The sequence below is a fragment of the Longimicrobium sp. genome, assembly GCF_036388275.1.
Classification (GTDB): Bacteria; Gemmatimonadota; Gemmatimonadetes; order Longimicrobiales; family Longimicrobiaceae; genus Longimicrobium.
This window is the reverse complement of record NZ_DASVSF010000059.1, coordinates 57,672-115,342: the sequence shown is the minus strand read 5'-3', so window position 1 is coordinate 115,342 and position 57,671 is coordinate 57,672. Positions and strand designations below refer to the sequence as shown.

Sequence of the window (57,671 nt, the reverse complement as noted above, 5' to 3'; positions counted from 1 at the left end):
CGCACTCCGATGGTCACCATCTGCCCCGACTCGCCCGCGAGTTGGATTCGAGCCGCGGTCAACGGGGCGCCACCGGCCCTCGCTGGCCGCGCGGCCGGGGCCGGAGCGGGCGGCGTCGGGGCAGGCGGACGGACCGGCGGCGGAGTGACCGGCGGTGCAGCTGGCGCGGCTGCTCTCGGTGCCGGTGCGACCGGTGGCGGCGTGGGCGCAGCGGGAGCCGGCGTCGCAGCAGGAGCCGGCGGCGGAGCCGCAGTCGCAGCGGGAGTCGGCGCCGGCGCGGCGGCCGGAGGCGCCACGGCACCGGATGCGGCGCTGGCCGTCTTCCCACCGATGCGCCCCGTGAGCACGTCGCGCACTTCGGCGGCCGTGGGGCGGTCCGCCGGGCGCGGCGACAGGCAGCGCCAGAGGATGTCGGAAACGGCCTCGTTCGTCGCCGGGGCCGGCATGGTGCCGCCCAGCACAGGGCGCTCGGCGGCGTGCGCCAGCGCCATCCGGGCGTACTCCGACTGGTCCTCGGCCCAGTACGGATGACGTCCCGCGAGCAGCTGGTAGAGGATCAACCCGCAGGTGAACACGTCCGAGGCGGCGCCCGGCTTGGCGCCCGCCGTAAAGTGCTCGGGCGAGCGATAGTTGTCGGTGCCCACGTACCCCTGGTGCCCGTGCCATGGCGCCGTCTGGTCGGTGAGCACCGAAAAGTCCAGGTCGATCAGCTTCAGCTGGAAGCCCGCCGCGATAGACGGGTCCTCGATCAGGAACGCGTTGTCGGGCTTCAGGTCGGCGTGCGCGACATTGGCCGCGTGCAACGTGTTGATGCCCGACATCAGCACCTTGGCCCAGATCACGTGCTGCTCCCACAGCCGCGTGTCCTTGAAGGGAACGGCGAGCGTGTGCCCGCCGTTCGCCTCGGCCTCGCGCTCGAAGATGCCGCCCAGGTCGGCGCCGTTCTCCACCAGCTCGAAGACCTGGAAGTACGTGCGCCCGCCCCACACCGCCTCGAACGAGTCGATGGCGCGCACGCAGAAGTTGCGCGCCGGGCTCTCGGCGATCCGCCGGTTCAGCTCCTTCTGGTAGCGCACGTAGTCGCGGTACCAGGCGACGGTGACGGAGGGCGACTTGTACTGCTTGAAGAACACCCGCTGCCCCGACGACTTGCGCGCCGCGTACGAGATGGCCATGGCCCCGGGCCCGAACACCTTGTCGATCTGGTACCCGTTGACGGCGTCGCCCACCTTGAGCTTCTTGGCCATCCCCGGTCAGAGCGCCACGGTCTCGGCCGACTTCGACACGCTGGCCGCCAGCTGCCGAAGGGTGTTCTTGAAGTTGGCCTGGTCCGACGTGAACTTGGCCAGCGCATCCTGCGGGTTCAGCCCCGGGTACGAAATGGCCTCCCACTCGGACTTGTCGATCTGGCTGAGCTCGTCGTAGCCCGGCATGTCGGGCGCGAACAGGCTGAGGATCACGCGGTTGTTGATCACCGCGTTCATCACGTCCTGAATGCCGCCGCCCTTGGCCTCGGGGATGGACATGGTAGGCTTGAACGAGGCGTCGGTGAACACCACCACTACGCGCGCCGCGTCGCTGCGGTACCGCCACTTGGTCGCGTCCAGGCTCTGCGCGCCCTTCTCGGTCTGCGGCATGGTGGACACCTTGTACAGCGCGTCGAGCAGCGACTCGGGCTCGTCGCCGCCGCCCCCGGCCACCAGGCCGGCCAGCTGCGCGCGCAGGGCCTCGACGTCGGTGACGAACGGGTTGTCGATGAACGGCTGCGGGTCTTCGTCGAAGTCGCTGTAGCCCACGGCCTTGGCGCGCCAGTCGCGGACGGGCGAGATGTTGTTGCCTTCGCCGCCGCTCAGCGACTCCACGAAGGTGCCGATGTTCGCCTTGAGGGCGTCGATGGCGGGCGCCATGCTCCCGGAGATGTCGATCAGGAACACGATGTCGGCGACCCCGCGGGTCTTGGTCTGCTGCTGGTCCATTTCGATCTGCCCCGCCGTTCAGAAGTCCATGACGTGTGCGGCCTTGGCCCGCCGCGGCGGGACCGGGCCCGCGCCGATCGGAGCCGCGGCCATTGCAGGTTTCAGTCCGCTACGCGTCCGTGGGGGGCCCGCGGGCGGAAAAGCCCCGGGCCCCGCGAGCGGTGTGCTCGGGGGCCCGGGGCGGCGGGAGCGGAGGGGATGGAAATCGCGTTACAACGCCCGCCAGTCCACCTCCAGGATGCGCCGGTAGACGCCGCTTTCCACCATCGTTTCCACCAGGTCGGTGTCCAGCAGGCCGTCGCGCGCCTCCATGTGCAGGATGTCGATGGCCTTCTCGGCGCTCACGGCGCGCTTGTAGGGACGGTCGCTGGCCGTCAGCGCGTCGAAGATGTCGGCGACGGTCATCATCCGCGTCTGCGGGGGGATGCCGTCCGCCGACACGCCGCGCGGGTAGCCCCTGCCGTTCAGCTTTTCGTGGTGCCCGTAGGCGATCGCCGCCACGTTGCCCAGGTCGCCCGTCCACGGGATCTGCACCAGAAACCGGTACGTCTGCTCCACGTGGCTCTCGATTTCCTTGCGCTCCTCCTCCGTGAGCGAGCCCTTGGGAATGCGCAGGTACGCCAGCTCCTCTTCCGTCACGTACGGCAGCGGCATGCCCTCCGGCCCGGCGAAGGTGAGCGCCGACAGCCCGTCCAGCTCCGCCGCGGCCTTTTCCGGCAGGATGGTGGGCTCGTTCGCGGAAAGGACGAGCGTGCGCACGCGCTCCAGTTCCGCCATCCGCGCCTCCATGGCCGCGTCCGCCAGCCGCTCGCCGCGCTCCGCGGCATGGGCGCGGGCGCGATAGTGCTCCATCTCCAGCGTGCGGCGGATGAAGGCGAAGCGGCCCTGCACGCGCTCCATCAGCAGCGGGGGCAGCTTCTTGGGCTTCACCAGCACCTCCTCGCGCACCCCCACCTTGCCGAAGTCGTGGAGCAGCGAGGCGTAGCGCAGCTCGCGCATCTGCTCGCTCGTGAAGCGCATCCCCGCGTACGGCCCGCGCCCGCCGCGCTCCAGCGCCACGGCCAGGTCGCAGGTCAGCGTGGCCACGCGCACGCTGTGGCCGGAGGTGGCGGGATCGCGCTGGTCCACCGCGACGACGGCGGCCTTCACGAAGCTCTCGAACAGGTTCTCCACCTGGCGGTAGAGGCGGGAGTTTTCGATGGAGACCGCCGCCTGCCCCGCCAGCGCCTGCACCACCTCCATCTCCCGCGGCCGGTAGGGCGTCACCCACTGTGCCGCGGCCTCCGGGCCGTCGATGCGCGCCTCGGGATCGCGCTTGTGGTTGATGAGCTGCAGCACGCCCACCACGCCGCCGCGGTGGTCCACCATCGGAACGACGAGCATGGAGCTGGTGCGATAGCCGAACCGCTCGTCGAAGCTGCGGTTCAGCCGGTACGGCGCGTCCGCCGGCAGGTCGTACGCGTCGGCGATGCGCAGCGTCTCGCCCGTGACGGCGGCGTACCCCGCCACGCTGGTGGTGTCCAGCGGCAGGGTGAAGGCCCGGAACGGCGCATCGATGGAATCGTTCTGCGCCAGCGTGAAGCACAGGCGCCGCTCCCCATCCTCCTCTTCCACCAGGTACAGGCTTCCCGCGTCGCTGGCGGTGAGCTGGCGGGCCTTGGAAAGGATGGTGTTCAGCAGGCGGTCCGGATCGCGCTCCGTCATCAGCGCCATCCCCACGCCGGCCAGCTCGCGGAGCTGGCTGCGCGCACCGGCCAGCTCGCGCTCCAGCCGCGCCTGCGACAGCCGCGCGGCGGAAAGGCGCAGGGCGCCGCGGATGGCCCGCGCCGCCGCCTCGTCCCCCCCGGGCAGCGTCAGCAGCACGCGCTCGCTCCAGCGCGCGACGGCATCCGTCTCCTCGTCCGCCGGGACGACGATGACGGCGTCCGGAAGCGCCCGCAGCGCCGCCTCCAGCTCGTCCGCCCCCACGGCGAGCGCCCGGTCCAGCACCAGCACCGTCGGCGCGTCGGGCTCCTCGACCTCCGAGAGCGAGTCGATGACCCGCGTCTCCAGCGCGGCGGCCGGCGGCGCGGGCGGCGTCCACGCGGTGGAATGCAGCAGCAGGGGACGCGGAGCCCGGGCGACGCGCGGCGGCAGCGGCCCGGCCGAGGCGGCGGACCCCGGAATCAGCGTGCTCATGCGTCCCCCCGGCAGAGGTGGACCGCCACGCCCTCGCACGCCGGGTCCACCCGCAGCGCCGACCCGCGCTCGGCCAACCCGCGCCGCACCTCGCTCACGATGGCGTCCAGCTCGTCGTCCCTGCGCTCGGGCGCGTAATGGAAGAGCAGGAGCCGGCGCGCACCGGCGTCCTCCGCTAGCCGCACGGCATCCCCCACGCTGCCGTGCCCCCAACCGCGGTAGCGCGGGTACTCGTCGTCGCGCCACATGGCATCGTGCACCAGCAGGTCCACTCCCGCGGCCCAGTCCACCATCTGCCGGTACTGTGCGTCGTCGGCCTCGCGCAGCTCGTTGTCGGGTACGTACGCGATCGAGGCACCGCCGGTCCGCAGCCGGTAGCCACAGGTGAACCCGGGATGGCAGACGCGCAGCGCATCCACCTCCACGGCTCCATCCGTCCACGGCGCGGTGTCCACATCCACGAACTCCACCCCCGCGGCCAGCGCATCCAGCGGCACGGGGAAGTACGCGGGCGCCATGATCCCGGCGAGCACGCTGGCGACGCCCGCCCCGTCCTGCGGGGGACCGTGGACGCGGATGCGGCTGTCGGCGTGGTAGAGCTGGCCGCAGAAGGGAAACCCCTGCACGTGGTCCCAGTGGAAGTGCGTCAGGAACAGCTCCGCCTCCACCGGCTCCTCCGGCTCCAGCGCACGGCTGAGCGCGCGGATTCCCGTCCCCGCGTCGAAGATGTAGCGGCGGCCTTCCGCCTGGACCTCCAAACACGGCGTGTTGCCGCCGTAGCGCACGGTGTCTGGCCCCGGCGCGGGGATGGAGCCGCGGGTGCCCCAACAGGTGGCGGTCAGGCCGGGCGGAGGGCTCATGGACAGCGGGGAAGAGGGCGTGGAGAGCGAGATGGGGATGGACCGCATCCGCCGCGCAAGGTAGGCGCGCGCTGGACCGGGTGCAACGATGATGGCCTCCACCGGAGCGCGGATGCCGGCGCGATCTTCCGCCCGCCGGAAGAAAAGCCTTGGCTCCGGGCGGGGTGCCGACTATCCTACCGCTGCAACGTGCCGGTGAGGCAGCACGGCCCGGCGCCCGTCGCTCTCTTCGCTCGACCTCCCTCTCGCTCCGTCGCCATTCATGCGTGTCTTCGTTCGCGCCCTCGCCGCGCTGGTGCTCGCGACCGGCTGGGCGGGCCTGGCCCCCGCGCCCGGCTCGGCACAGGTGCAGGTTTCCATCCGGCGGCTCGCCCCGGTGGAGGCCATCTTCGTCTCCGACCTTCTCCCCGGCAGCCCCGGGGTGCGGCCGGACCTGTTCGGCATCACCCTCATCAGCCAGGACGCCTCCCGCCCCGTGGTGATGGAGGTGGTGGTGGCGCGGGAGACCCCGCGGCCGCTGGAGCTGTTCCGCGGGACGACCGACCCGTTCGTCCCCCGTGACCCCGTGCGGCACCTGACCACCCGCGACCTGGCGACGGACGGGGGCGAGTTCGCCCTCACCGACTTCTCCGTCAACGAGAACCTGCTGGACGAGGCGGGGCTGCAAAGCGGCCGGCTGCCGGCGGGCACCTACCTGTTCACCGTCACCGTGCGCTCCGCGCAGGGCGCCGTGCTGGACAGCGACGAGCTGCGGATCACCCTGGGCTACTCGGGGCGCGTGGACCTGCTTTCCCCCGGCATTCCGGCGGACGCGGGCCCGCCGCCCATCGTCCCCGGCCCCACGCCGCGCTTCCTGTGGAGCGCGGATGGCGATGCGCCCGGCGCGCGGTACCGGCTGCGCGTGGCGCGGGTGGACGGCGAGGGATCAGCCGTGGAGGCCATCCAGGGCGGCTTTCCGGTGTGGGAAACGTCCACTTCAGCCACCTCGGCGCTGTATCCCGCCTCCGTGCAGGCCGTACGGCTGGAGCCGGGGGGCACCTACGCCTGGCAGGTGACGCGCGAGGTGGCCACGTCGGGGGGCGACGAGCCCATCGAAAGCCCCATCTACTGGTTCCGCGTCGGCGGCGGGGGGACGGCGGGGGATGCGGGTGATCCGTCGTTCGCCATTCTCCTGCGGGCCCTCGGGTTTTCTCCCCAGCTGGACGGCTTCGTTCCGGTGAGCGCGCGGCTGCAGGACGGCCGCACGATTCCGCTGCCGGAGCTGCAGGCGCTGCTGGCCGCCATCGCCGCGGGGGACGTCCCCCTCCTTTCCGTCCGCGTCCAGTGAGGGCCGCCATGCGCAGAACGATCCTGGCCGCCGCGGCGGCGATCCTCGTCCTCGGCGCGGTGCCCGGGTATGCCCACGCCCAGCAGGCGGAGGTGGCCCTGGTGTACCGGCTGCTGCAGGAAGGGCAGATGGTGATCAATCCGGCGGCGGGCGGGGAGCGGCGAGCGCAACTGGGCGACCGCCTGCGGAACCGTGACGTGGTCGCCACGTCGGCGAACACGCGGGCGGCGCTGCGGTTCACCGACGACGGCTCCATCCTGCGGATCAACCCCGGCTCGCAGGTGCGGCTGACCTCCGGCGATGAGCGCGGCGCGGTGGTGCGCACGCTCCAGCTGGAGTTCGGCGAGGTGTGGGCGCGCGTCAACCGCCGCAATGGGTCGGAGTTCCGCATCCAGACCCCGGCCGGCGTGGCCGCGGTAAAGGGGACGGAGTTCCTGGTGCGGATCGACTCCGCGGGGGGCACCACCATCATCACGCTGGAAGGCGTGGTGGAGTTCTTCAACGAAGCGGGCCGCACGGACGTGGGCGCCGGGCAGCAGGCGTCGGCGGGTTCGCAGTCGGATGCGCCCGAGGCCCGGCGCGCGACGCGCGAGGAGCTGCGCCGGGCGGAAGCGGTGGGCGGCGAGGACGCTGCGGACGCCGGGCGTGCGACGTGGGTGGAGGTGCAGCTGCAGCACGCCGACGGCCGCGTGCGCACGCTGATGATGCAGGTGCCCGCCGAGGCGCTCCGCGGCCGCGTGCAGGGGACGCCATGAGGATGCGACTTCTGCTCGCCGCCGCCCTCGCCGCGGCGGCGCTCCCCGGACGGGCCGCGGCGCAGGAGCGGGCGGCGCCCGGCGCGCTGATCCTTTCGCCCGAGCCGGGGGAGCGCGTCCCGGCCGACCAGGTGCTGGTGGCCGTGTCACTACCGCGGGAGGCGGACTCGCTCGCGGTCTCCGTCCGCATAGGATCGCGCGACGTGAGCGCCGAGGTGGAGCGCTCCGGCGGCGTGGTCACCTGGCGCCCGCGCGAGCCGCTGGCGCCCGGGCCGCACCGCGTGGTCGTCGCCGCGCGCGGCGGGGGCGCGCCGGTGGAGTGGACCTTCACCGTGGCTCCCGGAGCTCGCCTCGCGGGACCCACCGGCGTGCCGCGCCCGCGGCCCTCCCCCGCCCTGCCGCACGGCAGCATCGTGATGGAGGGGGGTGGCAATTCCGTGAGCGGCCCCGGCGGCGCCTTTCGCCGGGAGAACGACTTCGCCCCGCGGATGTGGGTGAACGCGGGCGGGCAGCTGCGGCCGGGGTGGCGCTACAGCGTCCGCGGCCACCTGAGCGGGTACGAAACCGCCACACGCCAGCCGGTGAACCGCCTTCGCGCGGACCTGCACATCCCCGGTCTGTCGCTGGCCGTGGGCGACGTGAACCCCGTGCTCCACGACGTGATCTTGTCGGGGCGCCGGGTGCGCGGGGGACAGCTGGACCTGCGCGCCGGCTTCGCGGGGCTCAGCGTCGTGGCAGGGCAGACCGTGCGGGCCATCCCGGGCGCGCTGGACCCGCTGGACCCCACGCGAATCGAGCGGCGCGGCACCTACGAGCAGGACCTGCTGGCTGTTCGCCCGTCGCTGCGGCTGGGCGGCTTTCGGATGGGGCTGACGGTGATGCACGCCCGCGACGACGTGGGCTCCATCCCCACCCTGCGCACCAGTTCCTCCGCCGCGGACTCGGGCACCTTTTCCGCCATCCCCGCGCCCCGGGACAACCTGGTCGCGGGGCTGGACGTGTCGCTGCGCCTGGCGCGCGACCGCATCGTGCTGCAGTACGAGAACGCGGCCTCGCTGCTGGCCCGCGACATCACCTTCCGGCCGCGGACGCAGCGGGAGCTGGATTCCCTGTTCGTGGCCGCGGGCGCGGATCCGCCGGGGCTGGACCCCGCCAGCTGGGACCGCTTCTTCATCCTCAACGCGTCGCTGCTGCCGCTGGACCCGCGCGGGCTCACCAGCACGGCGCACCAGGCGCGGGCCAGCGTGCGCGCCGGCGGGCACCTCTTTTCCGCGGAGTGGCGGTCGGTGGGGATGGACTACCAGACGATGGGCCACCCCGGCCTGCAGCGCGACTGGCGCGGGCTGCGGGTGCGCGACTCGTTCTCGCTCCTGGACGCGCTCTTCGTGACGGCCGGGTACGAGCAGGACCGCGACAACCTGGATGGCTCCGCCCCCGCAACACGGCGCGGCCAGGGCGGGTTCGCCTCGGTCACCTGGCAGGCCCCGCGCGACCTGCTGCTGACGGGCTCGCTGCGCTTGGCGACCCGCGGCAACGGCCTGGCGGCGGGCACCCCCGGCGCGCTCGACGAATCCACCCTGGCCGCGTCCGGCGGGGTGCTGGTGCCCGTGGGCCGGCTGGCGGCGTTCCGCACGCGGGTGAGCCTCAACGGCACGTGGGTGGAGCGGAGCGATCCCGCCAATCCCCTGTCGGAGACGCGCGACCTGTACGTGCTGGCCGGCGTGCAGGGCGAAACGGAATCGCGCGGCACCAGCTTTTCGCTGATGGCGGGGCAAAACCGCGCCGAGTTCCCCGGCCTGGCCGACGGCAGCACCACGTTCGACCGGCTGACGGCGTACGCGCGGCGGCAGCTGACGGAGCGCTGGGCCGCGCGCTTCGACGGGGGGATTACCGCCGCGCGCAGCCCGGACGCCGCCGGGGCGGCCGGCCCGCGCTACACCCGCGGGGAGGCGCTGGGCGGCGGCGAGTTCGCGTGGCGCCCGGATGCGCTGCTCTCCTTCACCGCGGGCGTGGTGGACTACACGGACCAGCGCATCCCGGGGCTGGACACCCGCGAGCTGGTGATGCGCATCCGCCTGAGCCGCGCCTTCTGAAAAATCAACAACAGGCCTCACGCAGAGACGCAGGGCCGCAGAGAGGAAAACTGAGAATTACTCTCGCTTTTCTCTCTCTTCTGCGTCTCTGCGGCTCTGCGTGAGATCGCTTTTTTTCTTGGCTGTAGAATGAAGCTGAATCTACCGCAGCGCCGCACATTGCTGCTCGCGGCCGTCGCGCTGCTGGCGCCGCTCCTGGCGCTGGCCGTCGCCGAGGCGCGGGTGGGGCGCGCGCTGGAGCGGCGCGTGTACGACAGCTGGTTTACGATGCGCGGCACCCTGCCCCGCCCCGCGGACGTGGTGATCGTGGCAATCGACACCGACTCCGAGGCGTCGCTGGGACGGTATCCCTGGGGCCGCGAGTGGCACGCGCGTCTCCTGCGCAACCTGCACCGGGCCGGCGCCCGCGTGGTGGCCTTCGATCTTACGTTCGCCGACGCCTTTCCGCGCGCCGACACCGCCTTCCGAGCCGCGATCGACGAGACCGGGATCGCGGTGCTGGGCGCCAAGACGGATGTCGTCCTGCGCCGCGGCGCGCGCGGGTTCCGGCTGGAGGAGCCCGCCGGGGTGCTGCGCGGCGCCGCGATGGGGATCGTCGACGTGCAGCCCGACGCGGTGGACGGCGTAGTGCGCGAGTACCCGCTGCTCCACGCCTATCCCGATCGCGCCGTCCCCCAGCTGGGGGCGCAGGCGGTGCTCCGGTTCCTGGGCCTTCCCGCGAACTCGCTGCGCCAGACGGTGGACGGATGGCGGCTGGCTGCCCGTGCCGTTCCCGCGGGCCCGGGCGGGGCGATGCTGGTGGACTGGGCGGGGCCTGCGGGGTCGGTCTCCACCTATTCCTACGCGACGGTGGTGGACGACGCGGCGACCGACCTGGGCGAGTGGGATTTGGACTCGTTCGAGGACCTGGCCCGGGATGGCGTGTTCCGCGGCCGCATCGTCCTGGTGGGCACCACCGTGCCCGAGCACCAGGACCTGCATCCAACCCCCGTGCGCGACGCCGACGGGGCAGCGGGCGCGGTAGGGATGCCGGGGGTGGAGATCCACGCGCAGGCCGCCGCCGCGCTGCTGGCCGGGCGCCACGTTCGCCCCGTGCCGCGGCCCGCGCAGTACGCCTGGGCGGTGCTCCTGGCCGCGGCGGCCGTCCTGGCCCTGTCGCGGCTGCGCGGCTGGCGGGGCGTGGCCGCGGCGGGCGCGCTGGCGGTCCTGGCGCCCGTCGCGGCGGGGCTGCTGTTCACGGGGGGCGCCTGGCTGTGGACGGTGGCGCCCCTGCTGGCGGTGGGGCTGGCGTCCGGCGGGTCGGCGGCGGTGCTGTGGGCCGACGAGGCGCGGGAGCGGGCGCGCATCCGCGGCATGTTCCAGCAGTACGTGCCCCCCGCCGTGGTGCGCGAGCTCATCCGCCGGCCGGAGCTGCTGGCGCTGGGCGGCGAGGAGCGCGTGGCCACGGTGCTGTTCAGCGACGTGCGCGGCTTCAGCGCCGTGGCGGAGCGGCTGGCCCCCGCCGAGCTGGTGGCGCTGCTGAACGAGTACCTGACCGCGATGACGGACGTCGTGGTGCGTCATGGCGGCATCGTCGACAAGTACATCGGCGACTGCCTGATGGCGGAGTTCGGCGTGCCGGTGCCGCTGGACGACCACCCCGTGCACGCCTGCCGCGCCGCCCTGCGCATGCGCGACGAGCTGCGGCGCCTGCGCGCGGACTGGCGCGGGCGAGGGCTACCCGCCCTGCACGCGCGCACCGGCATCAACACCGGGGAGGTGCTGGTGGGCAACCTGGGCAGCCACCTCATGATGGACTACACCTGCATGGGCGACCACGTGAACCTGGCGTCCCGCCTGGAGGGGCTGAACAAGGACTACGGCACGGAGATCGTCGTTTCGGAGTTCACCTGGGCGCAGGTGCAGGCGCACTTCATCGGGCGGGAGATCGACTGCGTGCGGGTGGTGGGGCGCGAGGGGCTCGTGTCCGTCCACGAACTGGTCGCCACGCGGGAGGACGGCGTGGATGCGGACACGGCGGCGCTGCTTGACGGATTCGCGCACGCCCGCACGCTCTACTGCGAGCGCCGCTTCAGCGAGGCACTGGACGCATTCCAGGCGCTCGTGGACCGCTTTCCGGAGGATGGGCCCGCGGCGGTGTACCTGGAGCGCTGCCATGGCCATGCCGCCGCCCCTCCGCCCGCCGAGTGGGACGGCGCCCACCAACTGGTATCCAAGTAGCACCGCTACGGGGTGGACGTCCGCATGCTGTCGGCCGCGGGCGCTCGCGCGGGGATCCAGCGGGGGTGCCAGTCGTCCGCCGGGGCGCGCGTCAGCCGCGTGGCGTGCGAGCCGTCCGCGCGCGCCAGGTAGATCTCGTGGTCGCCGTCGCGGCTGGAGGCGAACGCCAGGTACCGCCCGTCCCCCGACCACTGCGGCTCGCTCTCGCCCCCCTCACTTCCGCCTGGAACCTCGCGCGTGGCCCCGGTGGCCACCTCGGTGATCCTCACGCGTGATCCCCGCCCGCGCTGCCGAACGATGTACGCGATGCGCCGCCCGTCTGGTGACCAGGCGGGCTGCTGCTCGGCGATGTCGGAGATGGTGTCTGGGCGGGTGAGCCGCCGCTGCCCCCCGCCATCGGCGCGCATGACGAAGATGCGCTCGTCGCCGTCGCGCGTGCTGGCGAAGGCCAGGTGAGTGCCATCCGGCGACCACTGCGGAAAGAAGTCGTCGTGCCTGGGAACGGTGGTCAGCCGCGTTTCGTCCGAGCCGTCCAGGCGCATCCGGTAGATCTCGGCGTTCTGGTCGCGGCTGCTGCCGAACGCCACCCACGCGCCGTCCGGCGAAATCACCGGCTCGAAGTTGCCCTCGCGGTTGTCGGTCAGGCGCTGCTCCCCCGTTCCGTCCAGGCGAATGCGATACAGGTCGCGAAAGCTGGCCTGCGCCGACTCGAAGACGATCCACTCCCCGTCGGCGCTCCACGCCGCGCTGCGCGAGTACGGGTGCCGCCCGCCCACGGGGCGCGCCGTTCCGCGGGGTACGGGATGAAAGACGAGCTGCTCGAACCGGTTTCCCCCCGCCTCCTCTACCTCGATGCCCAGCACCCCCGAGCCGTCGGGGGCGATCGTCGTGATGTAGCTGTCCAGCAGGGTGCGGGTAAGCCGCCGCTCGCCTTCGCCGGATGGGCGCACCACGTACAGCTCCTTGTTGCCGTCCCGCTCGGCCACGTACGCGATCGTCCCCGGGATCCGACGCCGCTCCGCGAGCGAGAGCGTATCCGCCGGGCGAGCTCCATCGGCGCGCCGCGGCTCGCCCCCGCAGGCGGCCAGGACCAGGGCCGCCAGGCAGAGTGCGGTTTGTGGGGCACGGAAGCGCAAACGGTGGTTCATCTTCGCGAGTGGCGGGTGTGCGAAAGAAAACGAGCCTCACGGATGAGGCGCAGGGACACGGAGACGGGTTCTCCATGTCCCTGCGCCTGGGCCCTGCCGTCCATGCCGGCTGTCCCCCGCGGGACGGCCGGCGCGGCGGCTACGCGCAGTAGTTCTGCACCCGGACGACGTAATCTACGCCGTAGGTCCAGAAAGCAGACCCCGGATCGCTCTTGCCGCTCTGCAGCTCGCCGTGGCCCTTCAGGTGGTAGCGGTCGCGCGGGATGGCGTACGCCTTGGTGATGTCGCAGCTGAGCCGCGCCGAGAAGTTGAGCTGCGTGTCGCTCCAGGTGGTCTGCGACGCGTACCCGGCGTGCTCGATGCCGACGGTGAAATCGTTGGACTGCACGCCGTTCAAGTAGGTGTGGGTTCCGCCGTTGCGCGTGGCGTCGTAGTACGCGCCGATGTGCCAGGCGCGGTTGGACTCGCGCACCAGCTGCGAAATCTGGATGGAGCCGTCGGCCATGTCCACCGGGCGGCTGACGACGTAGTGCGCGCTCAGCCCGCGGTCCAGCAGCGTCTGCAGGCACCCGTTCCAGTAGTCGCCCTCGCAGGTGTGCAGGATGATCATCTGCTGCTTGTACGGATGCGACGTGTTGGTGGGCACGGCGGGACGGGCGTTGTAGTTGGGGTTGGCCCGCCACAGGGCGCCCGACACGCAGAAGTCCGGCGCGCACTCCACCGCCGCGGCCGCCTGCACATCTACCTTCACCATCTCCTGCGGGATGGTGGCCGTCACGGCCCCATTCTCGTCGCGCGCCACGGCGCCGTTGCGCAGAACGCCGTACACGCCGTTCTGCACGTACATGGCGCGGATCTCGGCGCTGGCGATGCCGCTGTAGCGGGCCACCGCCGGCGCCCAGGCGCTCACGTCGTCACGCTCGATCCTCAGGTCGCCGGCCTGTGCCCCCAGGAGCGCGGCGGCCGCCCGCACGTTCGCGCGCACGTCGCTCTGCGCGGCTACGATGGACACGCCCGCCAGCGACGCGCCGCGCGCGAGCTGCGGCCCCCGAAGCGCCATCACCCCGTACGCGCGTCCCTGGCCCGGGAACTCTTCCTCACTGCGGATCATCTGCAGCTCGGTGGCGTGGTAGCCGATGGCCTTGAGCAGCGACGCAGGGACGTTGAACTCGGCCCCGGCATCGGCGAACACCTTGTCGAGGCTGGCCTGCGAGGGCACCGCGATCTCGGGATCCGCCGCATCGCGTCCGGAGGCGGGGTTGTCGGCGCAGGCGGCAAAAAGCAGCGCCGCGCCGGCCACGAGGGCCGACGTGTAAATTGACCGCATCAGGCATTCTCCGGGCGTTGGGTGTGTAGGGCTGGAACCCCTTCGTACGGCAAGGAGCGATCCGCGTCCCGCACAAGCCTGGACTGGCCCGGTGGCGGATCCGCGCAAGCCGTTGCGGCTGATCCGGATGCACGGTCTGCCCCGTCATCGCCAAGCGAACGTCATGGGCCGATGGGAGCGATTCCGGCCGCACCGTTCTGGTGCGGGAGCGAACCGCTGTGAGGCAGGGCTAAGCGGGTAGCGAAGCACCCGCGAGCATTGGGTTCGCTGGTCATGAGAGGCGGGATGCCTCCTCCCAGTTCACTTCGTCCCCGCTGGGCACGCCCCTCAGGAGGTCATCAAGCCCCGCGATGTCTGCCGGGGCCAGGGGCGTGATCAGATCCGGCCGTGCCTGCATCTGCTGCTCCAAGAAGCCGAGGAATATCCCAAAGACCGGGTCGTCTTCGTCAGCCTTAGGCTCCGCCTCGACCTGAGGCGTGAGGAGAAAGGTGTCGGCGGAAAGCGGATGCACGTCGTATCGACCCCGGAACAAGTTGGGATACTCCCGGCTGAAATCCTTCGGGAACGCCAGGGCGTCCTGGTTCCCCGCAGTGGTTGGACGTACGGTATAGCGCATCGGGTGTCCTCCCATGAGGTGTACGTGAATAACCACGTACACGCCAGTTACCAGGCACGATTGTTCGGGTCTTCGCGCGATGGTCGTATGTCGATCAGGTGCGCTCGTAGAACGGCGGCGGCTCGATGCCCAGGGCGCGCAGGTACACGTATCCCTGCCCGCGGTGGTGGATCTCGTTGTCGATCACGTACAGCAGAAGGTCGTGCACCTTGCCGGGGTACATCCCGAAGGCCGTGGTGGTCTCCTGAAACCGTTCCAGCGGAATCTGCGCCCAGAGCGCGTTCATCTCCTCCGTCGCTTCGTCCCAGCCCCGCAGTATCTCGGCCTTGGGGATGGCATCCCGGCCCCAGGATGTCGTCCACTCCTCGCTCACGACGCCGCGGAGCATGGGCGCCGCCATGGTGAGCATCTCCAGCGCCATCGTACCGAAGGACCGCATGCCCCCGAGTGTAAAGGTGAAGAGCTGGTCCTCGGGGAAGGCGTCGATCACCCGCCGCGTCAGACGGCGGTGCCCCTGCCAGTGCTCCAGCAGGGCTTCGGGCGAGATGACGGCGGCGGTTTCGGGAACGGTGGACATGCGATGGCCTCCGAGCAGTAGGTGGGATCAGGGACGGTGCGGGTTTTGGGCATTTCTGCGGTCCTTTGCACAGCCTACTTCGCGGGTGTGACGCTCGCAAGCACGTGCGCTTGGTCTAGCTCGTGCGTACCCGCAACGCTCGCGTCAGCCGGCATGCGAGTACGCCGTGGAGGTACGATGAGCGACCCGCCGCCGCCCAGATCGGGCTCAGTGAGCCCGATCCGCACCTTCACACCGTTCTCCGGAAGAATGCGCCGGTCAGGCAGGGCTTCGACGTAGACGCCCTCGAGCGCCTGCTGGCGGCCGTTGAGCCTGGAGCTCGCGCGAGGCGTACAACGCTACCGGACGCGCTGTACCGGACTTGCTACAATAGCAGAGGGGCGGCTACTCGCCGCCCCTCAATGCGCCCGTCCCCCACCCGGGGAGTCGCTGGCGTAAACTGCACCAACTCAGGCGGCAGTTTCGGCGCGCTTCTTCAGCGAGAACGCACACGGCCCCTACGTAGCTGCCTGTGATCGTCTCGCGCTCGCGCTCCCGCTCAGAGGTCCTCAAACGTCAGGTCGAGCTTCACCGTTAGTTCTGGTGAGCCGGGACGTCGACGTTCGCGCTCTTTCCGTGCCATTGGTTTCGGCAGGGGCGCGGGGGCGCTCTACTCGGTCAAGAGTCGCAGAAGACGTTGATCTGCGCAACGCTCTTCCAGCCTTGGTCCGTTGTCGCGTACCACTGTGTTCCAGAGGCCAGTCCGGACGCGATATGGAACGCATCCGCCCAATCGAGGAACATGTATCGGTTCTTGAGCAATCGCGCGGCTTCAACGATGCTATCTTCCGCCCGGATCCCAAAGGCTGTGGTCGTACCAGCGGCCGGAAGGGTAAACCAAATATCGTAACCGGAAATCCGGCGCCACGCCCGGCGAACAAGGCGCATCGTGTCTTTGTAGACTTGTTCGCAGGTAGGGCTGTCCGCATTCCAGAAGGCGCGCCACGACTTGTGGCCGTGGCTCTTGTGAACGTTCTTTGTGATTACGTGCCCTACTTCAGAGAACGCGAAGGGCGAGGATATAAATTGGACTCCGTATCCTCGGTACGCATGTAAAAATGCCGCCGATGCAGCAGCCCTGTTCAGCTTCGTTGCATTTGTTCCGCAGAGAGAGGTGATCTGCGAAACTTCATCAGTGAGAACGTCAAGGATGAAGCTAGTGTCGCAGAAAATGACGTCTGGCCTCGTTACCGCGCTCCCGAACAACTCTACGGCCACAGATCATTCCTCGTCTTCATCATCTATGGAAAAGTCGACCAGACCCCAAAGCCTGGATTCTTCATCCTCCGAGATGTCATCGTCCTCATCGCCGGTATCGGCCCTGAGTTCAGCGATAACCTTTGAAAGAAGTGCATCGGCACGCACAGCGATGGCTTGCCGCTCATTTAGCACGGCCTCCAAGCGCGATAGCCGCTCGTCGTATTCGCGACGGACCGATGCAATTGCGGAGTCCATTTCCGCAGAAAGCCGCGCAGCGAAGTACTTCCGCCACCGTGCAAGGTCGGGATCTACAACGCGTATTCCCGCCGCGACAGGATCGGTTTCAGTGGCAGGTCGCAATACCACTCTGCGGGCGCGGGTCTCTGTTCCAATGTCCCACCCCACGACGTACTCACCACCCCAAGCCTCGCCTTCAATTAGTCGTCGCGGAGTAGGGGACCATGCCTTTGCCTTACCAACGTCAAAGTGTGGCGGTGCAAGCGTCGCCGGAAAGCACGACTCAAGGTCGGGTGCGGTATGGTGCCCCGCCCCGAGGTTCGGAAGGCCAAACATCTCACGAAACCGTGACATTGACGCTACTCGCTGGTGTCGGAAGGTTCGACGAACATCCGGGTCGCCAAGTCGGCTGAACGCTGGATCGCTGAGCCGAACAGATCGGCATCTACTCGGGTATACTGAAACACTGTTGCCACACCGAACATGTCATCGCTTAAGGCGGAGACCATAAGTCTCTCAGTCCCCGCATCGCCTTCGTAGGTGATTTCGACACCCGAGAGTTGTGCGCCATAGTCTTTTTTTCCATCCCTTGCGGGAAGTGGAACCGGCAAGGTATCCCCAGTCCACCACTCACGCGGGTAGCGGTGCTGCCCTACAACTGTGACCAGAGGCTTCGAATCTCCGTGAATCCCCTCCGCAATGGCCCCAAAGAAAGCTCGGACCGTCGGGATAGACTTCGCGGCCTTGAACGGCTTCTTCGCAAGTGACCCGTACACCGAGAAATGATAGTGCGGCTCGCCCCCCTCACCATGAAGCGCGCTCGTGCCCGAGATGCGAAACTCGTCGTGGCCACGACCACCCATACGCAGGGGTCCCGATAAAGCTTCAGTAGACACGTCCCAATCGCCCTCCGTTGGGATGGCCCTCGCTAGTGGTCCAATGTCGAACACGTCATTAGGTACGACAAGATCGACGCGGATTAAGCTGCACCGAGTCGCTCGCGCCAGCTGCTTTGTTGCGTTCAGATTCGCCACAGCAGTCCCTGTAAACGTCACAACAGCGTTCATCCGTCCCCGTTTCTCTAGCAATCCGCACGCCGAACGTTGGGGCAGTGTACTATTGAGCGCTTGGGGGGACAAGCGCAAGGGTCGCGCGATTAACCACAGTACCATCGACATTAACTTATGTTGCAGCGGGAGTCGTGCTGAGCCGCTTAGGCAGGTTGGATCGGGGGTCAGATGCTCTGTTCCACGAAGCCGCCTCCACGTGAGGCGTTCGCCGTCGGCCATCTGAATCGCCTGCCGCACACGCTCACGTCAGTGGTCTGCCGCGTGTTGTGCCGGAACTTCATGTACGTCACGTAGCGGTGCAGGTGCTGGCGGCCTCATTCGGTGATGGATACCCGATACGGAGCGCTCAAGAGAGGCAAAGAACCCGTCAGCGGCTTGCCGCGCGTCTCGACCATGGGCCAGCAGACGCGGTGCAGGACGATAGCGCGTACTTGTGGGAGATGCCGCACTGCAGCTCGCTCTGCTTGGCGCTGACGCCCTTCTTGCCCGGGCACGCCTGGCCGAACGCGAACACCCAGTTTCCGCGAATACCGCTGCGCATTGCATGCTCCGGCAGTTCGTAGTCACGCGTTCGGCCATCTCCCTACCGTCCCTCCACCACCACGCGCACCTCGTCCCAGTCGCCGGAGGGGGCGATGGCGCGGATGGTGTGCGGGCCCGGCTCCAGGCGCCAGCGCTCGCGCGGAAGCTCGCGGCCGTCCACGAACCAGCGCACGGGCCCTGGGCCGCCCGCCGCGTGCAGCGCGACCGTGGCGTAGCGCGCATCCACGCCCACGGGCACCTCGTAGCGGTCCCCGTCGCGCGGGGCCAGGATGCGGAACGGCTCGTCGCCCCCCAGCGACGCCATCACGCCCAACCGCCCGCGCTGGCCCGCGGCCCATTCGGCGTACTCGGCGGGAAGGGCCACGCGGCCGCCCCGCTCCCAGTCGTCGGCGCGCGCGGGCCCGGTGCCGGGGATGAACCACTCCACCTTGGATACGCAGCCGGGGGTGGCGCGCAGCCCCGAAAGGCGGCAGACGCGCACCGGGACCAGCCCCGCCTCTTCCGGCGTGGGAAGCGCGCCCGGCGCGTAACGGCTGGCCGTCGCCAGGACGGCGCGGTACAGCAGCGGCCCCGCGCCGGTGACGCCGCTGACGCCTTCCATCGGCCGGCCGCTGAAGTTGCCCACCCACACCGCCACCGTGAACCCCTGCGTGACGCCAACGGCCCAGTTGTCGGTAAAGTGCCGGCTGGTGCCCGTCTTGGCCGCCGCGGGAAAGGGAAAGTCGAAGGGCGTCTCCACGCCGAAGCCCGGCGTGCGCGCCTCCGCGTCGGAAAGCACGTCCAGCACCAGCGCCGCCGCCCGCGCCGACACCACCCGCTCACGGACGGTCCCCGGCTCGCCCGGGGCGGCGGGGCGCCACCGCCAGGGCGTCCACTCGCCGCCACGCGCGAAGGCGCGGTAGCCGTTGGCCAGCTCCAGCAGCGTCACGTCGCCGTTCCCCAGCGCCAATCCCAGCCCGTAGTGCGAGGCGCTGCGGGAAAGCGACGCGAAGCCGGCGCGATGGAGCGTCCGCAGCACGGGGTCCACCCCCAGCCGGGCCGCCAGCTCCACCGCGGGCACGTTGTACGAGCTGGCCAGCGCCTCGCGCATGCGCACCGGCCCGCGAAAGCGGCGGTCGTAGTTCTGCGGCTTGTACGGCCCCAGGCTCGTCGAAAAGCTGCGCGGCACGTCCGGCAGCACGGTCGCCGCCGTGTGCCCCCGGTCGAAGGCCAGGGCGTACAGGAACGGCTTGAGCGCCGAACCGGGCTGGCGCGGCGAGACCACCATGTCCACCTGCCCCGCGCTGGCCTCCCAGAAATCGGGCGAGCCCACCCAGGCCAGCACCTCGCCGGTCTCGTTGTCCAGCACCACCGCCGCCGCCTGCCGCGCCCCCCGGTCCGCCAGCGCGCGGACGGTGTGGCGCACCTCCGCCTCCAGCAGCGCCTGCAGCTCCGCGTCGAGCGACGTGCGCCAGGCGCCGTCCAGCGGCCGGCCCTCCGCTTCCGCCATCTGCAGCACGCGGGTGGTGAAGTGCGGCGCCAGGAACGGCGCGGCCCGCCCCACGGGGAGCACGGGCTCCTCGCGCGCGCGGGCCACCTCGTCCGCCGTGGCGTAGCCCAGCGTCCGCATCCGCTGCAGCACCACGTTGCGCCGCGCCCGCGCCCGCTCGGGTGAAACCAGCGGGTTGTCGCGCGAGGGGGCGCGGGCGATGCCGGCCAGCAGCGCCGCCTGCCCCAGGCTCAGCTCGCGCGCCGAGGCGCCGAAGTACAGCGACGATGCCGCGGAAACGCCTACGGCCGCCTGGCCCAGGGGAACGCGGTTGAGGTACTGCTCCAGGATGGCGCGCTTTTCCAGGTGCGCGTCCAGCCGCAGCGCCCACACCGCCTGCCGTGCCTTGCCGCCCCAACTGCGGGGGAGTGGACGAAGCAGCCGCACGGTCTGCATGGTGAGCGTCGACGCGCCCGCGCGCCGCCGCCCGCGCAGGTTGTCGCGCATCGCGCGGCCGACGGCGCGCGCATCCACCCCGGGGTGCGCGAAGAAGCGGTGGTCCTCCGCCGCCAGGAACGCCTGCACCAGCCGGGGGTCCACCTCGTCCATGCCCGTCCATCCCCCGCGGCTCCCGTCCGGCGAGCGGGTGGCCCGCAGCAGCATGCCGCCGCGGTCCTGGATGGCCAGCGCGGGCACCGGCGCCGGGCGCGCGAACTCCGCCGGCAGCGGACGCGCGATCCATCCCGCCGTCCCCAGCACCGCCGCCAGCGCCGCCACGGCACCCGCCATCCACCGCGCGCGCCTCGTCACGGCACGGCGGGGGTGATGATGAAGGCGCCGCCGCCGCTGCGGCCGTGCACGCCGGGGTTGTACATCTCTTCCGCGTGCGCCGGGGCCATGGTGAAGCGTCCGGCCGTGGTGGCGCGCGCCAGGTACGTCGCCGTGTACGACCCCTTCCACAGCCGGCGGGCAAAGAAGAGCACGCGGTCGTCGCGGATCTCCCGGTGGTCGAACGCCGACCACAGCCCCGCATCCCAGCTGCCGTAAGACCACGCCGAGACGAGGCCCTCGTCCTCCCCCTCGCCGCCCTCGGCGAAGGCGTCGATCGCGAACGGGCTGACGGTGCGCAGGCTAAGGTCCACCGCCTCCAGTCCCGCGGGGAGCGGATCGTCCAGGATCACCATCTGCCGGTCGTCGGGAACGGTCAGCCGCAGCCGCACGCGCACCACCTGGCCCTCCACCACGCTGGTGATGGGGCGGCGGGTGTCGAGCGTCTCGTACCAGCGCTCCACGGCGATCCCCCGGTCCAGCGGCGTCGCCGTGGGCCGCGACACCACCTCGCGCACGGAGACGTGGTAATAGACGGGCGGGCCGCCGCTGGGCGCGTCCAGCGACAGGCGCAGCGCCCGACGCCCGTCCGGCAGGGTCGTCAGCAGCCCGGCGAGATCGGGCACGGTGTCGCCGCGCTCGCCGTGGCGCGCGCGCGTTTCGACGCGCGTCCGCTCGCCCACGCGCAGGCGGACGCTGCGCTCCGTCGCGCCGCGCTGCGTTTCCTGGAAGCGGAGCAGCGCCAGGACCGCGGCGCCGTAGTCCTGCGTGTTCCAGGGCTCGCGCGCGTCGGCGCGTCCCTCCTGCACCAGCGTCTCCACCAGCGCGCCAATGCCCGGGTGCTCCGGCTGCACGGCCAGCGTGGCCGTCAGCAGCCGCGCGGCGGGGCGCACGCGGCTCGCGAAGTAGAAGTCGCGGCGGAAGGCGCTGGCCGGCAGCACGGCGCGCGTGCCCCGGATCTGCACGCCGTCCCATGCCGCCGTCACCAGCTGCCGCGCGGGCACCGTGGCGCCGCGCCGCATCAGCATCTCCGCCAGCGACAGGCGGTCTTCCCACGACAGGCGCGCGGCCTGGCCCAGCAGCTGGTTCTCCGCCGGAACGTTGGGCTGGCCCAGGCGGCTGAGGAAGTCCGCCGCGGCCAGCCGCTCGCTAAGGACCGCCTCGAGCCGCTGCTGCGTGGGGTCCAGCACGGCGCGAATCACCTCCGGCTCGCGAAGGCTGGCCTCCAGGTAGCGGCCCATCCGCGCGAGCACGGTGTCGCTCACCTCCACGCCCGCCCCGCGCGCCTCCAGCATCACCCGCCCCGCGTACGCCGTCAGCCAGGGCGACGTCCATCCGCGCGCATCCCACAATCCGATGCCGCCGTCCGCCCGCTGCCTGCGCCCGAGAATCGCCACGACCGCGGCGATCCGCTGGTGCGCGTCCGCCGGCACGGCGCCCTCGCCCAGGTCGGCGCGGGCGCGGTAGAGGCCGATCAGCGGAAGCACGCCGCTGGAAAGCTGCTCGGTGCATTCGTACGGATACAAATCCAGCCGCCGCCCGTACGCCCGCACCAGCGACAGCGGCGACGTGCCGAAGCCCAGCTCCACCCGCGAGCGGGCGGGATCGGCCTCGGGGGCCAGGATGAACTCCACGGTCGCCGTGTCACGCAGCACCCCGGACGACGTCTGCACGACGGGGCGGTTGGCGGGGTGGATGGGAATGCGCACCTGCACCGCATCGGCCTCGCCGCCCCCGGTCACCCCGAAGCGGAAGGTGGCGCTGTCCCCCAGCACGGGCGCCTGGAACCCGAAGCGCGCCTCCGCGCCGCGCCCGGCCACCAGCGTCACGTCGCGCTGGGCCACGCCGGACATCGTCACGCCGGTTGCTTGCACGGTCACCCGCGCGTTCACGGACCGGCCGAAGCGATGGTTGACCACCACGCCCGCCGTGAACTCGTCGCCCTCGCGCAGGAAGCGCGGGAGCGCGGGCCGGGCGATCAGCGGGCGCGTCGCCAGCAGCGGCGACTGCCCGGAGCCGTAGCGGTCGCCCGCGGTCACCGCGACGGCCATCACCCGGAAGGTGGTGATGTTGTCCGGCAGCCCGCCCGTGACCACGGCCTCGCCATTGGCGTCCGTCACCACCGATCCCACGAAGAACGCGGTAGGACGGAAGCGCGAGCGGAGGATGCCCGTAAGGTCCTGCCCGCCGGAGCCGCCGGGATTCCGCGTGCCCTTCTGCCCCTCGGGCACCTGCGGCGCTACGGCCACCAGGTTGCTCCCCAGCCGCATTCCCACGCCGCGCGGCTGGTAGAGCAGCTCCAGCGGGTCCGGCGTCTTGTAGCCGGTAAGCGAAAGCACGCCCTCGTCCACCGCCCACAGCGTCACCTCGCTCACCTGTCCGCGCCCGGCGCCATCGCGCACGCGAACGCGGATGCGGGCGCTGTCGCCGGGGCGGTACTCGGGCTGCAGCGGCGTCACCTCCACCGCCAGCCGCTTGACCTCGGGCGTCACCCGCAGCTCGGCGTAGCCCACGCGCAGCGTCGGCCGGCCGGGATCGTCCACGGTGCCCGGCGGCGCGCTGCGCCCGCGCACCACGATCACCGAGACGAAGGCGTTGGGCGCGAACCCCTCGGTGATGGGAATCTTGAGTGTGTGCGTGCCGGAGGTGATGCGGATGCGACGCTGCTCCAGCACCCGCTCGCGCTCCACAGTCACCCACGCCTCCGCCTCGGTGAAGGGCGAGGCGATGAGCACCGTGGCCGTGTCGCCCACCGAGTAGCGCTGCTTGTCGGGGACCACGTCCATCGAGAACTTGCCCTCGTCGTTCCACGGCACCCAGTCGCCGCCCACGGCCCAGCGGGTGAAGGTGGTCCGCGCCTGCCGCCCCTGCGCGTCCGTCGCGGTCAGCGAGACGGTGTAGGTGCCGCCCGCGCGGGGGGTGAAGGCGCAGGTACCGGGGGTCCTCACGACGCACGTGGCCACCGTGTCCGACACCCACTCGCCCACCTCGTCGTACATCCCGCCCCGGTTGCGGCGCACGCGGTGCCACTCGCGGCGCACCACCGCGCCTGTGACCGCCACACCGGCGACGGTGCGCCCGTCCGGACGGATGGCCGTGACGCCCACGCGCACGGGGGTGCCGGCGGACCAGAAGTAGCCGGTGCCCTCGGGCCGGGCGCCCACGTAGAACTCCGCGGGATGGACGAGGACGGAGGCGACGCCCGCGACAACCTGCCGGTTGGCGTCCGCCACCTCGGCGACGACGCTCACGCGCACGGGGCGGCCCTTCGGCAGGGCCGGGAGCGCCACGTCCAGCTCGCGGTATCCCCGCGCATCCAGCGTATCGACGCCGCTGGCCAGCACCACGGCGTCTTCCCACTCCTCGTCCCACCACTCGCCCGTGTCGCCCAGGTACCACCCCTCGGTGCCGGGAATCTCCAGCTCCCACGGCGACGCGGGCACCTGCCGGGCCGACCAGCGCACCGGCGCCCGCCCCATCGGCGCGCCGAACAGGTAGCGTCCGCCCACGGTGGCCCGCAGGCGCTGCCCGGCGAAGCGCGGCTCGGGGGTCGTGGCGACTTCCACCAGGAACTCCGGCGGGCGGTACTCGGCCACCTGGTAGCTGGCGAAGCCCACCTGCCGCCACTCGCGATCTCGGTGCAGCAGGATCTGCACGCCGTAGTCGCCCAGGGCCGCGTCGGCGGGGAGGCGGAAGGTGTGGTCCGCCGTGCCGAAGCGGCTGAGGGGGACGGTCCGTTCGCGCAGGGGCTCGCCTTGGCGGTCCGTAAAGCGCCAGCGAATCGAGTCGCCGGGGGCGGGCGGCGCCAGCGAGCCCAGCGGACCGTGGCGGATGATGGCCTTTGCGTAGACGGGTTCGCCAGGGCGGTAGATGCCGCGCTCGGTGAAGACGGCGCCGGCGGCAGGCGCGCGCTCCTCGCCCCAGGCGCCGTACTGGCCGAACTGATAGGGTGACAGGTCCGGATCGTACTCGCTGATGCCCACCACCGCGCGGTCCGCCCCGCTGCGCGCGGCCACGTACCCCTCCACCGGCGGCGCAGACGGACACTCCGCGCCCTCCGCGCAGGTCTCGTTTCGCCGCGGCGGCAGGGGGCGGAAGCCGGTGAGCGTGGCGATCCCCCGCTCGTCCGTGCGGCCGGTGGCGCGTACTGCGCCGGACCCGTCGTGAAGCGAAACCTCCACCCCGCCCCGCGCCTCGCCGCCCTTCACCCCCGTCACCCAGACGACGGCCTGGTCCACCCCCACGCGGGCGTGCACCGCCAGGTCCGTCACCTGCACCAGCGCCACGGGATGGCGGCCGTCCAGGCTGTCGACGCCCCTGCCGCTCACCTCCACCAGCATCATGGTGCCGCTGGCGCCCCGCCGCGCATCGGGCGTGGCCAGGGCCACGCCGGTGACGGAACTGCGGTCGCGCTCGTTGCGCACGGGAATGCGGCGCCGCTGCGCGCGCGGGGCCAGCGTCGTCCACACGTCGTTCCATCCGCCCCACCCGTTGCTCAGCAGCCGTCCCTCCAGCGTGTCGGGAACGGGGACGATGCGCACGTCCAGCGTATCGACGTTCACGTGCTGCACCGCCAGCGTGCGGAAGCCCTCGCGCTCCACGACCAGCTTGCCGTGGGGATGCACGACGGAGGGCGGAACGCCGGGGGTGGTGAACGCGATCCGGCGCGCGGCGCCCAGCCGCTGGCCGAAGATGTCGGTCAGCTCGGGATCTATCGTGATGGTGTAGGCGCGGCGGGGCGCCAGCCGCCCTTCCAGCGTCCAGACCGCCCGCTCGACGCTGGTGTCGCGGACGGTGAACGGCCGGTCGCGGTCCAAGTGCACGTGGCGCAGCACCTCGGCGCCGCTTACAGGGGTGGAGAACTCGATGACCGCCGGGCCGTAGTGGCATCCGCCGCTGGCGGGGCAGCCGCCCTTCACCACGCGCAGGGGGCCGTACGTGGCGAAGGGCCAGCGCAGGTCGTCGCCCGCGTCCTCGTCCGTCCCCGCGGGAAGCACCAGCGCGGCCGAGCACCCGGGCGGGAGCGGCTGCGCGGGGGCCAACTCCACCACGCGCCGCAGGTCGTCGGCCGCGTCGTTCCCCGTGGCGCCGAAGTACCGCAGCCACTCCGGGTCGTCTTCGCCGATGGGCCGCGCGCCCACGCCGCGCAGGGCCACGCGCGACACGCCGCCGCAGGGCTTTTCCATCGCCACGTGGCTGGCGGCGGCCAGCGCGCCGGGCTCCACGGCGCTGCTCACCAGCACGAAGAAGCGCGGCTCCCGCTCCAGGAACTGCGGCGCGGCGTGCGGGCCCACGGGGTAGCCGGTGAGGACCGTCGGTCCACGCACGCGAAAGGAGAAGCGGTGGGGGCGCGGCAGGCGCGCGCCGTCCATCGCCGCGAAGTCGTTCGCGATGGTGACGGTGTACGTGGTGCCGGGGCGAAGCGGCGCGGCCGGAGTGAAGCGCAGCGTCACGGGGTCGCGCCACTCGGCCTTTCCTGGAACGGCCGGCTCGATGCGGAAGAGCGATTCGGCGCTGACCATCTCCTCCAGGCCACCCGCCACGGGCCGGTCGAAGGTGACGGTGACCACGTCGCCGGGCTGGGCGGCGGAGTCCGGCGCCGTCCGCAGCACGCCCAGCACCGGGCCGGTCTGCCACGAAGACTCGGCGCGGAGCACGAACACGCCGGTAAGCCCGGCGAGCACGACCAGAAGGGTGGAGAGCCGGCGCATTTGTGGGGAGGACGGGAGGGTGGGACGCTGGACCTGCGCGAGATCAAGATAGTGCGCGAATCAGCGCGCGGAACAGGATGTTCATGGCCGGGCCGGGGCACCGTGCTCTGACTCAGGAATCGCACGCTCTCGCATCGCGAAGCCAATCTGTCATCCAGAGGCCCGGGCGCACCGGGCCGGACCGTAGTACATACCGGGCAGGGCCGTGGGATCTGGCTGCGGATGCCTCTCCGCTTGGGCGCGGCAGCGGCACGGAAACCTGAGCCTCGGCCTCCTCGGGCGAATGAATTCGCGGCAACGACCACACGAAGTCCACCTTCGTGGACTGGCCTGCTGTCCTGTGGCCTCTCCAACGGGGCGCGCCCGAACTGGTTTCACTCCGCTGTCGCGAACGAGCTGCGCAGGAATTGCGCGCTCTTGCATCGCAAAGACAAATCTGTCATCCAGGGGCCCGAACGCACTGGACCGGCCCGCAGTACATGCTTCGCAGGGCCGTGGGATCTGGCTGAGGCAACGTCCCCGCTTGGGCGCGGCAGCGGCACGGAAACCTGAGCCTCGGCCTTCCCTGGCGGGAGCCCCCAGGCCCAGGCCCGGGCCTGGGCCTCCCCTCACAGGAATGCCCCCAGGCCTCCTCGGGCGAATGAATTCGCGGCAACGACCACACGAAGTCCACCTTCGTGGACTGGCCTGCTGTCGTGTGGCCTTTACAACGGGGTGCGCCCAAACTTGTTTCACTCCACTGCCGCGAACGAGCTCACAGTTGGGCCGTGCGGCGTCCGCTGGCGCGGGATTCGCGCGATGGTATACGCGACGTTCGAAGCTCTCGTTTCACCCCGCTGCGCCGCATGCACCGCGTCCCTGCTTCCGTTCCCATCGTGCCTCACGCATTTGTCGCCCGGCGCCGGCTCGCCCAGCTCGCGGTACGCATCGCCGCGGTGCTCGCCGGGCTTCGCGCAGGCGCCGCGGCGGCCCAGGAGCGTCCCGACACCGTGGGCACGGTCGGGCTGAAGGCGGTGGTCGTTTCCGTGCCGGCGGCGGCCTCCGTGGTGGGCGGCGCCAGCGCGATCGTCGCGGACGCGGACTCGCTCGCGCTTCCGGCCGCACCCACGCTGGCACAGGCGCTGCGCCGGATTCCATTCGTCGGCGTGCGCGAGAACTCGCGCGGCGAGGTGGAGCTGTCGGTGCGCGGCTCCGAGTCGCGCCAGGTAGCCGTGGTGATGGACGGCGTCCCCATCTCGCTGACGTGGGACGGGCGAGCGGACCCCTCGCTGGTCCCCGCGGCAGGGCGGCTGGTACTGGTGCGGGGGCTGGCGTCGCTGCTGCACGGCCCCAACACCCTCGGCGGCGTGGTGCAGGTGCGCTCTCCCATCGGCGGCGCCCCGCCCACGCTGCGCATGGGCGCGGACCACGCGGGCGGGGTGTCGGCTTCCGGGCAGGCGGGCGTGTCGACGGCGGTGGGGGGCGGCAGGGTGTCGCTCTCGTCGTCCGCCGGCGTGCGGCGGCGGCCGGGGCAGCCGCTCCCCTCCCCCGTGAGCGACTCGGGCGCCGCGGGCGGGCTGCGCGCCAACAGCGACTTCGAGCAGGCGCAGGCGTACGTCGGCGCGCGGGCGGAGGGCGGCGCGGGCGCGTGGGCCGGCGCCTCGCTGAGCGTGCTGCGCGGGTCGCGCGGCGTGCCGCCGGAGCTGCACCTGCGCGAGCCGCGGCTGTGGCGCTACCCGGCCACCTCGCGCTCGCTGCTGGCGCTGTCCGCGGGCGGCCCGGCCACCTGGCCGGCGCGGGTGGAGGCGAGCGTGGGGGTGGATGCCGCCGCGACGGAGCTGGAGCAGTACGGCGACCTGTCGTACGACGCCGTCGAGGCGCGGGAGCGGTGGCGGGATGGCACGGTAACCCTGCGGACGACTGCGGAGCACGCCGCCGGGGCGCACGCCACCCTCCGGTACGCGTTCACCCATGCGGACATCCGGCACCGCGAGCGCGTGGACGACGATCCGTTCGCGCGGTATCGCCAGCGCCTGTGGAGCCTGGGCGCCGAGGGCGAGGTGGCGCTGGGGGCCGTTCAGCTGACCGGGGGCGCGGTGATGGACGCGGCCGACACCCCGGAATCGGGAGACAAGCCTGCCCTTCGCCCCCTGCGGGCGGTGGGAATGCGCGCCGGCGTGAGCGCGCGGCCGGGCGGCTCCGTGCGCCTTCACGCCTCCGTCAGCAGCCGCGCCCGCATCCCGTCGCTCCGCGAGCTCTACTCGGGATCGCTCGGGCGGTTCGAGCCCAACCCGGGGCTGCGCCCGGAACGGCTGCTGGGCGTGGAGATGGGCGTCACGGCCGCGATCGGGCCCGTGGACGTGCAGGGCGTCGCGTTCCGCCACCACCTGTCGGACGCCATCGTCCGTACGGCGGTGGGCGGCGGGCGGTTCCGGCGCGAGAACCGCGACCGGATGCAGAGCACGGGCGTGGAGCTGCTCGCCACCACCCGCCATCGCGCGCTCTCCCTTTCCGCCGACCTGATGCTGCAGCGGGTGCACATCCACGACCCCACCGCGCCCCAGGGGCAGCGGCGGCCGGAGAACATTCCCTCCGCACGGGCCGGGCTCGACGCGCGGCTGGACCTGCCGTGGCGCCTGCGCGCCCGGAGCCGCGCGTCGTACGTGGGCGCGCAGTGGTGCCTGCACGCCGAAAAGGAACGGATGGTCCGCCTGAAGGACGGGACGCGGCTGGACGGTGGGGTGGAGCGCGAGTGGGGGCGCGTGGCCAGGATCAGGCTGACGCTGGACGTGGAGAACGCCACGGACGCGGCCCTCTACGACCAGTGCGGCCTCCCCCAGCCGGGCCGCACGCTGCGGTTGGGGGTCGAGCTGGGCTGATCCGCCGGAAGCCATCGACGCCCGTGCGGCCGCGTCAGCCGCCGGGCAGTGGCACGAAGGCGACGCGCCGGTGCGGATAGTCGAACACCGCGGTGAACGGCGCCATCAGCCGCCGCCCGATGTTTCCTGCCGCGCCCTCGCGGCTCAGCCCTTCCAGGCGGAACCCCGCGCGAACGTTTTCGAAGCGGCGTCCCCCCAGCTCGATCCATTCCACCGTCCCGACGTGCTCGCGGTAGCTGCCGCCCGCTCCCGACGTGGTCACCGCGATCGTGTCACGGCCCTGGAGCAGGTTCTCCTGGCGGATGTACGGGCCATAAAGCGTCAGGCTGCCGCTGTGTCCCGTGTCGAGCTGGTACAGCCCCGTGCGGCCGCCCTCGATGCGGGTGTACACGGCGGGGGTCAGGTCGATGTAGCTCATGGGCTGCCACTGCGCGCCGGGGGACAGGGCGTAGCCGCGAGGATCGAACAGGGCGATGTGCTCGCCGTCGCGCGCGAACTCCACGACGGCGCGCGCGAACACCGGATAGCCGATGACGCCGGCCCGCTTTTCCCCGGGAGGCGCGTTGTTCTCGGACAGGTCCAGCGCCAGGTACACCGGGTCGCGAAAGGTCAGGCGCCCCAGGCGGAACGTCTTGCCGCGCCGGAGGGTGCCCTCGCGCACCCGCCCGTCGGCGCCCATGGACCGCGTGCGCCCGATGACCGGCATCCCCAGACGGTCCGCCAGGGCCACGTCGATCTGCATGCCGTCGGAGCCGGAGTCGAAGTGGAACCACCCCGCCTGCTCCCCGTCGATCTCCGGCTGCACGTAGTAGTGGCCGGGCGAGTTGGGGCCGAACGGAACCCCGCCGCGCGTGGGGACCGCGGCGGCGACAGACGCGTCGAACTCGTGGTCCGCCGGGAGCGGCGGCACGATGAAGCGGACCGAGTCGCCCGGGGCGAGCGGCGCGGCGCGCACCACCCGGTGCTCCGCGGTGTCGCGGTACGCGGTGCGGGTCGCGAACGCGTAGTGCCGCCCCGCGACGGGGCGCCAGTCGTCGTAGTCCACGGTGTAGGGGCCCCGCTCGTATTCCACGACCAGCCTCCGGACCCGCCAGGTGCGCCGGTCCACGAACGCGGTGGCGGGCACCAGGCCGCCGCGGGCGCGAAAGCTCACGGCCACCGTGGAGTCGTCCGCCAGCTCCGGGGCAAGGCGCCGCTCGAACGGCGCCTCCCGCTCCGCCCACCAGCCGCCGCGCACCCACAGCGGAATGCCCAGCTTCTCGCGCAGCCGCTGCGGAACCGGCGTTGCCATCCCGGTGCGGTCGATCTGAAAGGCGAACTCCCCGTCGAAGCCAAGGGTGTTTCCGCTCCGCACCCGGCCGCCCGCGCCGAAGGCGGCCACGCTGGTGTCTGCCGGGGCGCCGGCCTGCGCTTCCGTGAGCACCACGCCCGCCGCGGCGCTGCCCTGCGCTCGCCGCACGCGCTCGAGCACGTCGGCAACGGTCAGCGGCGCGGGCGGCGTCCGGGTCCGTGCCGTGGAGGGGGCGCAGCCGGCGAGAACGAGAAGAATGAGCAGGGCCGCGCGGCGGCCGGAATGGCACTTCATGGGGATTCGTCCCGCGAAAGGTTCTGCCCGCCGGCCGGACATCGGCCTGCCGGGCTACCTCACGATAGACCGGACCATTGCCCGTTCGGTTGCAATCGGCTTCCCGCGTCATCCCACGCCTCTTGCATCGCGCAGCCAATCTGTCATCCAGAGGCCCGAGCGCACTGCTCCGGCCCGCAGTACATGCTGTGCAGGGCCGTGGGATCTAACCGCGGACACTTCCCAGCCTGGGCGCGGCAGCGGCACAAATACCCGGGCCTCGGCCTCCTGGGGCGAATGGTTTCGCGGCAACGACCACACGAAGTCCACCTGCGTGGACTGGCCTGCTGTCGTGTGGCCTCTGCAATGGGGCGCGCCCGAACTTGTTTCACTCCGCTGCCGCAAACGAGCTGCGCAGGAGTTGCGCGCTCTTGCATCGCGAAGACAAATCTGTCATCCAGAGGCCCGGGCGCACTGCACCGGCCCGCAGTACACGCTGTGCAGGGCCGTGGGATCTAGCCGCGGACACTTCCCGGCCTGGGCGCGGCAGCGGCACGGAAGCCCGGGCCTCGGCCTCCCCGGGCGAATGAATTCGCGGCAACGACCACACGAAGTCCACCTGCGTGGACTGGCCTGCTGTCGTGTGGGTTCCGGAACAGGGCGCGCCCCGCTCTTGTTTCAAGCCGCTGCCCGAACCAGCTACACGCGAGATACCTGGATCATGAAGAAAATAGAAGTCGTTCCGCACGATCCCCGCTGGCGAGATGCGTTCGACGCGGAGGCGAAGCACATCGCCGCCGCGCTGGGTCCGAATCTCGTCGCCATCCACCACATCGGCAGCACGGCGATTCCCGACATCTACGCCAAGCCCGTCATCGACCTGCTGGTGGAGGTCGATGACGTGGAGGCGATCGACGCGCGAAGCTCCGCGATGGGGTCGATCGGCTACGAAGTGATGGGCGAGTTCGGCATCCCGGGCCGCCGCTACTTTCGAAAGGACGACCAGCATGGAACCAGGACGCACCAGGTCCACGCGTTCCAGGCCGGCTCAGGGGAGGTGCAGCGCCACCTGGCGTTCCGCGACTACATGATCGCCCATCCCGCGGAGGCGCAGAGGTACAGTGAGCTGAAGCGGAAGCTGGCGGAGGATTACCCGTGGAGCATGGACGGGTACGTGGATGGCAAGGACGGCTTCATCAAGGAGATGGACCGCAGGGCAGCGGAGTGGCGCGCCTCGTCTTCCAGCTAGGGTGAACCGGCGGGCGGCGGTTTCCAGTGTGCCGCTCGGGAACGGTCGCGACCAGCGATCGGATCGGCGCGAAGGAGCGCCGATCCTATCGTCTGCGCTCCGGCAAGCACGCGACGACGGGCGTGCAACACAGCCGAGGGCACACGAGAGCGTGCAGTCCACGAAGGTGGACTTCGTGTGCTTGTTGCAGCGAATTCATTCGCCCGCGGGGCGGGTCCCGGCGATCAGGACGCGAGCTGGGCGTCGAGGGTGATCTCGGCGTTCAGCACCTTGGACACCGGGCAGCCGGCCTTCGCCGCCAGGGCGAGCTCCTGGAAGTGTTCCGCGGAGATGTCCGGAACCTTGGCGCGGAGCTCCAGGCGCACGGCGGTAATCGTCCAGTGCACGCCCTGGCTCTCCATCGTCAGAACCGCCTGCGTGCTCAGCTCCTCGGGGGGAAAGCCGGCGCCGGTGAGCTGAAAGCTGAGCGCCATGTTGAAGCAGGCCGCGTGCGCCGCGGCGATCAGCTCCTCCGGGTTGGTGCCCGCGCGGCCGTCCTCGCTCTGGAACCGCATGGAGGTGGAATACGGCTGGTCCTTCAGCGCCCCGCTGAACGTGCTGATCGTTCCGGAGCCCTCGGCCCCGGTGCCGTTCCATACCGCACTGCCTCTGCGCTTGAGCATTTCGTCCGTCCCGGTGGTGACTGGGTGTGTGTCTGGCTGGATGGAAAGGATCCAGGGTTCAGTGACGGCGAGCCTCGGAGCAAAACGCGCTCCCGGCCGGACGCCGCTGGCGTGGGAGGTTTCACGGGCGAGAAACCGCCCGGCTCACGTCTGTGGCCGGGCGCGTCTCATTCATCGGCGGCTGGCGGCGCTCATCGGTACACCATGTGGTGACGGCGATTCAGCGCGGCGAACTCCTCGGCCGTAGGCGGGGGCCTGGAGTCACCCGGGGCGCGTCCAATCCCCCGGAAGTAGTCACCCGTGGAAGGGTCCGCGAAGATGGCGAGGAACGTGGCCGGCTCGCTCCCGGTGTTCTGGACACCGATCCACGTATCCGGTGGAATGAACACCGTGGCCCCGGCTCGTGCCTCGCTCTGCCGGTCGCCCAGCGTCACCGTGACCGTTCCCGCGTGGATGAACAGGATCTCCTCGTCGTGCGTGTGACGATGCACCGGCACGCCGGTCCCCGGGGGCAGCACCTCCGTAAGCATGAAGAGGTGGCGGGACCCGGCAACCTTCGGATCGACTTTGATCAGCGTCGGAGACTGGCGCCGGCCCAGGTAGTACAGCTCGCCCTCGTCGGCCGCGAGAATCGTCTCACCGCCCGCCGGAGCGGGAGCCGGTGGTATAGCGCGGGTACAGGCAACGGCGGCGGCGAGCACGCCTGCGCAGCCCAGGATCGCGTAGCGCATGGGAGACCTCGAGGGTGCGGGGATCACGGCGGGGTTGGCCAGGCACCCTGTAGGATTGCGCGGCGCCCGGCCCGGGAACGGCGTCAGTTCGGCCAAGCGGGGCCGCACCCCGCGGCCTGGTAGGTGTCGCTGATGTTCAGCAGCTTCCAGCGTCCGCCGCTGCGCACCAGGTGAAAGGCGTCGAAGCCGCAGTGCGTGACGGTGGTATCGCGCCGCACCTGGTATTCGGCCCAGACCGTGGCCAGGTCGCCGCTCACGTGCACCACGGGATTGCGGATGGGCTCGTCGATCCCGGGCTGGTTGGGCTGCGTGACCGCTGTGATGAACTGGGCGCCGGTCATCACCACCACGCGCGTCCCGCCGTCCCGCGTCGGCCGGATGAGCGTCAGGCGCGTGAGCGAGTCCACGTGCTGGTTCATGGCGGCCACATCCTTGGCCCGCAGCGCGTTCATGAAGCTCTGGATGGTCGCGAGCACCGCCGCCTGCTCCTGCTGCGTGGTTTCGCGCGCGCCCGCCTGTTCGGCCGCGGGCGCTGAGGAGGGCGCGGGCGACGGCGCGGGTGACGTCTGCGGCTGGCAGGCGGCAAGCAGCGGGAGCAGCAGGGCAACCAGATAACGTGAGCGCATGTTCGTGCGTGGGTGCGGGGGATGGATCCGCCTCACGAAAGGCGGGCAGCTGGCCGGCGGCGGAGCCATCCGCCGGGTTACGCGAAAGTTACGGGGCGATGCCGCGCTCCGCCAATCGCCTCGCTCATTCCGCGGCACAAGCGGCGGTGTGGCGGTTCATCGCTGCGCTCCCGCGCATTCCTGAGAGAAAATCCCGGCCCGCGACCGACAGGTATTCGACAGCAGTTCCTGCTTACCTGCGACGCTGGAGGGAAAGATGGCCAGAAGATGGACAGGGAACATGAACGGGGAGCGGTATCTCGCGAACAAGAGCCCGAGCAAGAAGGAGGTTCACGATCTCGACAACGAGCAGACGAACTGCCAGATCAACGAGATCATCACAGCGAAGAACGACAAGCCGTACGATTCGCAGAAGGCGGCGAACGATGCCGGCTATGACAACTGTGCATATTGCATCGGCAACTCGAAACGCTGATGCGTAGCTGTGCGTGAAAGTCGCGTCCGCGGCAATCACGCGCGGACGTGACTTGATACGGAACGACCGCAGCCGGGAGGCTGCGGTCGTTCTCGTACCCGGATTCCGCGCGGCCGCCCGCTGGCAGCCCATTGTCGCGGGAACTACTCCGCCGCCGCGGGGCTCGTGACCCGGAAGTTGGCCTTGTCGGCGTTCGCCCCGGGGACGTCGAAGTCGTAGTTGGACCACCAGATCTTCACGATGTTCGGCTTGCCGCTGTTGTAATCGACGGTGTGCTGCTCCCTCTTGCTCGAGTAGAGCTTCAGGAAGTAGGTGTCGCCGGATTCATCCGTGAAGGCCAGGTGGAAGTATCCACTGCCGATACCGCTCGGCCCCTGGCCATCGACGGTGATCCGGTAGTCGTAGATGCCTGCCGTCTTGGCCAGCGTGATCCCATAGATCTTCGCACCGTCGTTCCCGACGACACAGTTGTTGACGGGGCCTCCGTTGACGGTGGCCACCTGGAACGGCTGCATTCCCGAAGACTGGGCGCTCTTCGGGTTGCCGCGCGACGACGCCTCGCCGCAATCACCACGGAAGTCGACGCTGGGATAGTCGTTCGATGCCGATGCGCTCATTGTGGTGTTCCTTTCGTGCCCTGAGGGCAATGAGGTAAGGAAATCTTTCGTCCGACGGCACGGCCGCCCGGACCAACCTCCCGATGAGGTCTCTCACATATTAAGACAGTTATAGATTGATATCAACCGTCTCGATGTACTCATTGTGTAAGTGAACATTGGCGCTATCCCTCAGTGTGAACCTTATGATGTCCTCTCATATCCAACGTTTCCGCGTTGAGCTATACGTCACTCTTTAGCATGTTTGGGGACATTTTATTGACATGATACCGGCTCACGAGGATGAGGAGCACGGATGAGCACACCCGCACGTCTGATTAGATAGCCGGGGGCGGCTCGGAATCCACCCACCGCCGCTCGTCTTGGTATCTATCCGTCGGTCGCCGGCTCAGCGCGCCTGTCGAACGTGGAGTAGCGCACGGAGGGAGTTGTCGAACATTGCGCCGCGGGAGGGCTCACCCTACGCTGTGCGGCGGAATCGTGACGACGCCATCCCAGGAGATCCAACCATGCTGCGAGCAGTTTCCCTCGGCCGGGCAGCCGGCCTGGCCATCAGCCTTCTTCTCGCTGTCCCGGTGGCCGCGCAGCAGCCGGATAGCCTGCGGCCCTATTCCGTGGGCAATCCGCTCGGCATCCCGGCCACCGCCACGCCCGGGGGGGAGTTCGAGGCGATCTCGTCCAACGTGAAGGTCTTCGGCGCCATCTTCTCCGCCGAGAGCTGCTCGTACGACGCGGAGCGTGGGGTGATCGTGGTTCCGAACCGCGGCGTTCCGCAGAACGTTCGGGCCAATGACGCCTGGGTGTCGTTCATCAACCACGACGGGTCGGTGCACACCGCCCGCTGGATCGGGGTGCAGAGCGCGGCCGAGCGATCCAGGTTGGCGCCGGCGCTTGTGCTGAACGAGCCGTTCGGCAGCGACATCGCGCGGGGCATGCTGTACGTCGCCGACCGCGACGGCGGCACCCGTGCGGACGAGCCGAGCGTCGCCGTCATCCGCCGCTTCGATCTGCGCACCGGGGTTCCGGCCGGCGAAACGCGCGTGGAGGGCGCGCCCTGGCTCAACGACATCGAGGTGGGGGACGACGGCGCGGTCTACGCCACGCAGACGGGCGATTTCGGCGACAACCCGGACCCGGCCACGTGGCGGGTGTGGAAGATCGCTCCGGACGGCACGGCGTCGGTCTTCGTGCAGGGGGCGCCGCTCCGTCAGCCCAACGGCGTTGCGATCGATCCGCAGGGCAACGTGGTCGTCGCCAACATGGGCAACACCGAGGTGCTGACATTCTCGCCGGCCGGCCGGCTGGTGAAGACGGAGAACGCGGCGCAGGCGGGGAGCGACGGCCTCGTCATCATGTCGGACGGGACCAAGTACCTGAGCAGCGTCACGCTGGGTGGGGTCTCCCGCATCCGCCCGGGCACCCCCGCCGAGCTCATCGCCCGCAACATCCCCAGCGCCGCATCCATGTGCTACGACGCGGGCGCGAACCAGCTGGTGATCCCCATGAACCCTAACAACGGCCTCGCGTTCGTGCCGCTGCAGTAAGCGGCGTCAGCAGGCGTTTGATACAGAGAACGAGAGCAGACAGTGGGCAGAGAAAATACGGCGATACAAACGCGCACGCTGGGGCGCAGCGGCCTGGAAGTTTCCGCCTTGGGCCTGGGCTGCATGGGGCTGAGCTTCGCGATGGGTCCCGCGATCGAAAGGCAGCAGGCGATCGCGCTGATCCGCGCGGCGGTGGAGCGCGGCGTGACGTTCTTCGACACGGCGCAGGTCTACGGCCCGTTTACGAACGAGGATGTCGTGGGCGAGGCCCTGGCTCCCTTTCGCGAGCAGGTGGTGATCGCCACCAAGTTCGGCTTCGACTTCGACGCCGACGGCAAGCCGACCGGCGCGCTCAACAGCCAGACCGCGAGCATCCGCCGCACGACCGAAGACTCGCTCCGGCGGCTGCGCGTGGAAACCATCGACCTGCTCTACCAGCACCGGGTGGATCCGCAGGTGCCCATCGAGGACGTCGCGGGGACGGTTAAGGAGTTGATCGCGGAGGGAAAGGTGCGGCACTTCGGCCTGTCGGAGGCGGGCGGGCGCACCATCCGCCGCGCGCACGCCGTTCAGCCCGTCACCGCGCTGCAGAGCGAGTACTCGCTGTGGTGGCGCGAGCCGGAGGAGGAGATCCTGCCCGTGCTGGAGGAGCTGGGCATCGGCTTCGTTCCCTTCAGCCCGCTGGGACGAGGATTCCTCACGGGAAAGATCGACGAGAGCACCACGTTCGACAGCAGCGACTTCCGCAACACCGTCCCGCGCTTCTCTCCGGAGAACCGCAGGGCGAACCAGGCGGTGGTGGACCTGCTGGCGAGGATCGCGGGGGAGAAGCAGGCCACGCCCGCGCAGGTGGCGCTGGCCTGGCTGCTGGCGCAGAAGCCGTGGATCGTGCCGATTCCCGGCACCACCAAGCTGCATCGCCTAGAAGAGAACCTGCGAGGCGCGTCCGTGGAGCTGACGCCGGACGACCTGCGCGAGATCGAGAGCGCCGCGGCCCACATCAGCGTGCAGGGCGCGCGGTACTCCGAGAACTCGCAAAAGATGGTCGACCGCTGAGGTCCCCACATTCGAACTGGAAGACTGAAATGTCGATCACCAACGCGCTGCCCGCGGGCGTCATCGTGCTCGCGCCGGGGGAGGGCCGCCACTATCCCTGCGGCTCCATGAACAGCGTCTTCCTGGCCGATGGCGAGGAAACCGGCGACCGATACTCCGTCTCCATCTGGTGGGTAGACGCGGGGCGGCCCGGACCCGGCGCCCACTCGCACGAGGCCAACGAAGAGCTGTTCTACGTGATCGAGGGAACCATGACCTTTCTCGTCGGAGATCAGCACGTGGACGCCACCGCGGGCACCTTTCTGCGCATTCCCGCCGGCGTGACGCACGATTTCGAGAACCGCACCGCCAGCCGCGCGGGGGCGCTGAACGTGTTCATCCCCGGCGGATTCGAGGCGAACATGCCCGCGATCGTCGACTGGTTCCGCACGTCCGAGCAGGCGCAGGTGGGCTCATGACGGGCACGGCGGCATCGCGTCCGCGCGTGATCTGCCACATGATGGCCTCGGTGGATGGGCGCATTCTCACCGACGGCTGGCCGCAATCCGACGAGGGGCGGCGGCAGTACGAGGTGGTGCACGAAAGCTACGAGCCCGATGCGTGGCTCTGCGGCCGCGTGACGATGGAGGCGCACTTCGCCCAAGGCACGCGTTCCGACGCCGAGATCGCGCGCGAGCACGACGGCGCGCCGCGCGAGGACTTCCGCGCGCCGGGCGAACGCGAGTCGTTCGCGTTCGCGGTGGATTCCAGCGGGCGCCTGGCGTGGGACACCAACGACATCGACGGTGACCACGTGGTGGCCATCCTCTCGGAGCGCGTGTCCGATGAGTACCTGGCGTTCCTCCGCGAGCGCGGCGTCTCGTACCTCCTGGCCGGGGCGCGCGAGGTGGACCTGGCGCTCGCGCTGGAGAAGATCGGCTCGCGCTTCGGCGTGCGGAAGCTGATGCTGGAGGGCGGCGGCAAGATCAACGGCGGGATGCTGCGCGCGGGGCTGGTGGATGAGGTGAGCGTCCTGCTCGCGCCCGTGGTGGACGGACGGATGGGGACGCCCGCGCTCTTCGACTTCACCGAGGACGACACCCCGCGGTACCGGCTCGCGCTCGACTCCGTGGAGCGGCGCGCGGACGACGTCCTCTGGCTCCGCTACCGCGTGGAGCCGCGGTAGCCCGATGGCAGTCCGTCCCCTGCAGCCATCCGACGTTCCCGCCACCGTCGTCCGCCCCGCGACCCCCGCGGACGTCCCTGCCCTGGGCCGGCTCGGTGCGCTCCTAGTGCGGGTGCACCACGAGTTCGATGCGGCGCGCTTCATTGTGCCGCCAGCGGACATCGAGAACGTGTACACTGGATTCCTGGGGGCGCTGCTCGACGAGCCGGACGCCGTGGTCCTGGTCGCGGAGCGGGATGGCGACGTGGTCGGCTACACGTACGCGGCCATCGAGGGAACCGACTTCCTGGCGCTGCGCGGGCCGGCCGGCGTGCTGCACGACCTCGCGGTGGATCCCGCCCATCGCGCGCACGGCATCGGGCGCATGCTGGTGGATGCCACGATGGCGGCGCTCCGGGCTCGGGACGTTCGCCAGGCCGTGCTCTTTACCGCGGTACAGAACGAGTCCGCCCAGCGCCTGTTCGCTCGCGCCGGCTTCCGCCCGACGATGATCGAGATGACGCGCGAGCTGGACGGCGAGGTTCGATAGGGCTCTTTGCATGCCTCGGCTGGCCCCTCCCCCGACCCCTCCCCGCACGCTGCGCATGCGGGGAGGGGGAGAACTTCATACCGGGTGAGGCTGAGTGGTGCGCAGGCGGTGGGCGCCCCCCATCCCCAGCCCTTCCCCCGCAAACCGCGCGGGGGAAGGGAGCCAGCCCGGTGCGCGCCCTCACTCTGTGCCGCACTACGACCTGTCATCCTGAGCCCCAGGCGCGCTGAACCATCCCGCGCACCGTGCTTCGTGGGGCGAAGGATCTAACATTGGGCACGCAACAGCCTGGGCGCGGCAGCGGTCACCCGGGCAGGGGCCGCGACTTCGGAGCGTTTCTAAACGGGCCGGCGCATGCCTCGGCTGCCCTCTCCCCCGACCCCTCTCCCGCAAGCGGGAGAGGGGAGAATCCGATCGCGCTTCGGCATGCCTCGCGCGCTCGACTACGCGAGCAGTCCGCGAAGGCGGACTTCGGGCCGTGGTTGCCGCGACTTCAGTCGCCCCCGGCGGGGCCCGCCCGAAGGTTCGGCTCCTCCACTGGGTCGGGGCCGGCGGCGGCGGGGGTGGCGCGGGGCGACGGCTTCCCTGCCCGGCCGTACGCGATCTGGCTGACCCCCAGCACCCATCCCAGCGACGCGCACCATCCGGCCGCCACGTCAGAAGGATAGTGGACGCCCAGGTAGACGCGCGAGAACCCCACCAGAAAGGTGAACGCGCCCCCCACGATGATGGCCCACCAGCGCCACCGCGTGGGCCACGCGAGCACTGCCAGCGCGGCGACGAGCGCCATGCTCCCCATCGCGTGCCCGCTGGGAAAGCTGTAGGTGTTCTCCGGCGCCGGCGACGGTGATAGCCACAAATCCGGGCGGTCGCGGCGAAAGAACAGCTTGGCGCCCTGGTTCAGCGCGCCCGCTCCGATCATGGCCACGGCGAAGAACAGCGCGTTGCCGCGGCGGCGCACCACCAGCAGCGCGATGAAGATCACGGCCGCCAGGGGAAGCACCCCGTACGCGTGACCGATGTCGCTGATGAATGCCATCGCGGCATCGCGCCCTGGGGTGTGCTGGGTACGCGCCCAGTGCAGGATCGGGGTGTCCCAGGCCAGCCCGCCGTCGTCCCACACGTCCTCGGCCAGCGTGCCGAAGATGGCCAGCGGCAGGCCCACCAACGCGAACAACCTGAGAAGGCGCTTCCAACGAGCGCGGACGAAACGGGCCAGCGCCCGCATGATCCCCTGCGCGGCGCCTCTCACCTGGGATGCGCGAGGGGCGGATTGGATGTCGGACAAGTCGGCCGGCCTGGACACGGCGTGAAGAGGTGGTACCACTGGATCGGCCGGACTCCTGCAGGAAAGTGGCCGCGGATCAGCCCCACGCGGAATCTTCTTCCGCGCTCGTCTCGTACGAGCGTAGGCCGAGCCTGCGCCGGTTTGACGACGCCGGACGCGTGCCCCATGATTCGACGGCCATGCACGGCCGCGAGGTCCACCCGCCCAAGACTGAGAACATGCCCGACGAGCGAACGTATGGGGAGGAGGAGGTCGCGGAGATCTTCCGCATCGCCGCCGAGGCCCGGAATGCCACCGGAGGCACCGCGCTGGCACCGGTGAACGGGTTCACCCTGGCGGAACTGCAGTCCATCGGGGGCGAGGTGGGGCTGGCGCCGGAGCGCGTGGCCCAGGCAGCCGCCGCGGTGGACCTGCGACGCGGGGCGCTGCGCCGCAGCGAGCTGGGGATGCCGGTTGCGGTGGGCCGCACGGTAGACCTGCCGCGCGCACCCACGGACCGCGAGTGGGAGATGCTGGTCGCCGACCTGCGCGAGACCTTTGGCGCAAAGGGGCGAACCGGGTCGCGCGGCGAGGTGCGCGAGTGGACCAACGGCAACCTGAACGCATTCGTGGAGCCCACCCCCACGGGCTACCGGCTGCGGCTGGCGACCACCAAGTCCAACGGCGTGGCGCTCAACCGCATGGGCACCGTCAGCTTGATGATGGCGCTGGTCACGGTCGTCGTGCTCTACGTCAGCGGCGCGCTGGCGGAGGAGATGCTGGGCCCCGTGATGCTTTCGATGATGGGAGGCGGCGCGCTGGCCTGGAACGCGCTCCGCCTGCCGGGCTGGGCCCAGGAGCGCGAATCGCAGATGGAGGTGATCGCGGTGCGCGCCGCGGCGCTCCTCGGCGCCCCGCCCGCGCCACATCTTGCCGGTCCCGGCGATCCGCTGCTGATCCCCGGCTGACCGCGTCCAAGCTTCGTCATCAACACACGAGACGCCGCCGCTCACTCCCGAGCGGCGGCGTCTGCGTTACATCTCCGCCGTGCGGATCTCGTCGATGCTCGAGGCGGAGACGCCGTTGACCATCGTGCGGTTCACCATGGGGTGATGATCGTGCGTGGGGCCGAAGTCGCTGTCCGGATGCCAGGCGAGCACGTCCAGCGCCTCGCCGCGGGTGAAGAACGAGTGCAGGGTGCCGGTGGGAATGCGCCACCCCATTCCCGGACGCAGCGCGAAGGTGCCGCCCGGCGTGCGGCACTCGCCCGTGCCGCGAACGATCACGCCGATCCGCTCGGACGGATGGGTGTGCGCGGTCTGGTCCGTCCCCGGCGGCATGTGCAGGTGGTTCAGGCAGGGCTCGCCCAGCACCGGCGGGCACACCAGCAGCGTGTCGGAGCAGCCGTCGATGTAGCGCAGGCGCCCGGCGGCTTCCACCGGCCCGCCGAGCGAAAAGAGACCGCGGTACCCCAGCCGCGAGATGACCATCCCCGCCCCGCCCTGCACCCGCGCCGCGCCGGGCGCCACGAAGAACATCCCCGCGCGCAGTGAAAAGCGCCCGGCCTCCGTCTCTACCGTGCAGCCATCCTGGATCGCCATCCCGTAATGCGTCGCGTCCTCCTCCAGCGCCAGCGCGTCCGCACGCCAGCCGAACACCCGGGTGGGATACGCGTCGTCCGCCAGGTCCACCAGCAGGCCGTCGCGGATCTCCAGGGGAACGAAGTCGCTTGTCGTGCTCATTTCAGTGCGAATCTCAGGGGAAGGACAACTTCATACCGGATGGGGCTGGGTGGTTCGCATGCCGCCGCCGCCCCCCATCCCCAGCCCTTCCCCCGCAAACTGCGCGGGGGAAGGGAGCCAGCCGCGTGCGTACCCGGAGCCCGGGGCGGGCGACCAACCCTGTCATCCTGAGCCCCAGGCGCACGGTGCCGGCCCGCACACCGTGCGTCGCGGGGCGAAGGATCTAGCCTCGGGCACTTCCAGGCCCGGGCGCGGCAGCGGTCAACGGTGCAGAGGCCGCGACGTCGGGGCGTTTCGAATTGCGCCGGCGCATGCCTCGGCTGCCCTCTCCCCCGGCCCCTCTCCCGCAAGCGGGAGAGGGGAGAATTCGATTGCGCTTCGGCTGGTTCCGCGCACTCGACTATGCGTGCAGTCCGCGAAGGCGGACTTCGGGCCCTTGTTGCCGCGACGCCGCGACTTCAGTCGCCCCAGCCGGGCCGAGGCCCCGGAAGAACTTCGACCGGGGTTCGACGGGCTGCCTCGCATGCCGCGGGTGGCCCCTCCCCCGGCCCCTCCCCGCATGCTGCGCGTGCGGGGAGGGGAGAACTTCATACCGGATCGGGCTGGGTGGTTCGCATGCGGCTGCCGCCCCCCATCCCCAGCCCTTCCCCCGCAAACTGCGCGGGGGAAGGGAGCCAGCCCGGCGCGCTTCGGCTGGTTCCGCGCACTCGACTACGAGGGCAGTCCGCGAAGGCGGACTTTGGGCCCTTGTTGCCGCGACTTCAGTCGCCCCAGCGGGCCGAGCCCCTCACTCGTTCGCCCGCAGCCATACTTCCATCGTCAGCAGCAGCCAGATCTTCACACCCCGCTTGGGCACCTTGGGCGTGTCGAGCCATTCCTTCACCGTCCGCGGATCGAAGTACGGCCTCGTCCGCGCGTTCCGGTCCAGGAGCATGGCGCGGGCGTAGGGGCGCAGCTCGTTCTGGAACCAAGCCTGCACGGGAACCAGCATCCCGCTCTTGGGACGATGCACCACCTCCGCCGGCAGCAGGTCGGCAACGGCGGCCTTGAGGACGGCCTTTTCCACCGTGCCGGCCAGCTTGTGCTCGGGCGGAATGGCGAAGCTGGCGTCGATCACCCGGCGGTCCGCCAGCGGCGAGCGGCCCATCAGCCCGTTCGCCGCCGTCAGGTTGGCGACCTTGGTGAGAATGTGGTCGGCGCCCTTGAAGCGCACGTTCACGTCCAGCAGCCGGTTGAGGAAGTGCCGCATCCCCCCGTCCACCAGCCGCGGCCCGAACCACCAGCCCGCCGGCGGCTCGTCGTCCAGCGCGGCCTTCACGTCGTCCGTCAGCAGCGCGGGAAGGTCGTCCCAGCACTTGCCGAAGGAGCGCAGGTAGGCCCCAGTCAGGTCATCCGCGCCCCCGTACAGGGCGTGCAGAAGCATCGGCGTGTTCTTGGGGCCTCCGAAGCTGGGGTCGCCGCCCTCGCCGTTCAGGATGGTGCCCGTCACCCCCGCGGCCGCCCGCCCGATGAGCAGGTTGGGCGTGGTGAGCGGGTCGCCGATGGGGTCGTCGAGCACGGCCAGGCTTTCCGGCAGGTGCTTCTGGATGACGGATGCGGGAAACTCCAGCACGTGGTGCCGCGTTCCGCAGTGCCGCGCCACCCGCGACGACCACTCCAACTCATTGGCGTACCCCCCGCCGAAGTGCAGCGAAAAGGTGTGCACGGGCCCCGGCGCCATCCGCGCCGCCAGCGCCGTCACCAGGCTGCTGTCCACGCCACCCGAGAGATAGACGCCGACCGGACCGGAGGCTGGCAGCCGCACCCGCACCGCCCCGTCAATCAGTTCGCGCAGCCGCGCCGCGTGCACCTCCAGCGGCGCATCCGCGTCCTCGATGCGCTCCACGGGCTCCCAGAACACGTGCGCGCGGACGTCGGGAAGCGAGAGGGCCGTCCCGGGGCGCAGTTCGGATATGCCGCGCCACATCGTCCGCTCGCCCGGGACGAAGGCGCAGGTCAGGTAGTCGCGCAGGGCCACCGCGTCGAGGTCTCCCGGAACGCCCGCCGCGCGCCGCAGCGGGCGCGGCGCCGAGGCGAAGCTCCAGCCCCGCGACTCATCCCCCGTCCAATACAGCGTCCGCGCCCCCGCGCCGTCGCGAAGCAGCCAGACCCGGCGCTCGGCGGGGAGCCACACCGCAGCGGCGTACATCCCCAGCGCGTGCCGGCCGGCGTCCGCCCCGTGCTTGCGAACCAGTTCCGCCAGGAGGGCCAGCTGCGACGCGCCGGGAAGGCCCAGCATTGAACGCAGCTCGCCCGCGTTGTCCAGGACCACGTCCCCGCACGCGATCCATCCACCGTCCTGCGCCCGCTCCACCACGCCCGCGAAGGCCGCCTCGCCCTCGCTCCACGCCGGCTCGAAACCCAGGCGCCGGAGCGCCGCGGCCGGATCGCGGCCGCCGAACACGCCCGCGAACGCTGTCATCCGAAGCCGTCCACCACGGCCGCGTCCGGGCCGCCGCCGGTCAGGGACTTGAACCAGGCCGCGACGCCGGTCCAGGGGGCGTCGTCGTACGCCGGGTCGCGGTCGGAGCCGTCGTTGGGCCCCGCGGCCACGATCCCCTCGTACGCCACCCGCATCAGGTGCGCGGACGGCAGGGCGGCCAGCTCGAAGACGTTCCCCACGGCCAGCCACCGCCGGTCCTCGTACGAAAGCAGCTCGATGAGCTCCGGGGTCCACGACGGCCACTGCACGGGGCTGCCCGGGATCCACGGAAGCTCCAGGCGCCTGACCGTCTCCGGCTGCAGCCCCAGGTCTACCACGCGCACCGACGGCTCCGGAAACCACCCCGGCTCGCGGAGGTCCAGCGGGAGTTGGCATCCGTCGGGGCTGGCGTCGTGCAGCGCGAACACGGTCAGGCGCGGGTTGCGGCGCAGCACCCCCTTGATCGTGTCCGCAGCGCCGTCAGGGTAGCCGTCCCGGCTCAGCACGGCGCATTTGTGCTCGATGTCGAAGCCGTTGGCGACCAGCACCTTCGCCGTCTCCCGCCGGTCCGTCACCACGGCGCGGTCCCAAGAGGCCACGTCCGCCGGCACCTGCGGCGGCGCGGTGGCGACGTCCGTGCCGTGCGGCGACAGCAGGCCGGGGATCTTGCCGTGCACCTCCACCCACGGCCGGAGCTGCCCACTCAAAAAGACGTCGAACGGAAGGCAAGGCCTGAGCTGGTCCGCGTACCGGTCCCTCGCGGTCTGGGCAGCGCCCCAGCCGAGCGCCGCCCCCACCATGCCGCCCACGACGGCCAGGATCAGCATTCCCGGCTCGGCAAACGCCGCCATGAAAAGCCCCGGCAGGGCGAAACCCAGCGCGGGCAGCACGATGAACCCTTCGCTGACGGGCGGGAAGGGCGGCATCGTCGATTTTCCGTGCACGGCGAGCCACAGCTGGCGGGTGGTGAACCGCAGCTGGCCCCCGCCGGAGACGCGGTCGATGGCGGCCTGGAACTCGGCGTCGGTGCCGGCTGCCGGCCGGGCCTCCGGGTCGAACGCGAACCGGTGCTGGCACCCGGGACAGCGCCCGTCCGTCCGCTCGCGCAGCCGGGAGATCCTTCCGCAATGAACGCACTTCACGTCGCCGCCCTCATCCGAACCCGTCCACCGCCGCGGTGTCGGTGCCGCCGCCGAGGTCGCCCACCCAGATCACCCCGCCGCCGTAGTACGTGTCGCCCCCGCCGCCGCCGTCAGCCCCGCCGGACGCGGAGCCGTCGTTGGGCCCGGCGGCGACGATGCCCTGGTAGGCGGCGCGCAGCACCTGCGCGGGGTGCAGGGCGGCCAGCTCTCCCGTGTGCCCCCTGGCCAGCCACGCCACGTCCTCGGGCGGCAGGATCTCCCCCAGCCGCGGCGGAAGCGTGCGCGGGGTGCCGGCCAGCGCGGGAATGCGCAGCCGCCGCACCGTCTCCGGCCGCAGCCCCAGGTCTACGATGCTCACGGCCGGGTCCGGAAACCATTCCTGCTCCCGCAGGGTCAGCGGAAGCAGGCATCCGCCCGGGGTGGCGTCGTGCAGCGCAAAGACGGTCAGGCGCGGGTTGCGGCGCAGCATCTCCTTCACCGTGCCGGCGATCCCGTCCGGATAGCCGTCGCGGCTCAGCACGGCGCAGTTGTGCTCGAAGTGAAAGCGGTTGGCCACCAGCACCTGCGCCGTCTCCCAAGTGTCCGTGACCACCGCGCGGTCGAACGAGAAGGCGGCCACGTCCGCCGGCACCTCGCGCGGCAGGGCGGGCGCCGCCACCTGGCGCACGGGGAGCAGCCCGGCGACGTCGCCGTGCACCTCCTTCCACCGCCGCAGGTACCGCTGCTCCCACTCCGGAAAGGCGATGCGCGGCGGCCGGGGCGGTTGCGGAGCGCCCGCGAACGCAAGCTTGGCGTACAGGCTGCGCCAGAAGCCGGGCTTCATCCACCGCCGGTTGAACTCGTACCACAGGTGCCGCTCCGTGAACAGCACCTTGCCGTTTCCCGAGACGCGCTCCATGGCGTTCTCGAACTGGCCGTCGGTGACCCTGTGCCGGTCCTTGGTCGGCTCGAAGGCGAAGGGGTGACGGCACCCGGGACACCGCCCCTCCGTCCGCTGGCGCAGCTTCGAATCCGTTCCGCAGTAAATGCACTTCATGCAATCGCCAGGTCGGGGGATGAAAGCGGCGGATGAGGGCGCGTCACGAGATCCTCCAGTCCAGCGGCGGATCCTGCGCGTCCATCCACAGGTGCAGCATCAGCAGCGCCCACAGCTTTTCGCCGCCGCGGCGGCGGCGCGTCTCGCCCGGATCGTCGTCCCCGCGGCGCAGGGCGGCCACGGACTCCGGCCGGAACCACTCCTCACGCCGCAGCCGCCGGGGCGACAGGCGCCGGGCCGCCTCCCACCGCAACGGGCTCAGCCAGCCGCGTAGCCACTCCGTCGCCGGCACGCCCATCCCCCGCTTGGGGCGGTCGATCAGCGCGGGAGGAAGCAGCCCCTTGGCGGCCCGCTTCAGCAGGTGCTTTTCGCTGGTGCCGCGCAGGAAGAAGTCCGCGGGAAGCGTGAACGTCCACTCCGCCAGCGCGCGGTCCATGAAGGGCGCTCGCGCCTGCAGCCCGTGCGCCGCCGCCAGCTGCGTCATCCGCGGGGCGATGTTCTGCGCGCCCTTCAGCCGGATGTTGGCCGCGCGCAGGCGATGGAGGAGCGTCGGCAGGCCATCTGCGTCCAGCGCCGGCCGCAGCCACGCCCCCGCGTCCCTCGTCCCGATCGCCTCCATGGCGGCCGGCGTGAGCAGCTGCGCCTCCGCGCCGTGAAAGCGGTGGTACGTGGCAAGGTAGGCGGCCTCGCGGCTGTACCCTGCGCCGCCGTACGCCTCGGCCGCCAGCATCGGCTTCGTCGCCCAGCCGCCGAACAGCTGGTCGCCGCCCTCACCGTTGAAGACGGTGGAGACGGTCTCGCGCGCCGCCTGGCCCAGCAGGTACAGCGGCACGGTCACCGGATCGCCGAACGGCTGGTGCAGCGCGGCGGCCGTAGGCTGGAGCGCGCGGCTTACGTCGCGCGGACGGGCGCGGACGCGGTGGAGCGGGCGGCCCAGGTGCGCGGCCACGGCCTGCGCGTGCTCCAGCTCCGTGTCCCACGGCGGCCCGAAGTCCAGCGAGAAGAGGTGCACGCGGGCCCCCGCGCGGGCCAGCAGCGCTGCGACCAGGCTGCTGTCCAGCCCGCCGGACAGGTAGACGCCCACGTCGCGTTCTGTGCCCAGCATCCGCTGCACCGAGGCGGCGAGCAGCGTCTGCAGGGTGCGCACGGCGGAGTCCTCGTCCACCGGCGCGGGACGCTCGCGCCAGGGCGCGGGCTCCGGCATGCGCGCGACGCCGTCGAACAGCGTCTGCGATCCGGGCGGATGGGAGAAGCAGAGGTAGCCGTGCAGCGCGGCCGCATCCACGCCGCGCGGCGCGCCCGGCAGACGGCGCAGCACGCGCGGATCGGCGGCCGTGTGCGTGCGCTCGCCGAGACGGACCGAGTACACGGGCTGCACGCCGAAGGGATCGGGGGCTTCGTCCGGGACGGCTCGCGCGGGCGCGCTAGTCGATCCGGAGATCGTCCACTTCCACGCGGCCTCGGGCATCTGTGGGATTGAAGGGGTGGCCTACCTTGAGGGAAACGCCCGTCACGGCGCCGGGCGCGCCGCCGCGCTCCCCGCGCCAGGAACTGCGCGAGTCGGGGCGGATCTGGTGCTCCAGCTGGTCCATGCGAAAGGTAACGGTGCGCCACTCCGTCCCCACGGGGATGTCGGGGGAGCGCCAGCGCTCGGTAGCCCCGTTCTCCACGAAGAGCCGCGCGCGGCCCAGCCCGCCGTCGCCGCGGATGCGCAGGGTGATGGTTTCGTGGCCCTTCAGCGAGGGCGGAACGGAGGCGGTGTTGAGGTTGGCCCAGTAGCGCCCGTCATCCTCGGCCACGAAGCGCTCCACCTGGATCACCCCGCGCCCGCCCTCCTGCCCCGCCCTGCCCGTCGAGCGCGGGTTGAAGTCGCCGGACCATGCCTGCGCGGTGCTTTCGAAGGTCCACGCGGCGGGCTCCGGCTCGGGCGGGTTGGCGACGCGGTACACGCCGGCCACCGCGAGGAGGGCCATGGCCGCACCCGTGACAGTGTTGCGGATGCGGCGGCCGCGGCGGATGCGCGTCACGGTGGCGGCGTGCGAGGCGGCGGCGGCGCGGTCCAGCTCCACGCGCGAGATTCCCATCTCCTGCGCGGCCTGCTCGTAGCTTTCGCGGTCCATCCGCAGCTCGCGCTCGCGTTCGTCCACGTCCTGCCGGCGAACGGCCTCGCGCAGCACCTCGGGCAGCTCCTCCGGCTGTAGATCGTCGTAGCGTCGGGGCATGCAGGTTCCGTTTCGCGGGCTTTGTGGAACGGCGGGTGTTGCGCGGCCAATCTACCCGCCGCCCGGGAGCGGGAACAGCCCGCCCGGTGCGCATCCGTACGGAAACCCGCCGCGGAAGTGTCGGAGAATCCGCCCCGTTACGGGATCGTTGCGAATGATCGTCCCTGGAGTTTACGGCGCCCCCGTCGAGCCCACCACAGCCCCCGAATCACGATGCTTGCGCATCCGTGCGGCGCGACGCTTCTTGGAAAGGCTCGCATATTCGCCAAGCGCATCGACTCAATACCGAAGAGGAAATCATGCCGAACCTGGAAGGCGTCGACGTCTCGCATCATGAGGGCGCAATCGGCTGGGACAAGGTCAAGGATGCCGGCATCGCGTTCGCGATCCTCAAGGCGACCGAGGGAAAGAGCTTCGTGGACCCGCGTGCGGAAAAGAACCTCGCCCGGTGCCGTGAGGTGGGCATCGTGGCCGGGATGTACCACTTCTACCGCCACGACGTAGACCCCGCGGCACAGGCGAAGCACTTCCTCGCCAACCTGGGTGCCCGGGAGCCCGGCGATCTCCTTCCGGCCATCGACGTGGAGGCGCCGGGCGATGGCGGCGGGCCGATCACCTATCCCAGGTCCGAGGTCGTCGCACGGGTGAAGGTGGTGGTCGACGCCGTGGAAGCGGCGATCGGCCGCGCGCCGATGATCTACACGTATCCGTCCGCCTGGAAGGAGCTGACCGACAACTCCACGGCGTTCGCCGGCAGGTGCCCCCTCTGGATCGCGAGCTACGGCGGGGCCACGCCTAAGCTGGTGGGCGGCTGGACGAAGTACACGGTGTGGCAGTACACCGACCAGGGCACGGTGAACGGAATCGGCGGTGGCGTGGACCGCGACCGCTTCAACGGCGGTGCCGCCGAGCTGGCCGCGGTCCGCATCGGCACACTGACGCAGGGGGCGCTGACGAAGGGCGGCAAGGCCGTCTTCAACCAGGACGGCAGGGTTCGCGTGGCCGCGGGGGTGAACTCGGACGAGGTGGGGGTGCTGCGCGGTGGCACCCAAGTGGCGATCACCGATGGGCCGCAGCTGGTCGACGGCCGAGACTGGTGGAAGATCGACAACGGCGCCGGTACCGCGGGCTGGTCCAGCAGCAAGGTCCTGAGCCCCGCCTGAACGGCCTCGGCACGCACCGTAAGCCATGCGGGCCGACGATCACCTGATCGCCGGCCTCGCTCTATTCCGGGTGCTGGCCGCGAGCGGCTACGAGGCCGGCTTGAACACGGTGCGAAAGGCACGCAGCGCCGCAGGGTGATAGATCGTGGCGTGCTTCTCCTCCGGCATCGGGTGGTAGAACCAGCGCAGGCCGCGCGCTTCGCTGGCCCGGAGGTCCGCCGCCAGCGTGCGGATGGGCTCCTCCAGCCCGGCATCCCCGCTGCTGGCCAGGTATACCGTCTTCCCCGCGACGGGCTGCGCGCGAAGGCGTTCGCCCGCGCCGCGCACCAGCGCCTGGCCGTTCCACCAGAGGCTGGGATCGAAGGCGATGTAGGTGTCGAACAGCGCGGGCTCGAGCAGGAAGGTTTCCACGACGAACAGGCCGGCCAGCGATTCGCCCACGATGGCCGTTTCGTCGGTCGTCCGGTAGCGCTCGCGGATGCGTGGCATCAGTTCCGTACGGATGAACGTGCGGAACGCCGCCGAGCCGCCGACGCGCGGCGCGATCCGCCTGTCGGCCTCCACCGTGGTCGGCCCAGTCATGTCGCGGCGGCGCTCGGTGTTCTCGATTCCGATGAGGATGAACGGGCGCATCGTCCCGTTGCCGACGCCCACCTGCACCAGCCCCGCCACGTGCAGAAAATCCTCCGCCATCCCGCCGTCGGGCATGTAGAGCACGGGAAAGCGGTGCGCCGCGGCTTCCTGGTATCCGGGCGGCAGATACACGTTGATGCGCCGCGTCTCGTTCAGCGCGGCGGACGGCATCGTGAACGTCTCGCCGATCGAGAGCGGTCCCGCGTCGGCCTGCGCGGCGGGAGTGGGGGCGGCCTGCACCGGGCCGGGGGCGACCTGCGCGGGTGTGGTGCAGGCGCCGCTCAGGCACAGGGCGGCTACCGCGATTGCACGTCTCATCTCGATATCCAATTCGTCAGGGGTGTCAGGTCGCGTTCAATCTCGTAAGCCGCCGCTACAGGCATCGGGCGAGGGCCTGCACGCCGGCGCGGATGGCGTCCGGGGCGAGTGCGCCGTACCCGAGCACCAGGCCACGCGCCGCGGGCGGGCCCACGTAGTAGCGGGCGAGCGGGTGCACGTCCACGCCTTCCTCCGCGGCGCGCGCGGCGGTGCGGACGTCGTCCTCGGCATCCGCGAGGTAGCCGACGACGTGCATCCCGCCATCGGCCGGGCCCAGGCGCATCCGTCCGGCCAGCGTGCGGTTCACCTCGTCCACCAGCACGTCGCGCCGCTCGCGGTACAGGCCACGCAGCCGGCGGACGTGCACGCCGAAGTGCCCCTCGGCGAAGAACTCGGCGAGCGCGACCTGGTGAAGGAGCGCCGTGTGCCCATCCAGCAAGCCGCGCGCGATGGTGAAGGGCGCCACCAAGTCCGCGGGGACGATGGCGTAGGCCAGGCGGATGGACGGAAACAGCACCTTGCTGAAGGTGCCCGTGTAGACCACCCGCGCGTCCTGGTCGATGCCCTGGATGGCCGCCGGGGAGCGTCCATCGAAGCGGAACTCGCCGTCGTAGTCGTCCTCGATGATCCAGGCGCCGGCGCCCCGCGCCCAGTCCAGCAGCTCCAGCCGCCTTTCCAGGCTCATCGTTACGCCCAGCGGATACTGGTGCGAGGGCGTCACGTAGGCCAGCCGCGCGTCGGGGGCGGCACGCACGCCCTCGCTCACCTGCAGCCCGTCGCCATCTACCGGCACCGGAACGATGCGCGCACCGTTGAGGATGAACGCCGCCCGCGCCCCGGGATAGCCGGGCTCTTCCAGCCACACCGCGTCGCCGGGATCCGTAAGCACGCGGATGGCCACGTCCAGCGCCTGTTGCGAGCTCGTGAGAACGATCACCTGTTCCGGCTGGCACATCACGCCGCGCGACGTGGCCACGTACGACGCGATCGCCTCGCGCAGCGGCCCATATCCCGCCGGATCGCCGTACCCAAGGCTGCGCCGCCCCAGCCGCCGCATGCCGCGGGAAACGAGGCCACGCCAGATGTCCAGCGGAAAGGCTTCCACGGCGGCCGAGCCCCCCGAAAAGGCACGCGGCACGCTGGGATCCGCCGAGAACGACGACGGAGTGAAGGCGGCAGCGCGGGCGGCGAGGCGGCGTGCAGCGGAGGGAAGCGCGGCCCGTGCCGAAGGTTCGGGCTGCAGCACCCGATCGATGATCGCGACGTACGTCCCGTCGCCCGTGCGCCGCTCGATGAACCCCTCGGCGCGGAGCCGCGAGAACGCCTCTTCCACCGTGTTTCGCGACACCGCCAGGTCGGAAGCGAGCGACCGCGTGGAGGGGAGGCGCACCCCGGGTGCCAGGCGGCGGGCGAGAATGGCGCCGCGAAGGGAGCGATAGATCTGCAGGTTGAGCGGCGCGGCGTTCCGCTGAAGCTCCAGCACCTCCAGTCCCACCCCGCCGGGCTTCTTCGGCACGCCGTACCCCACTGACAATGGTCCTGCAGATACGTGGATAACGGCCCTTCCCGCCAGACCGTTCTCGTTTATTATGAGAGCAGCAATCGATGGATGCAAGCACCCCCAATCGCACGCCGCCCATGATTCCGCGCCCCGATGCATCCGAGCATCCCCCGTACTTCAGCCGCTACGTCGGGCTCGTCCCCGACGGCGACGTGCTGCTCACGCTGCGATCCCAGCTGGCCGGCACGCTGGCGTGGATGCGGGGCATGGATGAGGGGGATGGTGGATATCGTTATCTTCCCGGGAAGTGGAGCATCCGCCAGGTGCTGGGGCACGTGATCGACACGGAGCGGGTGATGGCGTATCGCGCGCTCCACTTTGCCCGGGGCGACGCGGCGCCGCTGCCCTCCATGGACCAGGACCAGTTCGTGGCGGGCGCCGACTCCGACGCCCGCACGATCGCGGACTTGGGCGAAGAGTTCGAGCATGTGCGCCTCGCCACGATCGCGCTCTTCCGCCCGTTGTCAGCCGAAGCGCTCGCCCGCCGCGGCCTCGCCAGCGACGCGGAATGCTCGGTGCGCGCACTGGCGTGGATCATCGCCGGGCACGAGCTTCACCATGGCGCCATCCTCCGTGAGCGGTACCTTCCCGGACTCGTCAGCGCGTCCGGAGCGGGCGCACATGCGTAGCCGGCGGCCCAGCTCCGCATCTCGCAAAGTCACACCTCGAAGGACGATCATGTTCAGGACGATCTTGATCAGCGCAGCGGCGGCGGTTCTCCTCACGCTCGGTGAGGCGAACGCGCAGGTGGTGAACCTCTGGCCCGGCGTGGCGCCCGGCTCCGAGAGCTGGACGCACCAGGAGAAGGTGTACGAGGATACGCCGGTCGGCACGGTGATCCAGAACGTGGTGACGCCCACCCTGACGGCGTTCCTTCCGGACTCGTCCAACGCGACCGGGACGGGGGTGATCATCGCCCCCGGCGGAGCGTTCATCGCGCTGACCGTCAGCCTGGAGGGCGCCGACCTGGCGCGCTGGCTTCAGCAGCGGGGGATCGCCGCGTTCGTGCTCAAGTACCGCACGGTGGAGCAGAAGGGCGAGGGCATTCCGCAGATGGACATGGACACCGCGGGACGGTACGGCATCGCGGATGGGATCCAGGCCCTGCGCGTGGTGCGGCGGCACGCGGCGGAGTGGGGGATTTCTCCCGACCGCGTGGGGATGATCGGCTTTTCCGCCGGGGCCATGGTCACCAGCGGGGCGCTGCTGCAGCCGGACAGCGCGGCGCGCCCCAGCTTCGCGGCGATGGTCTACGGGGGACCGCTGGGCGTGATTCCCGCGATCCCGGCCCGGCTGCCACCCACCTTCCTGGCGTGGGCCCAGGACGACCGCGTGTCGCGGGGGCGGGTGGTCCGCTTTCACGATGCCCTTCTCGCCGCGGGCATCCAGCCCGAGGTGCACGTCTTTGCCACCGGCGGCCACGGCTTCGGCACGCGCAAGCAGGGGACGAGCAGCGACCACTGGGTAGACGTGTTCTACTTCTGGCTGCAAGCGCAGGGACTTACGACCCGCGCGACGGCAGCGGGCGGATCGTAGCCGCGGATCATCACTCCCCGCCACACCTGGTTCATCATGCAGACCACCCGCGCTTCGGCGCCGCCCCCCGCCGATCCCCCGCACGCACCCGCCGCCACGCCGAAGAAGCGGGTGGACGCGGTAGACGTGCTGCGCGGACTGGTGATGGTGCTGATGCTGCTGGACCACACGCGCGAGTTCGTGCACCGCGACGCGCCGCTGTTCGACGCCGCGAACCTGGACCGCACCACCGTCGCGCTCTTTTTCACCCGCTGGGTGACCCACTTCTGCGCGCCCATCTTCGTGCTGCTGGCGGGGACGGGCGTGGCGCTGCAGCTGCGCCGCGGAAAGTCGAAGGCGGAGATCTCCCGCTTCCTGGTCTCGCGCGGCTTCTGGCTGGTGGTGCTGGAGTTCACCCTCGTGCGCTTCGGGATCGCGTTCGACCTGGACTACGGCGCGTTCCCGGGGATGCTGCAGGTGATCTGGGCGATCGGCGTTTCGATGATCGTGCTCGCCGCGTTCGTCCACCTGCCGGTAGTGGCGACGGGCGCGGTGGGCGTGGCGATCATCGCGCTGCACAACCTGGCGGATCCCATCGTGGTGCAGGGGTGGGGCGGTCCGGGCACGCCAGGCCCCGATGCCCTCGGCACGCTGTGGATGGTGCTTCACCAGCCCGGCTTCATCCTGCTGTTCGGCGCGCCGGCGCTGGTGGCGTATCCCCTGGTTCCCTGGCTGGGTGTGATGCTGGCGGGCTACGCGCTCGGTGGCGTGTACGGGTGGGAGCCGGAGCGGCGCCAGCGCTTCCTGGCGCGGCTGGGCGTGGCGATGATCGTGCAATTCGTGCTGCTGCGCGCCACCAATGTGTACGGCAATCCCGCTCCGTTCGCGGTGCAGAAGGACGCGGCGTTCACCGTCCTGTCGTTCCTGAACACGAACAAGTACCCGCCGTCGCTCCTGTTCGTGCTGATGACGCTGGGGCCGGCGCTGCTCGCGCTGGCGTGGCTGGAGCGCGTGCCCCGCGGCCGCGTGGGGCGGGTGCTGGTGATCTTCGGCCGCGTTCCGCTCTTCTTCTACGTGCTGCAGTGGTTCGTGGCGCACGCCATGGGGCTGGGGCTGTCGCTGGCGGCCGGCAGGCCCACGGCCCACCTGTTCGGGTTTCCGGGCGGCACCCCGCCGCAGCCCGGCGCCGGGTTCGGCCTGGGCGCAACCTACCTGGCCTGGGCCGCCGGCGTGGCGCTCCTCTACCCGCTCTGCCGCTGGTTCGCGGCGGTCAAGCAGCGCCGGACGGAGTGGTGGTTCAGCTACCTGTGAAGACGGGCCCCGCTCCACCCCGCCCGCCGTCGCGTGCCGCCAAGCTCTTCCCACCGCGTGCTTTGCGCCCTCGCGCAGCCGATCCCACCGCTCACCTGTAGCCAATTCGGACACGGCGACTGAATCCGCCGCCGCCAAGCCGTTTTTCGGGGACGCCGCCGGTCGAATGTCCCAGAATCGGTCACCCTGCCACGGTGCGGCCCAGTTGTGCTATTATCCATAATTGCACGTCCGCGATACACTTAGCGGATGTGCCGAGCCGCGGCGCGGTGTTCGCCTACCTTGGGCCGGCTGCGGCAAGCGAACGGTGATTCCAGGCGCCGATCCGGCGCATTTTCCAGGAGGTCGCGATGTACGGCAGCACTCACCCATGGGTCCCCCGCGCCTCCGCGCCGGGCCGCGTGTCGGCCCTGCACGAGGCGGAGATGCTGGACATGCCGGCCGAGGAGTGCCTGGACCGGCTCACCCGGCTGGCGGCCGGCCTGCTGGAAACGCCCGCCGCCCTGGTGAACCTGCTGGACGACGAACGCGAGTTCTGCAAGAGCGCGTTCTGCAGCGCCGGGAAGTACGCCGCCGGCCAGAGCAGCCCGCTGGAGCGCTCCTTCTGCCTTCACGCGGTGGTCTCCAGGCGCCCCGTGGTCATCCCCGACGCGCGGCTCGATCCGCGGGTGAGCAGGCACCCCGCCGTCATCCGTGGGGAGATCGGGTCGTATCTGGGGATTCCGCTGATCACGCGCGACGGCCACGCCATCGGCAGCCTGTGCGTGCTGGATGCGGTGGCGCGCGAGTGGACGGCGCGCGACGTGGCGCTGCTCTCGGACCTGGCGAGCTCCGCCGCGAGCGAGATCGACCTTCGCCGGGAGCTCCTCAAGCGCAGCCGCTACGAGGCCGCGCTGGAGCTGGAGCGCGCGTGCCTGGAACAGCTCTTCACCAGTGCCCCCGACGGGCTGGTGCTGCTGGACCCGCACGACCGGGTGCTGCGCGTGAACCCCGAGTTCACGCGGATGTTCGGCTACTCGGAAGAAGAGGTGGTGGGCAGGACCATCAACTCGCTGATCGTTCCTGACGGAAGCCAGGGCGACGCCACCGATCTCACGAGCCGGGTCGCGGCGGGCCAGCGGGTGGCGGCCGAGGTCACCCGGCGCCGCAAGGACGGCACGCCGGTCAGCGTGTCCGTCCTGGGCGCGCCCATCGAGGTGGAACGCGGGCAGGTGGGGGTCTACGGCATCTACCGCGACATCGGCGCGCGGAAGGAGATCGAGCGGCTCAAGGAGCAGATCCCCGCCATCGTCTGCCACGAGCTGCGCACCCCGCTCACCGCCCTGCGCGGGTCGCTGGGGCTGCTGGCCGGCGGGCTCATGACCGCACGCCCCGAGCGCGGCCGGGAAATGCTCGACATGGCGGTGCGCAACACCGAGCGGCTGCTCCGGCTGGTGGCCGACCTGCTGGACATGGAACGCCTGAACGCGGGCCACGTGTCGGTGGAGGCGCGCTGGTACCCGGCCGACGAGCTGATCGCGCAGGCGCTGGAGGTGGTGCGGCCCGCGGCTGAGGCGGCCGGCGTGTGGCTGATCGCCCACTCGGCGAAGACGCGGGTCTGGTGCGACCCCGACCGCATCGTGCAGGTGCTGATCAACCTGGTGGCCAACGCGGTGAAGTTCTCGCCCGCCGGCGCCACCGTATGGCTGGGGGTGGAAGAGGCGGGGCCGGAGGTGGTCTTCTCCATCCGCGACCAGGGACGCGGCATCCCGGCCGAGAAGCTGTCGGCCATCTTCGAGCCGTTCGAGCAGGTGGAGATGATGGACAGCCGCGAGAAGGGCGGCACCGGGCTGGGGCTCGCCATCTGCAGGCGCATCGCCGACCTGCACCGGGGGCGCATCTGGGTGGATAGCGCGCCGGGGGTGGGCAGCACCTTCTTCCTGGGGCTCCCCGCGCCGGGGGACGGGCGCGCCGAGCGCACCGGCGCCGAGCGTCCGGCGCCGGTCCCTGCGTCACGGGTCTGATCCCGCCGCGTATCCGATCTTTTCCACCGCGGCCAGGAACTCCGCGGC

At 70.9% G+C, this 57,671-nt stretch carries 46 protein-coding genes (2 of these 46 cut by a window edge); 18 read left to right on the top strand and 28 right to left on the bottom strand.

The annotated features are described in order from the left end of the window. The 4 genes from VF632_RS12380 to VF632_RS12365 form a co-directional block, all read right to left on the bottom strand. Positions 1-1,247, bottom strand: partial view of a protein kinase domain-containing protein gene (locus VF632_RS12380; RefSeq protein ID WP_331023206.1) — the 5' portion only. Its footprint begins 253 nt before the window's first position; the window shows 1,247 of its 1,500 coding nt (coding positions 1-1,247); it begins with the start codon at positions 1,245-1,247; the stop codon falls past the left edge of the window. Between the two features lie 6 nt (positions 1,248-1,253). Further along, a complete protein-coding gene (locus VF632_RS12375; RefSeq protein WP_331023205.1) occupies positions 1,254-1,976 on the bottom strand; it encodes a vWA domain-containing protein in 723 nt (240 codons plus the stop codon). 210 nt (positions 1,977-2,186) lie between these two features. After that, a complete protein-coding gene (locus VF632_RS12370; protein WP_331023204.1) occupies positions 2,187-4,154 on the bottom strand; it encodes an HD domain-containing phosphohydrolase in 1,968 nt (655 codons plus the stop codon). Beyond that, positions 4,151-5,014 (bottom strand): MBL fold metallo-hydrolase, encoded by an 864-nt coding sequence (locus tag VF632_RS12365; protein WP_331023203.1) that lies wholly within the window; start codon positions 5,012-5,014, stop codon positions 4,151-4,153. The genes VF632_RS12370 and VF632_RS12365 overlap by 4 nt, the downstream gene beginning before the upstream one ends. Before the next feature lie 262 nt (positions 5,015-5,276). Between VF632_RS12365 and VF632_RS12360 the strand changes: the two genes are divergently transcribed. The 4 genes from VF632_RS12360 to VF632_RS12345 all read left to right on the top strand — a co-directional run bounded on the left by VF632_RS12360 (position 5,277) and on the right by VF632_RS12345 (position 11,409). Further along, on the top strand, positions 5,277-6,341 hold the full coding sequence (locus VF632_RS12360) for a hypothetical protein (protein ID WP_331023202.1): 1,065 nt from the start codon (positions 5,277-5,279) through the stop codon (positions 6,339-6,341). 8 nt (positions 6,342-6,349) lie between these two features. Beyond that, positions 6,350-7,096, top strand: coding sequence for a FecR family protein (locus tag VF632_RS12355; RefSeq protein ID WP_331023201.1), 747 nt, complete (start codon positions 6,350-6,352; stop codon positions 7,094-7,096). Beyond that, positions 7,093-9,189 (top strand): hypothetical protein, encoded by a 2,097-nt coding sequence (locus VF632_RS12350; protein WP_331023200.1) that lies wholly within the window; start codon positions 7,093-7,095, stop codon positions 9,187-9,189. Before VF632_RS12355 ends, VF632_RS12350 begins: the two co-directional genes overlap by 4 nt. Positions 9,190-9,318: 129 nt before the next feature. After that, the gene (locus tag VF632_RS12345) at positions 9,319-11,409 is read left to right on the top strand and encodes an adenylate/guanylate cyclase domain-containing protein (protein WP_331023199.1); all 2,091 of its coding nucleotides are present in this window, start codon (positions 9,319-9,321) and stop codon (positions 11,407-11,409) included. Between the two features lie 5 nt (positions 11,410-11,414). On the opposite strand, the gene VF632_RS12340 is transcribed toward VF632_RS12345, so the two are convergent. The 9 genes from VF632_RS12340 to VF632_RS12300 all read right to left on the bottom strand — a co-directional run bounded on the left by VF632_RS12340 (position 11,415) and on the right by VF632_RS12300 (position 26,173). Beyond that, positions 11,415-12,557, bottom strand: coding sequence for a hypothetical protein (locus VF632_RS12340; protein ID WP_331023198.1), 1,143 nt, complete (start codon positions 12,555-12,557; stop codon positions 11,415-11,417). Between the two features lie 139 nt (positions 12,558-12,696). Continuing rightward, positions 12,697-13,884: a peptidoglycan recognition family protein gene (locus VF632_RS12335; protein WP_331023197.1), complete on the bottom strand. Its 1,188-nt coding sequence runs from the start codon at positions 13,882-13,884 to the stop codon at positions 12,697-12,699. Positions 13,885-14,155: 271 nt separating this feature from the next. Next, positions 14,156-14,500 (bottom strand): hypothetical protein, encoded by a 345-nt coding sequence (locus VF632_RS12330; protein WP_331023196.1) that lies wholly within the window; start codon positions 14,498-14,500, stop codon positions 14,156-14,158. A gap of 94 nt (positions 14,501-14,594) precedes the next feature. Beyond that, positions 14,595-15,077: a DinB family protein gene (locus VF632_RS12325; RefSeq protein WP_331023195.1), complete on the bottom strand. Its 483-nt coding sequence runs from the start codon at positions 15,075-15,077 to the stop codon at positions 14,595-14,597. A 657-nt stretch (positions 15,078-15,734) separates the two neighbouring features. Next, positions 15,735-16,334 (bottom strand): hypothetical protein, encoded by a 600-nt coding sequence (locus VF632_RS12320; RefSeq protein ID WP_331023194.1) that lies wholly within the window; start codon positions 16,332-16,334, stop codon positions 15,735-15,737. Between the two features lie 3 nt (positions 16,335-16,337). After that, a complete protein-coding gene (locus VF632_RS12315; RefSeq protein ID WP_331023193.1) occupies positions 16,338-16,571 on the bottom strand; it encodes a hypothetical protein in 234 nt (77 codons plus the stop codon). Positions 16,572-16,912: 341 nt separating this feature from the next. Then, positions 16,913-17,587 carry a hypothetical protein gene (locus VF632_RS12310; protein WP_331023192.1) on the bottom strand — a complete coding sequence of 225 codons (675 nt, stop codon included), beginning with the start codon at positions 17,585-17,587 and terminating at the stop codon, positions 16,913-16,915. Positions 17,588-18,206: 619 nt separating this feature from the next. Next, positions 18,207-20,444, bottom strand: coding sequence for a penicillin-binding protein 1C (gene pbpC / locus VF632_RS12305; protein WP_331023191.1), 2,238 nt, complete (start codon positions 20,442-20,444; stop codon positions 18,207-18,209). Continuing rightward, positions 20,441-26,173: an MG2 domain-containing protein gene (locus VF632_RS12300; RefSeq protein ID WP_331023190.1), complete on the bottom strand. Its 5,733-nt coding sequence runs from the start codon at positions 26,171-26,173 to the stop codon at positions 20,441-20,443. The genes pbpC and VF632_RS12300 overlap by 4 nt, the downstream gene beginning before the upstream one ends. An 875-nt stretch (positions 26,174-27,048) precedes the next feature. On the opposite strand from VF632_RS12300, the gene VF632_RS12295 reads away from it, so the two are divergent. After that, positions 27,049-29,031, top strand: a complete 1,983-nt coding sequence (locus tag VF632_RS12295; RefSeq protein ID WP_331023189.1) for a TonB-dependent receptor plug domain-containing protein — start codon at positions 27,049-27,051, stop codon at positions 29,029-29,031. 34 nt (positions 29,032-29,065) lie between these two features. Here the strand turns inward: VF632_RS12295 and VF632_RS12290 are convergent, their stop codons facing one another. After that, positions 29,066-30,616 (bottom strand): retropepsin-like aspartic protease, encoded by a 1,551-nt coding sequence (locus VF632_RS12290; RefSeq protein ID WP_331023188.1) that lies wholly within the window; start codon positions 30,614-30,616, stop codon positions 29,066-29,068. A gap of 700 nt (positions 30,617-31,316) precedes the next feature. On the opposite strand from VF632_RS12290, the gene VF632_RS12285 reads away from it, so the two are divergent. Continuing rightward, complete coding sequence (locus tag VF632_RS12285) at positions 31,317-31,844, top strand: GrpB family protein (protein ID WP_331023187.1); 528 nt, start codon at positions 31,317-31,319, stop codon at positions 31,842-31,844. 224 nt (positions 31,845-32,068) lie between these two features. Here VF632_RS12285 and VF632_RS12280 read toward each other — a convergent pair whose 3' ends face one another. The 3 genes from VF632_RS12280 to VF632_RS12270 all read right to left on the bottom strand — a co-directional run bounded on the left by VF632_RS12280 (position 32,069) and on the right by VF632_RS12270 (position 33,863). Then, the gene (locus VF632_RS12280; protein WP_331023186.1) at positions 32,069-32,506 is read right to left on the bottom strand and encodes an OsmC family protein; all 438 of its coding nucleotides are present in this window, start codon (positions 32,504-32,506) and stop codon (positions 32,069-32,071) included. 191 nt (positions 32,507-32,697) lie between these two features. Beyond that, a complete protein-coding gene (locus VF632_RS12275; RefSeq protein WP_331023185.1) occupies positions 32,698-33,237 on the bottom strand; it encodes a cupin domain-containing protein in 540 nt (179 codons plus the stop codon). 83 nt (positions 33,238-33,320) lie between these two features. Further along, the gene (locus VF632_RS12270; RefSeq protein WP_331023184.1) at positions 33,321-33,863 is read right to left on the bottom strand and encodes a nuclear transport factor 2 family protein; all 543 of its coding nucleotides are present in this window, start codon (positions 33,861-33,863) and stop codon (positions 33,321-33,323) included. 256 nt (positions 33,864-34,119) lie between these two features. Between VF632_RS12270 and VF632_RS12265 the strand changes: the two genes are divergently transcribed. Then, positions 34,120-34,338: a hypothetical protein gene (locus tag VF632_RS12265; RefSeq protein WP_331023183.1), complete on the top strand. Its 219-nt coding sequence runs from the start codon at positions 34,120-34,122 to the stop codon at positions 34,336-34,338. 143 nt (positions 34,339-34,481) lie between these two features. Here the strand turns inward: VF632_RS12265 and VF632_RS12260 are convergent, their stop codons facing one another. Then, the gene (locus tag VF632_RS12260) at positions 34,482-34,955 is read right to left on the bottom strand and encodes a hypothetical protein (protein WP_331023182.1); all 474 of its coding nucleotides are present in this window, start codon (positions 34,953-34,955) and stop codon (positions 34,482-34,484) included. 509 nt (positions 34,956-35,464) lie between these two features. Between VF632_RS12260 and VF632_RS12255 the strand changes: the two genes are divergently transcribed. The 5 genes from VF632_RS12255 to VF632_RS12235 all read left to right on the top strand — a co-directional run bounded on the left by VF632_RS12255 (position 35,465) and on the right by VF632_RS12235 (position 39,249). Then, positions 35,465-36,499 carry a hypothetical protein gene (locus VF632_RS12255; protein WP_331023181.1) on the top strand — a complete coding sequence of 345 codons (1,035 nt, stop codon included), beginning with the start codon at positions 35,465-35,467 and terminating at the stop codon, positions 36,497-36,499. Between the two features lie 63 nt (positions 36,500-36,562). Then, complete coding sequence (locus tag VF632_RS12250; RefSeq protein ID WP_349263996.1) at positions 36,563-37,555, top strand: aldo/keto reductase; 993 nt, start codon at positions 36,563-36,565, stop codon at positions 37,553-37,555. A gap of 29 nt (positions 37,556-37,584) precedes the next feature. Next, positions 37,585-38,013: a cupin domain-containing protein gene (locus VF632_RS12245; protein WP_331023179.1), complete on the top strand. Its 429-nt coding sequence runs from the start codon at positions 37,585-37,587 to the stop codon at positions 38,011-38,013. Further along, positions 38,010-38,720: a RibD family protein gene (locus tag VF632_RS12240; RefSeq protein ID WP_331023178.1), complete on the top strand. Its 711-nt coding sequence runs from the start codon at positions 38,010-38,012 to the stop codon at positions 38,718-38,720. The genes VF632_RS12245 and VF632_RS12240 overlap by 4 nt, the downstream gene beginning before the upstream one ends. Positions 38,721-38,724: 4 nt before the next feature. Then, complete coding sequence (locus VF632_RS12235) at positions 38,725-39,249, top strand: GNAT family N-acetyltransferase (protein WP_331023177.1); 525 nt, start codon at positions 38,725-38,727, stop codon at positions 39,247-39,249. Positions 39,250-39,742: 493 nt separating this feature from the next. On the opposite strand, the gene VF632_RS12230 is transcribed toward VF632_RS12235, so the two are convergent. Further along, on the bottom strand, positions 39,743-40,501 hold the full coding sequence (locus VF632_RS12230; protein WP_331023176.1) for a phosphatase PAP2 family protein: 759 nt from the start codon (positions 40,499-40,501) through the stop codon (positions 39,743-39,745). A 254-nt stretch (positions 40,502-40,755) separates the two neighbouring features. Here VF632_RS12230 and VF632_RS12225 point away from each other — a divergent pair, with 254 nt between their 5' ends. After that, positions 40,756-41,484: a hypothetical protein gene (locus VF632_RS12225; protein WP_331023175.1), complete on the top strand. Its 729-nt coding sequence runs from the start codon at positions 40,756-40,758 to the stop codon at positions 41,482-41,484. A gap of 66 nt (positions 41,485-41,550) precedes the next feature. Here the strand turns inward: VF632_RS12225 and VF632_RS12220 are convergent, their stop codons facing one another. From VF632_RS12220 to VF632_RS12195, 6 genes are all read right to left on the bottom strand, one after another. After that, positions 41,551-42,258 (bottom strand): cupin domain-containing protein, encoded by a 708-nt coding sequence (locus tag VF632_RS12220; protein ID WP_331023174.1) that lies wholly within the window; start codon positions 42,256-42,258, stop codon positions 41,551-41,553. Positions 42,259-43,045: 787 nt separating this feature from the next. After that, positions 43,046-44,719 carry an asparagine synthase C-terminal domain-containing protein gene (locus VF632_RS12215; protein ID WP_331023173.1) on the bottom strand — a complete coding sequence of 558 codons (1,674 nt, stop codon included), beginning with the start codon at positions 44,717-44,719 and terminating at the stop codon, positions 43,046-43,048. Beyond that, complete coding sequence (locus VF632_RS12210; RefSeq protein ID WP_331023172.1) at positions 44,716-45,861, bottom strand: hypothetical protein; 1,146 nt, start codon at positions 45,859-45,861, stop codon at positions 44,716-44,718. Before VF632_RS12210 ends, VF632_RS12215 begins: the two co-directional genes overlap by 4 nt. Before the next feature lie 10 nt (positions 45,862-45,871). Beyond that, the gene (locus VF632_RS12205) at positions 45,872-46,897 is read right to left on the bottom strand and encodes a hypothetical protein (protein WP_331023171.1); all 1,026 of its coding nucleotides are present in this window, start codon (positions 46,895-46,897) and stop codon (positions 45,872-45,874) included. 43 nt (positions 46,898-46,940) lie between these two features. Next, entirely contained in the window at positions 46,941-48,365 is a 1,425-nt protein-coding gene (locus VF632_RS12200) for an asparagine synthase C-terminal domain-containing protein (protein WP_331023170.1), read from the bottom strand. Then, positions 48,322-49,119, bottom strand: coding sequence for a hypothetical protein (locus VF632_RS12195; protein WP_331023169.1), 798 nt, complete (start codon positions 49,117-49,119; stop codon positions 48,322-48,324). The genes VF632_RS12200 and VF632_RS12195 overlap by 44 nt, the downstream gene beginning before the upstream one ends. 299 nt (positions 49,120-49,418) lie before the next feature. Between VF632_RS12195 and VF632_RS12190 the strand changes: the two genes are divergently transcribed. Further along, positions 49,419-50,282 (top strand): GH25 family lysozyme, encoded by an 864-nt coding sequence (locus VF632_RS12190; RefSeq protein ID WP_331023168.1) that lies wholly within the window; start codon positions 49,419-49,421, stop codon positions 50,280-50,282. 87 nt (positions 50,283-50,369) lie between these two features. Here VF632_RS12190 and VF632_RS12185 read toward each other — a convergent pair whose 3' ends face one another. Both VF632_RS12185 and VF632_RS12180 read right to left on the bottom strand, forming a co-directional pair. Next, a complete protein-coding gene (locus tag VF632_RS12185) occupies positions 50,370-51,233 on the bottom strand; it encodes an alpha/beta hydrolase (protein WP_331023167.1) in 864 nt (287 codons plus the stop codon). A 55-nt stretch (positions 51,234-51,288) separates the two neighbouring features. Further along, positions 51,289-52,749, bottom strand: coding sequence for a PLP-dependent aminotransferase family protein (locus tag VF632_RS12180; RefSeq protein ID WP_331023166.1), 1,461 nt, complete (start codon positions 52,747-52,749; stop codon positions 51,289-51,291). Between the two features lie 89 nt (positions 52,750-52,838). Here VF632_RS12180 and VF632_RS12175 point away from each other — a divergent pair, with 89 nt between their 5' ends. The 4 genes from VF632_RS12175 (at position 52,839) to VF632_RS12160 (ending at position 57,623) form a co-directional block, all read left to right on the top strand. Next, positions 52,839-53,423: a DinB family protein gene (locus VF632_RS12175; protein ID WP_331023165.1), complete on the top strand. Its 585-nt coding sequence runs from the start codon at positions 52,839-52,841 to the stop codon at positions 53,421-53,423. A 49-nt stretch (positions 53,424-53,472) separates the two neighbouring features. Then, positions 53,473-54,330: an alpha/beta hydrolase gene (locus VF632_RS12170; protein WP_331023164.1), complete on the top strand. Its 858-nt coding sequence runs from the start codon at positions 53,473-53,475 to the stop codon at positions 54,328-54,330. 36 nt (positions 54,331-54,366) lie between these two features. After that, complete coding sequence (locus VF632_RS12165; protein WP_331023163.1) at positions 54,367-55,620, top strand: DUF1624 domain-containing protein; 1,254 nt, start codon at positions 54,367-54,369, stop codon at positions 55,618-55,620. A 350-nt stretch (positions 55,621-55,970) separates the two neighbouring features. Continuing rightward, complete coding sequence (locus tag VF632_RS12160; protein ID WP_331023162.1) at positions 55,971-57,623, top strand: ATP-binding protein; 1,653 nt, start codon at positions 55,971-55,973, stop codon at positions 57,621-57,623. Here VF632_RS12160 and VF632_RS12155 read toward each other — a convergent pair. Continuing rightward, a protein-coding gene (locus VF632_RS12155) for a response regulator (RefSeq protein ID WP_331023161.1) crosses the window boundary here: on the bottom strand, positions 57,612-57,671 show its final stretch. The gene runs 2,610 nt beyond the window's last position; 60 of the gene's 2,670 nt are visible here — the last part of the coding sequence; the start codon falls outside the window, past its right edge; the stop codon is at positions 57,612-57,614. The genes VF632_RS12160 and VF632_RS12155 overlap by 12 nt on opposite strands.

Excerpts from the sequence above, each read along its gene's own strand:
- VF632_RS12280 (WP_331023186.1), bottom strand. The coding sequence starts at position 32,506 with ATGCTCAAGCGCAGAGGCAGTGCGGTATGGAACGGCACCGGGGCCGAG.
- VF632_RS12360 (WP_331023202.1), top strand. The coding sequence starts at position 5,277 with ATGCGTGTCTTCGTTCGCGCCCTCGCCGCGCTGGTGCTCGCGACCGGC.
- VF632_RS12245 (WP_331023179.1), top strand. The coding sequence starts at position 37,585 with ATGTCGATCACCAACGCGCTGCCCGCGGGCGTCATCGTGCTCGCGCCG.
- VF632_RS12260 (WP_331023182.1), bottom strand. The coding sequence starts at position 34,955 with ATGAGCGCATCGGCATCGAACGACTATCCCAGCGTCGACTTCCGTGGT.
- VF632_RS12315 (WP_331023193.1), bottom strand. The coding sequence starts at position 16,571 with ATGGACTCCGCAATTGCATCGGTCCGTCGCGAATACGACGAGCGGCTA.
- VF632_RS12290 (WP_331023188.1), bottom strand. The coding sequence starts at position 30,616 with ATGAAGTGCCATTCCGGCCGCCGCGCGGCCCTGCTCATTCTTCTCGTT.
- VF632_RS12300 (WP_331023190.1), bottom strand. The coding sequence starts at position 26,173 with ATGCGCCGGCTCTCCACCCTTCTGGTCGTGCTCGCCGGGCTTACCGGC.
- VF632_RS12205 (WP_331023171.1), bottom strand. The coding sequence starts at position 46,897 with ATGAAGTGCATTTACTGCGGAACGGATTCGAAGCTGCGCCAGCGGACG.
- VF632_RS12215 (WP_331023173.1), bottom strand. The coding sequence starts at position 44,719 with ATGACAGCGTTCGCGGGCGTGTTCGGCGGCCGCGATCCGGCCGCGGCG.
- VF632_RS12165 (WP_331023163.1), top strand. The coding sequence starts at position 54,367 with ATGCAGACCACCCGCGCTTCGGCGCCGCCCCCCGCCGATCCCCCGCAC.
- VF632_RS12265 (WP_331023183.1), top strand. The coding sequence starts at position 34,120 with ATGGCCAGAAGATGGACAGGGAACATGAACGGGGAGCGGTATCTCGCG.
- VF632_RS12340 (WP_331023198.1), bottom strand. The coding sequence starts at position 12,557 with ATGAACCACCGTTTGCGCTTCCGTGCCCCACAAACCGCACTCTGCCTG.
- VF632_RS12200 (WP_331023170.1), bottom strand. The coding sequence starts at position 48,365 with ATGCCCGAGGCCGCGTGGAAGTGGACGATCTCCGGATCGACTAGCGCG.
- VF632_RS12170 (WP_331023164.1), top strand. The coding sequence starts at position 53,473 with ATGTTCAGGACGATCTTGATCAGCGCAGCGGCGGCGGTTCTCCTCACG.
- VF632_RS12375 (WP_331023205.1), bottom strand. The coding sequence starts at position 1,976 with ATGGACCAGCAGCAGACCAAGACCCGCGGGGTCGCCGACATCGTGTTC.
- VF632_RS12175 (WP_331023165.1), top strand. The coding sequence starts at position 52,839 with ATGGATGCAAGCACCCCCAATCGCACGCCGCCCATGATTCCGCGCCCC.
- VF632_RS12330 (WP_331023196.1), bottom strand. The coding sequence starts at position 14,500 with ATGCGCTATACCGTACGTCCAACCACTGCGGGGAACCAGGACGCCCTG.
- VF632_RS12235 (WP_331023177.1), top strand. The coding sequence starts at position 38,725 with ATGGCAGTCCGTCCCCTGCAGCCATCCGACGTTCCCGCCACCGTCGTC.
- VF632_RS12270 (WP_331023184.1), bottom strand. The coding sequence starts at position 33,863 with ATGCGCTCACGTTATCTGGTTGCCCTGCTGCTCCCGCTGCTTGCCGCC.
- VF632_RS12185 (WP_331023167.1), bottom strand. The coding sequence starts at position 51,233 with ATGAGACGTGCAATCGCGGTAGCCGCCCTGTGCCTGAGCGGCGCCTGC.
- VF632_RS12255 (WP_331023181.1), top strand. The coding sequence starts at position 35,465 with ATGCTGCGAGCAGTTTCCCTCGGCCGGGCAGCCGGCCTGGCCATCAGC.
- VF632_RS12195 (WP_331023169.1), bottom strand. The coding sequence starts at position 49,119 with ATGCCCCGACGCTACGACGATCTACAGCCGGAGGAGCTGCCCGAGGTG.
- VF632_RS12335 (WP_331023197.1), bottom strand. The coding sequence starts at position 13,884 with ATGCGGTCAATTTACACGTCGGCCCTCGTGGCCGGCGCGGCGCTGCTT.
- VF632_RS12240 (WP_331023178.1), top strand. The coding sequence starts at position 38,010 with ATGACGGGCACGGCGGCATCGCGTCCGCGCGTGATCTGCCACATGATG.
- VF632_RS12190 (WP_331023168.1), top strand. The coding sequence starts at position 49,419 with ATGCCGAACCTGGAAGGCGTCGACGTCTCGCATCATGAGGGCGCAATC.
- VF632_RS12365 (WP_331023203.1), bottom strand. The coding sequence starts at position 5,014 with ATGAGCCCTCCGCCCGGCCTGACCGCCACCTGTTGGGGCACCCGCGGC.
- VF632_RS12285 (WP_331023187.1), top strand. The coding sequence starts at position 31,317 with ATGAAGAAAATAGAAGTCGTTCCGCACGATCCCCGCTGGCGAGATGCG.
- VF632_RS12275 (WP_331023185.1), bottom strand. The coding sequence starts at position 33,237 with ATGCGCTACGCGATCCTGGGCTGCGCAGGCGTGCTCGCCGCCGCCGTT.
- VF632_RS12350 (WP_331023200.1), top strand. The coding sequence starts at position 7,093 with ATGAGGATGCGACTTCTGCTCGCCGCCGCCCTCGCCGCGGCGGCGCTC.
- VF632_RS12355 (WP_331023201.1), top strand. The coding sequence starts at position 6,350 with ATGCGCAGAACGATCCTGGCCGCCGCGGCGGCGATCCTCGTCCTCGGC.
- VF632_RS12325 (WP_331023195.1), bottom strand. The coding sequence starts at position 15,077 with ATGTCCACCGTTCCCGAAACCGCCGCCGTCATCTCGCCCGAAGCCCTG.
- VF632_RS12160 (WP_331023162.1), top strand. The coding sequence starts at position 55,971 with ATGTACGGCAGCACTCACCCATGGGTCCCCCGCGCCTCCGCGCCGGGC.
- VF632_RS12370 (WP_331023204.1), bottom strand. The coding sequence starts at position 4,154 with ATGAGCACGCTGATTCCGGGGTCCGCCGCCTCGGCCGGGCCGCTGCCG.
- VF632_RS12220 (WP_331023174.1), bottom strand. The coding sequence starts at position 42,258 with ATGAGCACGACAAGCGACTTCGTTCCCCTGGAGATCCGCGACGGCCTG.
- VF632_RS12225 (WP_331023175.1), top strand. The coding sequence starts at position 40,756 with ATGCCCGACGAGCGAACGTATGGGGAGGAGGAGGTCGCGGAGATCTTC.
- VF632_RS12345 (WP_331023199.1), top strand. The coding sequence starts at position 9,319 with ATGAAGCTGAATCTACCGCAGCGCCGCACATTGCTGCTCGCGGCCGTC.